General features: G+C 61.0%; 53 protein-coding genes and 1 pseudogene (1 of these 54 only partly in view). 23 read left to right on the plus strand and 31 right to left on the minus strand.

Annotation, left to right across the window (positions count from 1 at the left end; all coding sequences use genetic code 11):
- From ACIGDJ_RS09985 to ACIGDJ_RS10025, 9 genes are all read right to left on the minus strand, one after another.
- The coding region (locus tag ACIGDJ_RS09985; RefSeq protein ID WP_397504549.1) for a hypothetical protein at positions 1-89 on the minus strand (89 nt) is incomplete at its 3' end.
- Between the two features lie 351 nt (positions 90-440).
- Positions 441-2,045 (minus strand): AAA family ATPase, encoded by a 1,605-nt coding sequence (locus ACIGDJ_RS09990; RefSeq protein ID WP_101156613.1) that lies wholly within the window; start codon positions 2,043-2,045, stop codon positions 441-443.
- A gap of 10 nt (positions 2,046-2,055) precedes the next feature.
- A complete protein-coding gene (gene aroB, locus ACIGDJ_RS09995) occupies positions 2,056-3,156 on the minus strand; it encodes a 3-dehydroquinate synthase (protein ID WP_397479479.1) in 1,101 nt (366 codons plus the stop codon).
- Between the two features lie 152 nt (positions 3,157-3,308).
- Positions 3,309-3,827 carry a shikimate kinase AroK gene (gene aroK, locus ACIGDJ_RS10000; RefSeq protein ID WP_024011270.1) on the minus strand — a complete coding sequence of 173 codons (519 nt, stop codon included), beginning with the start codon at positions 3,825-3,827 and terminating at the stop codon, positions 3,309-3,311.
- 4 nt (positions 3,828-3,831) lie between these two features.
- Positions 3,832-5,910 carry a type IV pilus secretin PilQ gene (gene pilQ, locus ACIGDJ_RS10005; RefSeq protein WP_312997836.1) on the minus strand — a complete coding sequence of 693 codons (2,079 nt, stop codon included), beginning with the start codon at positions 5,908-5,910 and terminating at the stop codon, positions 3,832-3,834.
- A gap of 13 nt (positions 5,911-5,923) precedes the next feature.
- The gene (locus ACIGDJ_RS10010; RefSeq protein WP_101156621.1) at positions 5,924-6,448 is read right to left on the minus strand and encodes a pilus assembly protein PilP; all 525 of its coding nucleotides are present in this window, start codon (positions 6,446-6,448) and stop codon (positions 5,924-5,926) included.
- Positions 6,445-7,068, minus strand: a complete 624-nt coding sequence (gene pilO / locus ACIGDJ_RS10015; RefSeq protein ID WP_397479478.1) for a type 4a pilus biogenesis protein PilO — start codon at positions 7,066-7,068, stop codon at positions 6,445-6,447. The genes ACIGDJ_RS10010 and pilO overlap by 4 nt, the downstream gene beginning before the upstream one ends.
- Positions 7,065-7,631 (minus strand): PilN domain-containing protein, encoded by a 567-nt coding sequence (locus ACIGDJ_RS10020; protein WP_101156627.1) that lies wholly within the window; start codon positions 7,629-7,631, stop codon positions 7,065-7,067. Before ACIGDJ_RS10020 ends, pilO begins: the two co-directional genes overlap by 4 nt.
- Complete coding sequence (locus tag ACIGDJ_RS10025; RefSeq protein ID WP_397479477.1) at positions 7,631-8,695, minus strand: pilus assembly protein PilM; 1,065 nt, start codon at positions 8,693-8,695, stop codon at positions 7,631-7,633. Before ACIGDJ_RS10025 ends, ACIGDJ_RS10020 begins: the two co-directional genes overlap by 1 nt.
- Before the next feature lie 219 nt (positions 8,696-8,914).
- Here ACIGDJ_RS10025 and ACIGDJ_RS10030 point away from each other — a divergent pair, with 219 nt between their 5' ends.
- Positions 8,915-11,359 (plus strand): penicillin-binding protein 1A, encoded by a 2,445-nt coding sequence (locus ACIGDJ_RS10030; protein WP_397479482.1) that lies wholly within the window; start codon positions 8,915-8,917, stop codon positions 11,357-11,359.
- Between the two features lie 169 nt (positions 11,360-11,528).
- Here ACIGDJ_RS10030 and ACIGDJ_RS10035 read toward each other — a convergent pair whose 3' ends face one another.
- The 3 genes from ACIGDJ_RS10035 to rpmE all read right to left on the minus strand — a co-directional run bounded on the left by ACIGDJ_RS10035 (position 11,529) and on the right by rpmE (position 14,028).
- Complete coding sequence (locus tag ACIGDJ_RS10035; protein WP_090280412.1) at positions 11,529-12,797, minus strand: malic enzyme-like NAD(P)-binding protein; 1,269 nt, start codon at positions 12,795-12,797, stop codon at positions 11,529-11,531.
- Between the two features lie 185 nt (positions 12,798-12,982).
- Entirely contained in the window at positions 12,983-13,765 is a 783-nt protein-coding gene (locus ACIGDJ_RS10040; protein WP_397479481.1) for a thermonuclease family protein, read from the minus strand.
- Between the two features lie 41 nt (positions 13,766-13,806).
- On the minus strand, positions 13,807-14,028 hold the full coding sequence (gene rpmE, locus ACIGDJ_RS10045) for a 50S ribosomal protein L31 (RefSeq protein WP_101156639.1): 222 nt from the start codon (positions 14,026-14,028) through the stop codon (positions 13,807-13,809).
- Between the two features lie 227 nt (positions 14,029-14,255).
- Here rpmE and ACIGDJ_RS10050 point away from each other — a divergent pair, with 227 nt between their 5' ends.
- On the plus strand, positions 14,256-16,475 hold the full coding sequence (locus tag ACIGDJ_RS10050; RefSeq protein WP_312997854.1) for a primosomal protein N': 2,220 nt from the start codon (positions 14,256-14,258) through the stop codon (positions 16,473-16,475).
- Positions 16,476-16,591: 116 nt separating this feature from the next.
- Here the strand turns inward: ACIGDJ_RS10050 and ACIGDJ_RS10055 are convergent, their stop codons facing one another.
- Positions 16,592-16,714, minus strand: a complete 123-nt coding sequence (locus tag ACIGDJ_RS10055; RefSeq protein WP_256589691.1) for a hypothetical protein — start codon at positions 16,712-16,714, stop codon at positions 16,592-16,594.
- Here ACIGDJ_RS10055 and argS point away from each other — a divergent pair.
- The 9 genes from argS (at position 16,713) to ACIGDJ_RS10100 (ending at position 27,239) form a co-directional block, all read left to right on the plus strand.
- The gene (argS, locus tag ACIGDJ_RS10060) at positions 16,713-18,449 is read left to right on the plus strand and encodes an arginine--tRNA ligase (RefSeq protein WP_101156643.1); all 1,737 of its coding nucleotides are present in this window, start codon (positions 16,713-16,715) and stop codon (positions 18,447-18,449) included. The genes ACIGDJ_RS10055 and argS overlap by 2 nt on opposite strands.
- A 1-nt stretch (position 18,450) precedes the next feature.
- Complete coding sequence (locus ACIGDJ_RS10065; RefSeq protein WP_016772059.1) at positions 18,451-19,161, plus strand: SPOR domain-containing protein; 711 nt, start codon at positions 18,451-18,453, stop codon at positions 19,159-19,161.
- A 232-nt stretch (positions 19,162-19,393) separates the two neighbouring features.
- Positions 19,394-19,924 carry an ATP-dependent protease subunit HslV gene (hslV, locus tag ACIGDJ_RS10070; RefSeq protein WP_007968352.1) on the plus strand — a complete coding sequence of 177 codons (531 nt, stop codon included), beginning with the start codon at positions 19,394-19,396 and terminating at the stop codon, positions 19,922-19,924.
- Between the two features lie 55 nt (positions 19,925-19,979).
- Positions 19,980-21,317, plus strand: a complete 1,338-nt coding sequence (hslU, locus tag ACIGDJ_RS10075; RefSeq protein WP_090280386.1) for an ATP-dependent protease ATPase subunit HslU — start codon at positions 19,980-19,982, stop codon at positions 21,315-21,317.
- A gap of 143 nt (positions 21,318-21,460) precedes the next feature.
- Positions 21,461-21,832 (plus strand): gamma-butyrobetaine hydroxylase-like domain-containing protein, encoded by a 372-nt coding sequence (locus ACIGDJ_RS10080; protein ID WP_397479476.1) that lies wholly within the window; start codon positions 21,461-21,463, stop codon positions 21,830-21,832.
- Positions 21,833-22,089: 257 nt separating this feature from the next.
- Positions 22,090-23,769, plus strand: a complete 1,680-nt coding sequence (phaC, locus tag ACIGDJ_RS10085) for a class II poly(R)-hydroxyalkanoic acid synthase (protein ID WP_101156650.1) — start codon at positions 22,090-22,092, stop codon at positions 23,767-23,769.
- Between the two features lie 142 nt (positions 23,770-23,911).
- Positions 23,912-24,766, plus strand: a complete 855-nt coding sequence (gene phaZ / locus ACIGDJ_RS10090; protein ID WP_101156653.1) for a poly(3-hydroxyalkanoate) depolymerase — start codon at positions 23,912-23,914, stop codon at positions 24,764-24,766.
- 138 nt (positions 24,767-24,904) lie between these two features.
- Positions 24,905-26,587 carry a class II poly(R)-hydroxyalkanoic acid synthase gene (phaC, locus tag ACIGDJ_RS10095; RefSeq protein ID WP_397479475.1) on the plus strand — a complete coding sequence of 561 codons (1,683 nt, stop codon included), beginning with the start codon at positions 24,905-24,907 and terminating at the stop codon, positions 26,585-26,587.
- Between the two features lie 31 nt (positions 26,588-26,618).
- Positions 26,619-27,239, plus strand: coding sequence for a TetR/AcrR family transcriptional regulator (locus tag ACIGDJ_RS10100; protein WP_397479474.1), 621 nt, complete (start codon positions 26,619-26,621; stop codon positions 27,237-27,239).
- A gap of 194 nt (positions 27,240-27,433) precedes the next feature.
- On the opposite strand, the gene ACIGDJ_RS10105 is transcribed toward ACIGDJ_RS10100, so the two are convergent.
- The 3 genes from ACIGDJ_RS10105 to ACIGDJ_RS10115 form a co-directional block, all read right to left on the minus strand.
- Positions 27,434-28,327 (minus strand): phasin family protein, encoded by an 894-nt coding sequence (locus tag ACIGDJ_RS10105; RefSeq protein ID WP_397479473.1) that lies wholly within the window; start codon positions 28,325-28,327, stop codon positions 27,434-27,436.
- 10 nt (positions 28,328-28,337) lie between these two features.
- Positions 28,338-28,760: a phasin family protein gene (locus ACIGDJ_RS10110; protein WP_101156663.1), complete on the minus strand. Its 423-nt coding sequence runs from the start codon at positions 28,758-28,760 to the stop codon at positions 28,338-28,340.
- A gap of 230 nt (positions 28,761-28,990) precedes the next feature.
- Complete coding sequence (locus tag ACIGDJ_RS10115; protein ID WP_056787308.1) at positions 28,991-29,266, minus strand: polyhydroxyalkanoic acid system family protein; 276 nt, start codon at positions 29,264-29,266, stop codon at positions 28,991-28,993.
- A gap of 154 nt (positions 29,267-29,420) precedes the next feature.
- On the opposite strand from ACIGDJ_RS10115, the gene ubiE reads away from it, so the two are divergent.
- The 11 genes and pseudogenes from ubiE to ACIGDJ_RS10170 all read left to right on the plus strand — a co-directional run bounded on the left by ubiE (position 29,421) and on the right by ACIGDJ_RS10170 (position 37,658).
- Entirely contained in the window at positions 29,421-30,191 is a 771-nt protein-coding gene (gene ubiE / locus ACIGDJ_RS10120; protein ID WP_016772069.1) for a bifunctional demethylmenaquinone methyltransferase/2-methoxy-6-polyprenyl-1,4-benzoquinol methylase UbiE, read from the plus strand.
- Positions 30,191-30,814: an SCP2 domain-containing protein gene (locus ACIGDJ_RS10125; RefSeq protein WP_101156667.1), complete on the plus strand. Its 624-nt coding sequence runs from the start codon at positions 30,191-30,193 to the stop codon at positions 30,812-30,814. Before ubiE ends, ACIGDJ_RS10125 begins: the two co-directional genes overlap by 1 nt.
- Entirely contained in the window at positions 30,811-32,415 is a 1,605-nt protein-coding gene (gene ubiB, locus ACIGDJ_RS10130; protein ID WP_397504548.1) for a ubiquinone biosynthesis regulatory protein kinase UbiB, read from the plus strand. Before ACIGDJ_RS10125 ends, ubiB begins: the two co-directional genes overlap by 4 nt.
- Positions 32,416-32,535: 120 nt before the next feature.
- Positions 32,536-32,937: a phosphoribosyl-AMP cyclohydrolase gene (gene hisI / locus ACIGDJ_RS10135; protein ID WP_397479470.1), complete on the plus strand. Its 402-nt coding sequence runs from the start codon at positions 32,536-32,538 to the stop codon at positions 32,935-32,937.
- Entirely contained in the window at positions 32,930-33,262 is a 333-nt protein-coding gene (locus ACIGDJ_RS10140; protein WP_003220849.1) for a phosphoribosyl-ATP diphosphatase, read from the plus strand. The genes hisI and ACIGDJ_RS10140 overlap by 8 nt, the downstream gene beginning before the upstream one ends.
- 25 nt (positions 33,263-33,287) lie before the next feature.
- Entirely contained in the window at positions 33,288-33,569 is a 282-nt protein-coding gene (locus ACIGDJ_RS10145; RefSeq protein WP_016772073.1) for a twin-arginine translocase TatA/TatE family subunit, read from the plus strand.
- A 10-nt stretch (positions 33,570-33,579) separates the two neighbouring features.
- Entirely contained in the window at positions 33,580-34,026 is a 447-nt protein-coding gene (tatB, locus tag ACIGDJ_RS10150; RefSeq protein WP_312997883.1) for a Sec-independent protein translocase protein TatB, read from the plus strand.
- Positions 34,023-34,814, plus strand: a complete 792-nt coding sequence (tatC, locus tag ACIGDJ_RS10155) for a twin-arginine translocase subunit TatC (protein WP_312997885.1) — start codon at positions 34,023-34,025, stop codon at positions 34,812-34,814. Before tatB ends, tatC begins: the two co-directional genes overlap by 4 nt.
- Positions 34,811-35,518, plus strand: coding sequence for a 16S rRNA (uracil(1498)-N(3))-methyltransferase (locus tag ACIGDJ_RS10160; RefSeq protein WP_397479469.1), 708 nt, complete (start codon positions 34,811-34,813; stop codon positions 35,516-35,518). Before tatC ends, ACIGDJ_RS10160 begins: the two co-directional genes overlap by 4 nt.
- Before the next feature lie 340 nt (positions 35,519-35,858).
- Positions 35,859-36,803: pseudogene (locus tag ACIGDJ_RS10165) on the plus strand (methyl-accepting chemotaxis protein); the annotation flags it as partial.
- Positions 36,804-36,944: 141 nt separating this feature from the next.
- Positions 36,945-37,658, plus strand: a complete 714-nt coding sequence (locus ACIGDJ_RS10170; protein ID WP_397504550.1) for a methyl-accepting chemotaxis protein — start codon at positions 36,945-36,947, stop codon at positions 37,656-37,658.
- Positions 37,659-37,865: 207 nt separating this feature from the next.
- On the opposite strand, the gene mdoH is transcribed toward ACIGDJ_RS10170, so the two are convergent.
- From mdoH to hutC, 15 genes are all read right to left on the minus strand, one after another.
- Positions 37,866-40,436, minus strand: a complete 2,571-nt coding sequence (gene mdoH / locus ACIGDJ_RS10175) for a glucans biosynthesis glucosyltransferase MdoH (RefSeq protein WP_397479468.1) — start codon at positions 40,434-40,436, stop codon at positions 37,866-37,868.
- The gene (locus tag ACIGDJ_RS10180) at positions 40,429-42,210 is read right to left on the minus strand and encodes a glucan biosynthesis protein G (protein WP_178081146.1); all 1,782 of its coding nucleotides are present in this window, start codon (positions 42,208-42,210) and stop codon (positions 40,429-40,431) included. The genes mdoH and ACIGDJ_RS10180 overlap by 8 nt, the downstream gene beginning before the upstream one ends.
- A gap of 350 nt (positions 42,211-42,560) precedes the next feature.
- A complete protein-coding gene (gene dtd / locus ACIGDJ_RS10185) occupies positions 42,561-42,998 on the minus strand; it encodes a D-aminoacyl-tRNA deacylase (RefSeq protein ID WP_101156687.1) in 438 nt (145 codons plus the stop codon).
- Positions 42,995-43,966, minus strand: a complete 972-nt coding sequence (gene pip, locus ACIGDJ_RS10190; RefSeq protein ID WP_101156690.1) for a prolyl aminopeptidase — start codon at positions 43,964-43,966, stop codon at positions 42,995-42,997. Before pip ends, dtd begins: the two co-directional genes overlap by 4 nt.
- Positions 43,967-44,208: 242 nt before the next feature.
- Entirely contained in the window at positions 44,209-45,012 is an 804-nt protein-coding gene (gene hutG / locus ACIGDJ_RS10195) for an N-formylglutamate deformylase (protein WP_397479467.1), read from the minus strand.
- 10 nt (positions 45,013-45,022) lie between these two features.
- Positions 45,023-46,228, minus strand: coding sequence for an imidazolonepropionase (gene hutI / locus ACIGDJ_RS10200; protein ID WP_101156698.1), 1,206 nt, complete (start codon positions 46,226-46,228; stop codon positions 45,023-45,025).
- Between the two features lie 131 nt (positions 46,229-46,359).
- Positions 46,360-47,892: a histidine ammonia-lyase gene (gene hutH / locus ACIGDJ_RS10205; RefSeq protein ID WP_397479466.1), complete on the minus strand. Its 1,533-nt coding sequence runs from the start codon at positions 47,890-47,892 to the stop codon at positions 46,360-46,362.
- Between the two features lie 116 nt (positions 47,893-48,008).
- The gene (hutH, locus tag ACIGDJ_RS10210) at positions 48,009-49,532 is read right to left on the minus strand and encodes a histidine ammonia-lyase (RefSeq protein WP_397479465.1); all 1,524 of its coding nucleotides are present in this window, start codon (positions 49,530-49,532) and stop codon (positions 48,009-48,011) included.
- 162 nt (positions 49,533-49,694) lie between these two features.
- Complete coding sequence (locus tag ACIGDJ_RS10215) at positions 49,695-50,525, minus strand: glycine betaine/L-proline ABC transporter ATP-binding protein (protein WP_016772086.1); 831 nt, start codon at positions 50,523-50,525, stop codon at positions 49,695-49,697.
- Positions 50,522-51,373: a proline/glycine betaine ABC transporter permease gene (locus ACIGDJ_RS10220; protein WP_101156706.1), complete on the minus strand. Its 852-nt coding sequence runs from the start codon at positions 51,371-51,373 to the stop codon at positions 50,522-50,524. The genes ACIGDJ_RS10215 and ACIGDJ_RS10220 overlap by 4 nt, the downstream gene beginning before the upstream one ends.
- Positions 51,374-51,442: 69 nt before the next feature.
- Positions 51,443-52,411 carry an ABC transporter substrate-binding protein gene (locus tag ACIGDJ_RS10225; protein ID WP_397479464.1) on the minus strand — a complete coding sequence of 323 codons (969 nt, stop codon included), beginning with the start codon at positions 52,409-52,411 and terminating at the stop codon, positions 51,443-51,445.
- A 71-nt stretch (positions 52,412-52,482) separates the two neighbouring features.
- On the minus strand, positions 52,483-53,955 hold the full coding sequence (locus tag ACIGDJ_RS10230; RefSeq protein WP_397479463.1) for a purine-cytosine permease family protein: 1,473 nt from the start codon (positions 53,953-53,955) through the stop codon (positions 52,483-52,485).
- A 141-nt stretch (positions 53,956-54,096) separates the two neighbouring features.
- Complete coding sequence (hutU, locus tag ACIGDJ_RS10235) at positions 54,097-55,785, minus strand: urocanate hydratase (protein WP_397479462.1); 1,689 nt, start codon at positions 55,783-55,785, stop codon at positions 54,097-54,099.
- Between the two features lie 445 nt (positions 55,786-56,230).
- Positions 56,231-56,803 carry a HutD family protein gene (locus ACIGDJ_RS10240; protein WP_397479461.1) on the minus strand — a complete coding sequence of 191 codons (573 nt, stop codon included), beginning with the start codon at positions 56,801-56,803 and terminating at the stop codon, positions 56,231-56,233.
- On the minus strand, positions 56,800-57,510 hold the full coding sequence (gene hutC / locus ACIGDJ_RS10245; RefSeq protein ID WP_178081150.1) for a histidine utilization repressor: 711 nt from the start codon (positions 57,508-57,510) through the stop codon (positions 56,800-56,802). The genes ACIGDJ_RS10240 and hutC overlap by 4 nt, the downstream gene beginning before the upstream one ends.
- Before the next feature lie 146 nt (positions 57,511-57,656).
- On the opposite strand from hutC, the gene ACIGDJ_RS10250 reads away from it, so the two are divergent.
- Positions 57,657-57,671: the 5' portion of a formimidoylglutamate deiminase gene (locus tag ACIGDJ_RS10250; protein ID WP_101156730.1), read on the plus strand. 1,350 nt of this gene lie beyond the right edge of the window; only the first 15 of its 1,365 coding nucleotides appear in the window; its start codon is at positions 57,657-57,659; its stop codon lies beyond the right edge, outside the window.

The following is a 57,671-nucleotide window of genomic DNA, read 5'->3' on the forward strand; positions in this document are numbered from 1 at the left end:
GTATGACTGGGCTCTCCCTGCATATGAGCTATCAGGCCGAAACCGCAGTTATAATTGAATTCATCTGGTTGGTACAGACCTGCTTTCATAGACACTTTCTCACCAGGCTGCCTCTATTCGAGGCAAATTTCTTTTCAATTCAACCACTTGCGTTCCGCGCCGAACGTACGCCGGCTTAGCGGGGGCAAAAGGGTGGTCATTGTACACAGCGACACAGAGGCTCACAAATTTGACGACGAACTGTCGCAAATTCATGTCGCATTTGTGAAAGGTTTAAAGCGATCTGCTGTGCTAGTCAAAACTTTTTTAAATTCTGACCGCAACGACTCAAAGACTACTGTGACGCAGACACCACAAGGCACGCATCCTTTTCAGAAAGCGCGCACTCATGGAGATTTTGAGGTGCCGGGAGAGGCGGCCTGGGTAAGGCCGCCGAATCTTCAGCGAGTTGTTGCCAGTTCCTGTTGGACGCTGGCGACAGTGCGAGGCCAAGGTTTACCAGCCTGAACCTTCGCTGGCAAGGCCTTGATGGCAGAAACGGCCGCATCACGATTGGCAAAATTGCCATAGGTGATCACATACAGCGGCTTGCCGTTGAGGACTTTCTTGAAATAACGGTACTCACCGCCCTGCTCCTTGACGAAGTTCTGCGCGGCGGTTTCCGAGCTGGTGCCGAGGATCTGCACCACGTAGTTGCCGGTCGGCTGACCGGCGTACCAGCTGCCACCGGCGGCTTTGGCGACGGTGACCGGCTTGTCGGCAGGCTTGGTGGCGGTGGCCGGTTTGGCCGGTGCCGGTGCCGGTTTCGCGGCTGGCGCAGGCGTAGCCGGAGCAGGTTTGGCCGTGGCGATCTGCGTCGGTGCCGGGGTTGGCGCCGGCTTGGCGGCAGGGGTCGGAACCGGCGTCGGCGCGGGGCCGGCCGGAACGCCCGCAGGCGGCGCGGAGGTGGTCACGGTTGGCGGGGTATCGCTGGAGCCTTCCAGCGGCACACCGTCGTCGCCTTCGGTGATGCCACCGGCGGCTTCGGCCAGCGGGCCACGCATGACCGGCTGCGAGTTGCCGACCAACGGCAGCGGCATCGGCTGGGTGTTGCCGGCGAATTCGACGGACGGGTTGGCGCCATTCACTGCGCCCTGACCCAGTGGCAGTTGCGCCTGTTCATTGGCCGGAGCACCGGTGGTCGGTGCCTTGCTGCGACCCGGCATCAGCCAGGCGGCGGCAACCGCGACCACAACGACGGCGGAAATCGCCAATACGTGTTTCTTCGGCATGTTGAACCCCATACTTGGACGCTTGACCGCAGAGCGGCTGGCAATCATGACTTCGATCAGTGCATCGCGAGCGACCTGGTTGATGTTGCCAGGCCAGCCCTCGGAGCTTTCGTGAATATCAGAGATCTGATCTGCAGTGAAAAGTTCGACACCCCGCCCCGCGCCTTCCAGCCGCTGGTCGAGATATTCACGGGTCTCTTCTTCGGTGTAGGGCTGCAATTCGATGACGTGGAAACGCTCTTCTTCGAGCTGCAAAGCCTCAAGCTGGGCGATTAGCGACGACTCGCCGAACAGGAACACATGCGGGCGACCTTCCGGCGTGCCCGCGCCCAGCGCCATCAACGCTTCCAGCGCCGACTCGTCGAGCTGCTCGGCATCGTCCACCAGCAGATAGACTTCCTGCCCGGTCAGACCCAGTTGCACCACCTGCTCGAGAATCGCGCCGACCTCGGCCTGCGCGACATCCAGCGCCTGCGCCACCTGACGCAGCACGCCGGCCGCGTCACCGGCGCCACGGGCGGAAACCACTACGCTCTGCACCGATTGTTTGTTGGTGCTGGCCACCAGCGCCTGCCGCAGCAGGGTCTTGCCGCTGCCCTGCGGGCCGGTGACCACCAGCAGCAGCTGGCTGTAGCGCGCCAGATGATGCAGCTGACCCAGCACCGGTTTGCGCTGGGCCGGAAAGAATTTGAAGCCCGGCACCCGTGGCGCGAACGGGTCGTGACTTAACTGGAAATGGCCGAGAAACGCCTCGTCGGCATGCAAACTAGTCATCGGAATCGTTTTAACCTTTAAGCTGAGCCAGGGCGCGGTAATCCGCTCCCAGCGTGGCCTGTAGAACCTCTTTCGGATAATCGTCGGTCACTACCGCTTCGCCCATCCGGCGCAGCAGCACCAGGCGCAGACGACCGTCGATCACTTTTTTATCAATTGCCATGTGCTGGAGAAAATCGGCTTCGCTCATCTCTTCAGGCGGAACAACCGGCAGACCGGCACGCTGGAACAGACGAATGCCGCGGTCACGCTCCTGCTCGCTGATCCAGCCAAGGCGCGCGGACATTTCCAGCGCCATCACGGTACCCGCCGCCACCGCCTCGCCATGCAGCCAGACACCATAGCCCATGTGGGTTTCGATGGCGTGGCCGAAGGTGTGGCCGAGGTTGAGCGTGGCGCGTACGCCGGTTTCCTTTTCATCGGCGCCGACCACAGCAGCCTTTGCCGCGCAGGAACGCTCGATCGCATAGGTCAGCGCGCTCTGGTCCAACGCACGCAGGGCGTCGACGTTGTCTTCCAGCCACGTCAGGAACGGTTCGTCGCAGATCAGGCCATACTTGATGACCTCCGCCAGGCCCGCCGACAACTCGCGCTGTGGCAGGGTTTTCAGCGATGCGGTGTCGATCAGCACCACGTTCGGCTGATAGAACGCGCCGACCATGTTCTTGCCCAGCGGATGGTTGATGCCGGTCTTGCCGCCGACCGACGAATCGACCTGCGACAGCAGCGTGGTAGGTATCTGGATGAAATCGACACCGCGCTGATAGCAGGCGGCAGCGAAGCCGGCCATGTCGCCGATTACTCCGCCGCCCAAGGCGATCACGGTAGTGCGGCGGTCGTGACGGGCGGTCAGCAGGCCGTCGAAAATCAGCTGCAGGGTTTCCCAGTTCTTGAAGGCTTCGCCGTCGGGCAACACCACCGAGATCACCGAGTACTGCGTCAGGCTGCGGGTCAGACGTTCGAGATAGAGCGGCGCGACGGTTTCGTTGGAGATGATTGCTACCTGGCGCCCATGGATATGCGGCGCCAGCAGTTCCGGCTGATCCAACAGACCTTCGCCAATATGAATCGGGTAGCTGCGCTCGCCTAGATCGACCTTGAGTGTCTGCATGTGTCCCCACAGTGAAGATGGAAGCAGGCATCCTGCCCTGAAATTATTGGTGTTCTGCGGCCTGTAGCGGTATGACGCCGCTCGACCGGCATCCGCCACACCCTCGGCAAACGCTGACAGGACGCCGAGGATAGCGCATTTCTGGCGCTGCTTTAACGGGGTGGCAATTGCGCGAGGCGGTCGAGAATGTCGAGCACCACCATGCGTGGCGGCCGCTCGTCGGTTTCCACCACCAGATCGGCGATTTCCCGATAAAGGGGATCACGGATCTCGAGCAGGTCGCGCAAGGTTTTCGCCGGATCGGCAGTACGCAACAGCGGCCGATTGCGATCGCGGGAAGTGCGGCCGACCTGCTGTTCGACGGAGGCGTGCAGATACACCACGCGCCCGCCTTCATGCAGGGCCTTGCGATTGGCATCACGCATCACCGCGCCGCCGCCAGTCGCCAGCACCACGCCGTCGAATGCGCACAGCTCGGCGATCATCGCTTGCTCACGATCACGAAAGCCGGGCTCGCCTTCCTTGTCGAAGATCCATGGGATATTGGCACCCGTGCGCAGCTCAATTTCCTTGTCGGAATCCTTGAACGGCAGGCGCAGCTCTTTGGCCAGCAATCGGCCGATGGTGCTTTTGCCAGCACCCATCGGTCCTACAAGTATCAAATTTCGCACAGAATCAACGACTCACAGCAATCGCCTGGTTATTCATGATACGCGGAGTGAGAAATACCAGCAGCTCGGATTTTTTCTCCGAAACCACATCACGCCGGAAAAGGCGGCCAAGATACGGCACATCGCCAAGAAATGGCACCTTATCTACAACCTTGCTCTGAGTATTTGAAAAAACACCGCCGATAACGATGGTCTCGCCGTCATTGACCAGCACTTTCGCGTTGACCTCGTTTTTCTTGATCGGCGGTACATCCTGCACTTTGTTCAGGTAGTCCGGCTCGTCCTTGGTGACCTTGACCTCCATGATGATGCGGTTGTCCGGGGTGATTTGCGGGGTGACTTCCAGCGACAGTGAAGCCTCCTTGAACGACACCGAAGTCGCGCCGCTGGAGCTCGCTTCCTGATAGGGGATCTCGGTGCCCTTGAGGATCTTTGCGGTTTCCTTGTCCGAGGTAACCACCTTCGGCTGCGAAACGATTTCGCCGTTGCCGGTTTTCTCCATCGCTGTCAGCTCCAGATCCAGCAATACGTTGTCGGTGATGAAAGCGATGCCTATTCCCGAGGTATTGTTGACCGTGCCCATATCGACGAACGGCGAGTTGGTGCCGGTGCTGCCCGGCGTACCGATGGTACTCGACGATCCGTTGACCCCGGAGGCGTTCCAGTTGCCCTTGTTCTGCACCGAACCGCCCCAGCGCACGCCCAGACTCTTGTCGTAATCGACGTTGGCCTCAACGATGCGTGCCTCGATCATCACCTGGCGCACCGGAATATCCAGTTGCGCCACGATTCGCCGTAATTCGTCGAGGCGATCCTGGGGCTGGTAGGCAATGATGTTGTTGGTCCGCTCATCGACAGTAATCGAACCGCGCTCATCGGCTCTCGCCTCGGCACTGGTCACCGACTGGAACAGCTTGGCAATGTCTGCGGCCTTGGCGTAATTGACTTGCAGCAGCTCGCGACGCAATGGCGCCAGCTCGGCGATCTGTTTTTGCGACTCCAGTTCCTGGCGCTCGCGCGCGGCAATTTCGTCGGCCGGCGCGACCAGCAGCACGTTACCTATTTTGCGTTTATCCAGACCTTTGGTTTTCAGCACCAGATCCAGCGCCTGATCCCACGGCACGTTCTGCAAGCGCAAAGTGATGCCACCCTGCACCGTATCGCTTGCCACGAGGTTGAGGTTGGTGAAGTCAGCGATCAACTGCAGCACCGAGCGCACATCGATGTCCTGGAAATTCAGCGAGAGCTTGTCGCCGACATAGGCCTGACGGTCGGCGTTGCGCTTTTGCAGGTCGTCGACGCTCATCGGACGAACGCTCACGGTGAGCTTGTTGTCGGTCTGAAACGTGGAATAGTCGAAGGTGCCGCTGGGCTCGACGCTGATCACCGTGCGATCGCCGGTAACTGCTGCGTTGACGAACTGCACCGGGGTGGCGAAGTCCTTGACGTCGAGGCGCACGCGGAGTTTTTCCGGCAATTGCGTGCGAGCGAAGCTGAGGATGATCTTGCCGTCGTGCTCCTGAATATCCGGGGCGATGGTCGGATCTGAGAGGTCGATGACCACGTTGCCTTCACCCTCGGTACCGCGCTGGAAATCGACGCCGCGAATCGTCCGACTGCGCGGCAGCGAAGATCGGCTGGGAGCCGCAGCAGTGGTGGCAGCACGCGGCGCAACGGCGGCCGGGCGAGGGGCCGCGGCGGAGGCGCCCTGACCGATCACCACAAACAGATGATTGCCCTCGACTCGCGTGGTGTAGGGCGCCAACTGCGTCAGGCTGACAATCAGCCGCGTACGGTCCTTGGCTTCGGCTACCGTGGCCGTGCGCGCGTTGCCGCTGCCCAGATCAAGATTCCTGTTGACCAACTGGCTGGTCACGCCTGGCAGATCCAGCGCGATGCGCGCCGGTGATTCGGTTGTGTAGCCCTTGGGCTGTGGTGGCGGGCCGTCGAACGAGAGCTTCAGTTCGACGCGGTCACCCGGCAGCGCGGCAACATCCAGCGCTTTCAGATTGGCCGCCAGTACCATCGGTGACAGCAGCGCTATCCATAGCGAAAAACCGAGGGTGGAGAAAATCCTGTTCATTGTTCGACTTCCACTATGAGTGCTCTTTCAAAGGAATGGTGCGCGGCCGCTCCAGCCAGGCGCCGTCGCCGTCGGGCACAATCTCGACGACATCGACCTGGGTCGCGGTGATGGCGACGATGCGGCCATCGTTGCGCCCCAGGTAGTCGCCGACCTTGAGGCGATGCACCCCGCCCGCGCCGCGCAGCAGCGCAAACGAGCCCGAGGCATTGGCAATCGTGCCGACCATTTCGAATTGCTCGATATTGAACCCTTCAAGGTATTGCTTGACCCGGTTGGGGTCGGGTTTGACGTTGCGCGAGCCGTGCTTCTGCCCAGCCAGATCAACCCGTGCCTGGCGCGAAAATGGGCTGCGCAGGTTGGCGGCGCTGTAGGTGAATGTGGGGTAAGACCGAAATGTCGGCGTTGGTTCAATCTTGCCCGCTGGCCGCAGGCGCACTTCGTTGAGGTAGGCGTCGAGGTCGCTGAAGTCATCGCCGCCACCGCAGCCGCTCAACGCCAGCATCATCGGCAGGACCAGATAACGAATCGGGGTCATTTCTCCAACCCCTTGTCGTTGTAGCGATACGTCTTGGCGAGGATGCTCATGCGCAGCTTCGGCCCGCCTTCGGGATTGGCCGGCGCCAGTTCGAAATCATGCAGAGTGACAATCCGTGGCAGTCCGGCGACGCCGCTGACGAAAGTCGCAAGGTCATGATAGGCGCCGGTTACGGTGATCTGGATCGGCAGTTCGATGTAGAACGGCTGCGTAACTTCCGGCAGCAGCTTGATCTCCTCGAATTCCAGACCGCTGCCCAGACCGGTGCGGGTGATGTCTTCGAGCAAGCCCGGCACCTCGGTGTCGCTGGGCAACTGCCGCAGCAACACGCCGAAGGTGTCTTCCATTTGCTTCATTTGCTGGGTGTACAGCTCAAGATTCGCGGACAGCCGCGCCTTGCTGGCGAATTGTTCCTTGAGCGTGGTTTCCTCCTCGCGCTTGAGGTCGAGCTGATTTTCCATATCGCTGATAAAGAAGTAGTAACCAAGCGCGAGGATCAACACCATCACCAGCGCACCGCACAGGGTTTTCACCGCCGGCGGCCAGGAGCCGATGTTGCTGGTGTCGAGGTCGTTGAAATCGACATTGCGCAGGCTCTGCAGCCACTCGGAGGCGTTCATTGTTCGTCCTCCGCAACCTTGGGCTGGGTCTGACGAACGGTCAGCTGGAAGACATTGGCCTGTTCGATCTGATCGGCGCTGCTGGCCTTGACCTCATTCAGGCTCGGCGCGTCGAACCAGTCGGACGCGTCGAGGTTGCGCATCAGCTCGGAGACCCGGTTGTTCGACTCCGCCGCGCCACTGATGGACAGGGTCTTGCCGGCCATTTTCACATCAGTGAAATACACGCCGTCCGGCAAGGTACGCGCCAGTTGATCGAAGACTCGCCCACTGATTTGCCGGTTGCCCTGCAGGTCCTGGATGATGCGCATGCGTTCGACCAGTTGCTGGCGTCGCGCCTTCAGCTCACTGATCTGCTTGATGCGCTCATCGACCACAGCGATCTGTTTGCCGATGTAATCGTTGCGCGCCATCTGCCGCTCAATGGCCGCGCTGATGATCTGATCGGCAATCAGCACCGCGCCGATCGAGCCTGCGAGCACGCCGATCAGGATCAGCAGGAAGCGTTTGCGTCGTTCTTCGCGGCGCTCTTCGCGCCAGGGTAGAAGGTTGATCCGCGCCATCAGTCGAAACTCCTGAGCGCGAGCCCGCAGGCAATCATCAATGCCGGCGCGTCACTGGCCAGCGCACCGGCGTTGACCTTGCTGCCCAAGGCCATGTCGGCAAACGGGTTGGCCACCTGGGTCGGTGTGTTCAGGCGCTGCTCGATGAGACAATCCAGGCCAGGCACCGAGGCAGTACCGCCGGCCAGCAGGATATGGTCGACCGCGTTGTACTGGCCGGAGGCGAAGAAAAACTGCAGTGAACGTGAAACCTGCTGCACCAGCGCTTCACGAAATGGCTGCAGGACTTCACTCACGTAATCGTCAGGCAAGCCGCCCTGCTTCTTCGTCAGGCCTGCCTGTTCGACAGTGAGGCCATAGCGGCGCTGGATCTCTTCGGTAAGCTGGCGTCCACCGAATAATTGCTCGCGGGTGTAGATGATCTTGCCGTTGTGCAGGACGCTGAGGGTGGTCATGGTGGCGCCGATGTCGACGACCGCTACGGTCAGGCGCTCCTGAGACGCCGCCAGATGCGTCGCGAGCAGGCCGAACGAACGCTCCAGCGCGTAGGCCTCGACATCCACCACCCGCGCGGTCAGGCCGGCGAGCGCCAGCGCCGCTTCACGCACTTCGACGTTTTCCTTGCGACAGGCGGCGAGCAGTACGCTGACTCGTTCGGGATTGCGCGGCGAGACGCCCTGGACTTCAAAGTCGATGGCGACTTCGTCCAATGGATAGGGGATGTATTGGTCGGCCTCGATCTTGAGCTGGTTTTCCAGTTCATCGTCGGACAGCCCGGCGTCCATTTCGATGATCTTGGTGATCACCGCCGAACCGGCCACCGCCACCGCCACGCTCTTGACCCCGGTGCGCGCCTTGACCAGCACCCGGCTCAGCGCCTGGCCGACGCCTTCGAGTTCAGCGATGTTCTTTTCGACCACGGCGTTCGCCGGCAACGGCTCTACCGCGTAGGCCTCGACCCGGAAACGCTCGCCCTGACGGCTCAGTTCCAGCAGCTTCACCGACGTGGAGCTGATGTCGATCCCCAGTAACGCATTGGTCTTTTTATTGAAGAGTCCCAGCACTACCAATTCCCTATGACTTTCCGTGAGTTACGGACTCTGTAATACGCATTGCGTTCCTTGACCCCCACCTTGACAGAAGCGCCAATGACGCCCCCGACGGAAAAGTGCTTATAATGCCCAGCGATTTTTTCCGCTTTTTACTGCCCGCGCGGATGGCTCTGTGTGTAACCGCAGCCCCGTGCCAAATTCATTCTTTGCTCTGGATGTCCAAAAGCCTTGATTCGTCTGCTGAAATTTTTCGGTTGGTCCATCGTCGCCGTTTTCTGCGGACTGCTCTTAGGTCTCAGCGGCGCCTTTCTTTACCTTAGTCCGGGTTTGCCGTCTGTGGAGGCGCTGAGAAGCATTCAGTTGCAGATTCCTCTGCGCGTCTACAGCAGCGACGACAAGTTGATCGCAGAATTTGGCGAAATGCGCCGCACACCGATCCGTTTCGCCGACGTTCCCCCCAACTTCATTAATGCGTTACTCAGTGCTGAGGACGACAATTTTGCCAACCACTATGGTGTCGACCCGAGCAGCCTGATGCGCGCGGCGACCCAATTGGTCAAGAGCGGACACATTCAGTCCGGCGGCAGCACGATCACCATGCAGGTGGCGAAGAATTTCTTCCTCACCAGCGAGCGCAGCTTCTCGCGTAAAACCACGGAAATTCTCCTCGCCCTGCAGATCGAACGGCAGCTGACCAAGGACGAGATCCTGGAGCTGTACGTCAACAAGATCTATCTGGGCAACCGCGCCTACGGCATCGAGGCGGCGGCGCAGGTGTATTACGGCAAATCGATTCGCGACGTCAGCCTGGCGCAGATGGCGATGATCGCTGGCCTGCCGAAAGCACCGTCGCGCTTCAATCCGCTGGCCAACCCGGCGCGCAGTAAAGAACGCCGCGACTGGATCCTCGGGCGCATGTACAAGCTGGGCAAGATCAGCGAAGCCGACTACACCGCGGCGGTCAACGAGCCGCTGAACGCCAGCTACCACGTGCCGACGCCGGAAGTGAACGCACCGTACATCGCCGAAATGGCCCGTGCGGAAATGGTCGGCCGTTATGGCAGCGACGCCTATACCGAAGGTTTCCGGGTCGTCACCACGGTGCCGAGTAACCTGCAGGAAATGGCCAATACCGCGCTGCACGAAGGCTTGATGACCTACGACCAGCGCCACGGCTACCGTGGCCCCGAGTCGCGCCTGCCAGGCAAGACGCGCGAAGCCTGGGCCAGCGAACTGACCAAACAGCGCACCATCAGCAGCCTCGAACCTGCGATCGTCACCCAGGTCGACAAAACCGGCCTGCAGGTTCTGACCCGCACCGGCGAAGAACATGTCGCCTGGGACACGATGAAATGGGCGCGGCCGTTCCTCAACACCAACAGCATGGGCGCCAATCCGCGTCAGCCTTCGGATGTCGCCCAGGTCGGTGATCTCATCCGCGTACAGCGGCAGAAAGACAACTCGCTGAAATTCAGCCAGATCCCGCAGGCGCAGGGAGCGCTGGTGTCGCTGGATCCACAGAACGGCGCGATCCGTTCGCTGGTCGGCGGTTTCGCCTTCGAGCAGAGCAACTACAACCGCGCCATGCAGGCCAAGCGTCAGCCAGGTTCGAGCTTCAAGCCATTCGTTTACAGCGCCGCTCTGGATAACGGCTACACCGCCGCCACCCTGGTCAACGATGCGCCGATCGTGTTCGTCGACGAGTACCTGGACAAGGTCTGGCGACCGAAGAACGACACCAATACCTTCCTCGGCCCGATCCGCCTGCGTGAAGCGCTGTACAAGTCGCGCAACCTGGTGTCGATCCGCTTGCTGCAGGCCATGGGCGTAGGCAAGACCATTGACTACATCACCCGTTTTGGCTTCAACAAGCAGGACCTGCCGCCGAATCTGTCGCTGGCACTGGGCACCGCGACGTTGACGCCGATGGAAATCGCCACTGGCTGGAGCACCTTTGCCAACGGCGGCTACAAAATCACTCCGTACATCATCGACAAGATCGAAAGTCGCAACGGTGACACGCTGTTTGTCGCTAATCCGCCGACGGTGCCACAGGGCGGTTCAGCGACCGACGGCATCGCCGCGCCGGCCACCGAGTCGTTCACGGTCAATGCCGCTCCGGCTGGCGGCGAAGCAGCGGGCAACCCGGCAGTGCCACAGGCGCCAGCCGTGGCCGAGCGGATTGTCGATGGGCGCACCACCTATATCCTCAACAGCATGCTGCAGGACGTGATCAAGCTCGGTACCGGCCGTCGCGCACTGGCCATGGGCCGCAGTGACATCGCCGGCAAGACCGGTACCACCAACGAATCGAAAGATGCCTGGTTCTCCGGCTACAACGCCGACTACGTGACCACGGTGTGGACCGGTTTCGACCAACCGGAAAGCCTCGGCCGTCGCGAGTTCGGCGGCACTGTGGCGCTGCCGATCTGGATGAATTACATGTCGGCGGCACTGAAGGACAAACCGCCGCACGTGCAGCCAGAGCCGGAAGGCATCCTCAGCCTGCGCGTCGACCCGGTCAGTGGCCGTGCAGCGTCGCCGAGCACCCCGGGCGCGTACTTCGAGCTGTTCAAGGCTGAAGACACCCCGCCGTCGGTGAATGAGCTGGGCAACGGCGTCGTACCGGGCAGCCCGCTGCCGGCGGATGAACAGGCGCCGATCGATCTGTTCTGATCCGGCAGCCATTGAAAAGCCCCGCCTTCGTGAGAAGTGCGGGGCTTTTTATTGCCCTGCGCGAGCAAGCTCAACAGATCGCAGCCTTCGGCTGCTCCTGCATTGCTCTGCCCAACAAAAAGCCCCGACTCTCACGAGCCGGGGCTTTCGTTTGAAGCGCTACAACAACTTAGCCGTTGAACACGTCATCCACGCTTTTGAGCGGGTAGTTCTTCGGATACGGCAGGGTTGCCACGCCAGTCTCGATCGCCGCTTTGGCCACAGCGTCGGAGATCAGGGTGATCAGGCGCTTGTCCATTGGCTTGGGAATGATGTACTCACGACCGAATTCCAGCGGAGCACCACCGTAGGCATCGCAGACGTCCTGTGGCACCGGCAGTTTGGCCAGTTCACGCAGGGCATTGGCTGCGGCGACTTTCATTTCTTCGTTGATGCGCTTGGCGCGAACGTCCAGGGCACCGCGGAAGATGAACGGGAAGCCCAGCACGTTGTTGACCTGGTTCGGGTAGTCCGAACGACCGGTGGCCATGATCACGTCGCTACGGGTGGCGTGGGCCAGTTCCGGAGAGATTTCCGGATCCGGGTTGGAGCAGGCGAACACGATCGGGTTGGCCGCCATCGACAGCAAGCCTTCAGCGCTCAGCAGGTTCGGGCCGGACAGACCGACGAACACGTCAGCGCCTGCCAGTGCGTCAGCCAGGCTGCGCTTCTCGGTGGCGTGGGCGAACACCGCTTTGTACTGGTTCAGGTCGTCACGGCCGGAGTGGATCACGCCGGTACGGTCAACCATGAAGATGTTTTCGATGCGAGCGCCCATGCTCACCAGCAATTTCATGCAGGAGATCGCGGCAGCACCGGCGCCGAGGCAGACGATTTTCGCTTCCGGCAGGGTTTTGCCAGCGATTTCCAAGGCGTTGATCATGCCGGCTGCGGTAACGATCGCCGTGCCGTGCTGGTCATCGTGGAACACCGGAATGTCGCACTGCTCGATCAGAGCGCGTTCGATTTCAAAGCACTCTGGCGCCTTGATGTCTTCCAGGTTGATGCCACCGAAGGTGATGGAGATGCGCTTGACGGTGTCGATGAAGGCTTGCGGGCTTTCCGAGTCGACTTCGATGTCGAACACGTCGATGCCGGCGAAGCGCTTGAACAGCACGCCTTTGCCTTCCATTACAGGCTTGGAAGCCAACGGGCCGAGGTTGCCCAGGCCGAGAATCGCGGTGCCATCGGAAATGACTGCCACCAGGTTGCCCTTGCCGGTGTATTTGTAGGCCAGTTCAGGATCGCGAGCGATCTCGCGCACTGGTTCAGCTACGCCGGGGCTGTAGGCCAGCGACAGGTCGCGGGCGGTAGCAGTGGCCTTGGTGAGCTCGACACTCAGCTTCCCCGGACGAGGATTGGCGTGATATTCGAGAGCGGCAGTTTTCAGATCAGACATTTTGGCATTCCGCTTTTTTACTGTTGGACAGACTGGTCAGCGAGGATACGCGCCTCGCAAAGTCCCCACAAGACTGGGCAGTCACCGCTGTCAAGCGCCCTGCCCTACGACTTTGGGCCAAGAGCCACGGCGCACAAGGGCTGGACTGTTCACAATCAATCGCAAAAATGTCTACAATTTTTTCCTCAGCGCGGCACGTGCAGCATCGAAGGATGGGTCAATGGCAGCAACCAGCGCCGCTGACCCTTTGGCAAGCCACCACGCTGGGATCGATCTATTACCCAGCCGCGCGCCTCGATCTGCTTGCCGTTCAGCGCCTGCAAGCGGGCGCTGTCGAATTGTCCGAGCAGATTGGGTGCAACCCGCAATACAAGGCTGCCTTGCAACTCGATCCAGATTCCGCCGCGATTGCGCTGCACCTTGCTCACCCGACCACTGACTATGGCGAAACCCGAGCGCTGGATGTGCTGTGCTTTGACTACCGGCGATTGCCGCCAGAGGCCAAGCCCGGCCTGGCGTGCACTGCGTTCGGCGGCCTGTTGGCAGGCGACCAGATCGACATTCGGCGCCACGGCGACCTGAAAACCCAGGCCAGCGGCAAGCATCTGCGCTTGGAGATTGAAGCCACTGGCGCTGTAAATCTGCGCCAGCGTACGGCCGTAATGGTCTTTCGCCTGCTTGCCCAGTCGCAGACCGACGCGGCCGCCACTGTCATCGACCAGCGCCTGCAGGTGTTTGCGCGCCGCGACGGCGAACGGCTCGTCGCCGCGACCCTGCTTGCCCAGTTCCGGCGTATTGAGGCCGATCATGCGTACATTGCGGCCATCGGTCAGGCGCAGGGTGTCGCCATCCACCACCCGCTGCACGCTGACGCTGGTCAGCCCTGCGGCTGTCGGGCAGAACGCCTGGGCGGCGGACAGCCAAATCGCAGACACAAAAAAGGCGCCCGCAAGGGACGCCTTTTTCATCAGTCTGGAGAAGTCGAGACGACCTTCCAAAATGATCAGCCTCAGGCTTTTTTGCCGACGCCGAAAGTAGCGAAACGGTCTGCGAACTTCTGCACACGGCCGCCGGTGTCCAGAGTCTTCTGCTTACCGGTGTAGAACGGGTGGCATTCGTTGCAAACGTCGATCGCCATGGCTTTGCCGTAGGTCGAACGAGTTTCGAACTTGTTACCGCAGCTGCAGGTAACAGCAATTTCCGGGTAGTTCGGATGGATATCGGCTTTCATGGTGTCTTCCTCAGGCTAGCGTGCCGCCACCCAACACTATTGTTGAATACCGCACGTAATTAGGCCGCGGATTCTACCAGACCTTTTCAATCGCGCAAGCTGTCACCGAGACCGACCGTCTGCTAGGCTCCCGGCCTTGCATGCATGTCCCTGCGGTAGCGAGCAAGCTCTCTACCGCATTCGATCTGCGCTCGGCCTTATTCCCTGTTTTATAGAGATCCCCCCGCGTGCCCGACGCCATTTTGCGCCTCGCCCTGCCTTCGCCTCTGCGCCGCCTGTTCGATTATCGGGCGCCAGCCGGGGTGCGGCGTGAGCAATTGCAGCCGGGCATGCGCTTGCGGGTGCCGTTCGGCCGGCGCGAGATGATCGGCATTCTCGTCGAGGTCACCGACACCAGTGAAGTGCCGGCGGAAAAACTCAAACCGGCGCTGGCCCTGCTCGACGCGACTTCACCGCTGCCGCCGGCGCTGTTCAAGCTGTGCCTGTGGACCGCGCAGTATTACCAGCACAGCCTCGGCGACACCTTGAACTGGGCCTTGCCGGTGCTACTGCGTCAGGGCGAGCTGGCCGAGGCCCGCCAGGAGCGGTTCTGGTCGATTGCCCCCGGCGCCAGCGTCGACGACCCGCGGGTCGCCCGTGCGCCACGCCAGCGCGAGGCGCTGACCACGCTGGCTCAACATCCGCACGGTGTGGCGCACCAGTTGCTGAGCAAACTGATGCTGAGCAAGGACAGCCTCGATCTGCTGCTGGCCAAAGGGCTGGTGCAAGTCGAAATCCGCCGCCACGCCCCCGGCGCCCGCCATGAACACTGGCTGGCGCAACCGGAGCTGCCGCTCAACAGTGAACAGCGCGCGGCGTATGAAGCGATTCGCGCCGGCTTCGACAGCTATCACGCCTTTCTCCTCGCTGGCGTCACCGGCAGCGGCAAGACCGAAGTCTATCTGCAACTGATCCGCGAGTCCCTCGAAGCCGGCAAGCAAGCCTTGGTGCTGATCCCGGAGATCAACCTCGGCCCGCAAACCCTGGCGCGCTTCGAACAGCGCTTCAACGCGCGGATCGCCCTGCTGCACTCGGCCGTCAATGATCGCGAACGCCTGGAAGCCTGGCTCGCCGCCCGTGATGGCGAGGCCGACATTATTATCGGCACCCGCTCGGCGCTGTTCACGCCGATGAAAAATCCCGGGCTGATCATCATCGATGAAGAGCACGACGGCTCTTATAAACAGCAGGAAGGCTTGCGCTACCACGCCCGCGATCTGGCGCTGGTGCGCGCGCGGCAGGAAAACATCCCGATCGTGCTCGGTTCCGCCACACCGTCGCTGGAGAGCCTGCACAACGCCTACACCGGGCGCTACGGCCTGCTGCGCTTGAACGAGCGCGCCGGCGGCGCCAAACAACCGCGCTTTTTGCGCCTGGACGTGAAAAGCCGGCCGCTCGACAGCGGCATTTCCGGGCCGATGCAGCAAGCGATCGGCCAGACCCTCGCCAGCGGCCAGCAGGTGCTGGTGTTCCTCAACCGGCGCGGCTTTGCCCCGACCCTGCTCTGCCATGATTGCGGCTGGATGTCGGAGTGCTCGCGTTGCGATGCGCGCATGACCGTGCACCAGCGTTACGGTGAATTGCGCTGCCACCATTGCGGCAACGTCGAGCGCACGCCGCGCCAGTGTCCGAAGTGCAGCAAGGTCGATCTGCGTCCGGTGGGCGCTGGTACCGAACGCGCTGAGGAGCGTCTGGCGATTCTGTTCCCGGATTACCCGGTACTGCGCGTCGATCGCGACAGCACCTCGCGCAAGGACGCGATGAACCAGCTGTTCGCGACGATCCAGAAAGGCCAACCGTGCATCCTGGTCGGGACGCAGATGTTGGCCAAAGGGCACCATTTCCCACGGGTGACACTGGTGTCGATTCTGGATGCCGATGGCGGCCTGTTCTCCGGCGACTTCCGCGCCAGCGAGCGCATGGCGCAGTTGATCGTGCAGGTCGCCGGGCGTGCCGGGCGGGCTGAGGAACCGGGCAAGGTGATCATCCAGACACACCTCGCCGACCATCCTTTATTGGTGCAACTGACCGAGCAAGGTTATTTCGCCTTCGCCGAGCAGGCCTTGAGCGAACGCCGCGCGGCCGGTTTGCCGCCGTTCGCGCATCTGGCGCTGTTGCGCGCCGAAGCGCACAAGCCGGGGCAAGCCGAAGGCTTTCTCGATGAAGCGTGCAGCGAGGCCGAACGCCTGCTGGCCGAATTGAATCTGAACGGCATCGAGTTGCTCGGGCCGGTGCCGGCGCCGATGGAGCGCCGTGCCGGGCGTTATCGCGCACAGCTGTTGTTGCAGGCGACCGCGCGGGCGCCGTTGCACCGCTTGCTGGCCAGCTGGATGCTGGTGCTGGAGCAGATGCCGAGCGGGCGGGCGGTGCGCTGGTCGCTGGATGTTGATCCCGTCGATTTGTATTGAAGCGCTGAAAGATCCAAAGATCGGCCGAACGCGGCCCGAGCCTTCGGCAGCTCCTACAGGAAAATGCCGATTCATGTGTAGGAGCCGCCGAAGGCGGCGATCTTTTGACTCTGATGTCACCACATATCCACATCGTGCCTGCTAAGGTTGGCAAGCCCGTCTTCGCAACGGATAATGCCCAGTTTTTCCACCCGCGCATCGATGCGCCCGCCGCGCTTGCGGTCGAAAGAGAAGACCATGAAAGACACCATTCGCCAGCTGATCCAGCAAGCCCTCACCCAACTCGTCAACGAAGGTGTGTTGCCTGAAGGCCTGACGCCGGCGATCCAGGTGGAGAACGCCCGCGACAAGACCCACGGCGACTTCGCCAGTAACATCGCCATGATGCTGGCCAAGCCTGCCGGCATGAAACCACGCGATCTGGCAGAAAAAATCATCGCCGCACTGCCCGCTGACGAAAACGTCACCAAGGCCGAAATCGCCGGCCCGGGCTTCATCAATTTCTTCCAGAACACCCAGGCCCTGGCCTCGCGCCTCGACGCCGCGCTGGCCGACGCCCATGTCGGCGTGCGCAAGGCCGGCCCGGCGCAGCGCACCGTGGTCGATCTGTCGGCGCCGAACCTGGCCAAAGAGATGCACGTCGGCCACTTGCGCTCGACCATCATCGGCGACGGCGTGGCCCGGGTGCTTGAGTTCCTCGGCGACGACGTGATCCGCCAGAACCACGTCGGCGACTGGGGCACCCAGTTCGGCATGCTGATGGCGTACCTGCAGGAAAACCCCATCACCAGCGACGAGCTGTCCGATCTGGAAAACTTCTACCGCGCGGCCAAGCAGCGTTTCGACGAGTCCGAAGAATTCGCCGACCGCGCCCGTGGCCTGGTGGTCAAGTTGCAGGCCGGCGACGCTGAATGCCTGGCGCTGTGGACCAAATTCAAAGACATCTCGCTGTCGCACTGCCAGAAGATCTACGAACTGCTCAACGTCAAACTGACCATGGCCGACGTGATGGGCGAAAGCGCCTACAACGATGACTTGATCAATGTGGTCAACGACCTGAAAGCGGCGGGCATGCTGGTCGAGAGCAACGGCGCCCAGTGCGTGTTCCTCGACGAGTTCAAGAACGCCGATGGCGACCCGCTGCCGGTGATCATCGTCAAGGCTGACGGCGGTTACCTGTACGCCACCACCGACCTCGCTGCCGTGCGCTACCGCAGTGGCAAGCTGAAAGCTGATCGTGCGCTGTACTTTGTCGACCAGCGTCAGGCCCTGCACTTCCAGCAAGTCTTCGCCGTGGCGCGCAAAGCCGGTTTCGTCACCCATCCGATGGAAATGGAACACATGGGTTTCGGCACCATGAACGGCGCCGATGGCCGTCCGTTCAAGACCCGTGATGGCGGCACCGTGAAGCTGATCGATCTGCTCACCGAAGCGCAGGAACGTGCCTACAACCTGGTCAAAGAGAAGAACCCGACGCTTGCCGAAGACGAGTTGCGCAACATCGCCAAGGTCGTCGGTATCGGCGCGGTGAAATACGCCGACCTGTCCAAGCATCGCACCAGCGACTACAGCTTCAACTTCGACCTGATGCTCAATTTCGAAGGCAACACCGCGCCATACCTGCTGTACGCCTACACCCGCGTGGCCGGGGTATTCCGCAAACTGGGCAAGGACTTCAGCGAAGTCGACGGCCAGATCGTCCTCGAAGCGGCGCACGAGCAAGAGCTGGCGGCGAAGCTGGCGCAGTTCGGTGAAGTGCTGAACAACGTGGCTGAAAAAGGCACGCCGCACATTCTTTGCACCTACCTGTACGACGTCGCAGGCCTGTTCTCCAGCTTCTACGAGAACTGTCCGATCCTCGCTGCCGACACCCCGGCGCAGATGCAGAGCCGTCTGCGTCTGGCCGCACTGACCGGTCGCACCCTCAAGCAAGGCCTGGAGCTGTTGGGTCTGGAAACTCTGGAGCGTATGTAAGTTGGCCGCCAAGAAGAAACCTGCACCCAAGCGCGGCGCCAGCCGCTATCAGGCCCCTGCGAAACAACCGATTCCGGGCTGGCTGTGGATGGCCATCGGCCTGACCGTCGGCGCGTTCATCGTGTTTCTGATGAAACTGGAACCGGGCAAGGGCAGCGACACGGTCAAGCGCGAGAAGGTCGAGCAGCAGCAGAAAGCGTCGAAGATCGCCGAGGCCAACAAGACCCCGCCGAGCCCGACGCAGCCGGTGAAGCCGAAGTACGATTTCTACACGTTGCTGCCGGAATCGGAAGTGATCGTGCCGCCGGACGCGGTACCGGAGAAGACCCTGCCGACGCCGCAAGTGCCGGCCATCCCGACTACGCCGGTAACCCCGGCCGAAGCGGCGAAGATCGACACCGCACGGGCGCAGGCGGCTCTGGCCGGGATCACGCCGCCGCCAGCGCCACCGGTGAGCAAGGCCGCGCCAGTGACCAAGTTCTTCCTTCAGGCCGGTTCGTTCCGCAAGGAAACCGATGCTGACAAGGTGCGTGCGCAGATCATTCTGCTCGGCCAAGCCGTGGCGGTGGAGTCCGGCACGGTGAAAGACGAAACCTGGTATCGCGTTTTGGTCGGCCCGTTCAGCAACCGCGAACAGCTGACCACAGCGCAGAAACAACTGGCCGGCGCCGGCTTCAGCAACCTGTTGTTACAACAACGCCAGAGCCGCTGATACCTGCTGATCGTTCCCACGCTCTGCGTGGGAATGCCTCAACGGACGCTCTGCGTCCCCGGCAGTGAAGGGACGCGGAGCGTCCCGGGCTGCATGCCCACGCAGAGCGTGGGAACGATCAGTTGACAGACACCGCTCGTCCCCTCTCCCGCACCAAGGTTGAAATCCCCTCCAGCACCCCCATATGAATGGGCATAAGGCATTTTCGCCCCGCTGCGTGGAGACTCTTCCCTTGACCACCATCGTTTCAGTCCGCCGCCACGGCAAAGTCGTCATGGGCGGCGACGGCCAGGTTTCTCTCGGCAACACCGTGATGAAAGGCAACGCCAAAAAGGTTCGTCGCCTGTACCACGGCCAGGTCATCGCCGGTTTCGCCGGTGCCACCGCCGACGCCTTCACCTTGTTCGAACGTTTCGAAGGCCAGCTCGAGAAACATCAGGGCCACCTGATCCGCGCCGCCGTCGAGCTCGCCAAAGAATGGCGCACCGACCGCTCCCTGAGCCGCCTCGAAGCGATGCTCGCGGTCGCCAACAAGGATGCCTCGCTGATCATCACTGGCAACGGTGACGTGGTCGAACCCGAAGATGGCCTGATCGCCATGGGTTCCGGCGGCGCCTACGCGCAAGCCGCCGCCAGCGCCCTGCTGAAAAAGACCGACCTGTCGGCGCGCGAAATCGTCGAAACCGCTCTCGGCATCGCCGGCGACATCTGCGTATTCACCAACCACACCCAGACCATTGAGGAGCAGGATCTCGCTGAATAAGCCTGTCGCGGCCTGTGTGCCACGGCTTGTTTGTGCTTGAGGACCGTCAAATATTATGTCCATGACTCCCCGCGAAATCGTCCACGAACTCAACCGCCATATCATCGGCCAGGACGATGCCAAGCGCGCCGTCGCGATTGCCCTGCGCAACCGCTGGCGCCGCATGCAGCTGCCTGAAGAGCTGCGCGTTGAGGTGACCCCGAAGAACATTCTGATGATCGGCCCGACCGGTGTCGGTAAAACCGAGATCGCCCGGCGTCTGGCGAAACTGGCGAATGCGCCGTTCATCAAGGTTGAAGCGACCAAATTCACCGAGGTCGGCTATGTCGGCCGCGACGTCGAGTCGATCATCCGTGATCTGGCTGACGCGGCGATCAAGATGCTCCGCGAGCAGGAAATGACCCGCGTGCGCCACCGCGCCGAAGACGCTGCCGAGGACCGCATCCTCGACGCGTTGTTGCCGCCGGCACGCATGGGTTTCAGCAACGAAGAGGCGCCGGCGAGCGATTCCAATACCCGTCAGCTGTTCCGCAAGCGCCTGCGTGAAGGTCAGCTGGATGACAAGGAAATCGAAATCGAAGTCGCCGAAGTCTCCGGCATCGAAATTGCCACGCCGCCGGGCATGGAAGAGATGACCAACCAGTTGCAGTCCTTGTTCGCCAACATGGGCAAAGGCAAGAAGAAGTCGCGCAAGCTCAAGGTCAAGGAAGCCCTGAAACTGGTGCGCGACGAAGAAGCCGGGCGTCTGGTCAACGAAGAAGAACTGAAGGCCAAGGCGCTGGAAGCGGTCGAACAGCACGGCATTGTCTTCATCGACGAAATCGACAAAGTCGCCAAACGCGGCAATGTCGGCGGCGCCGATGTGTCCAGGGAAGGTGTGCAGCGCGACCTGCTGCCGCTGATCGAAGGCTGCACCGTCAACACCAAGCTGGGCATGGTCAAGACCGACCACATCCTGTTCATCGCTTCCGGTGCGTTCCACCTGAGCAAACCGAGCGATCTGGTGCCGGAACTGCAAGGCCGTTTGCCGATCCGCGTCGAACTCAAGGCGCTGAGCCCGGAAGACTTCGAGCGCATCCTCAGCGAACCGCACGCCTCGCTCACCGAGCAATACTGCGCGCTGCTGAAAACCGAAGGCCTGCACATCCAGTTCCAGCCGGAAGGCATCAAGCGTCTGGCGGAGATCGCCTGGCAGGTCAACGAGAAGACCGAGAACATCGGTGCCCGTCGCCTGCACACGCTGCTCGAGCGCCTGCTCGAAGAGGTATCGTTCAGTGCCGGCGATCTGGCCAGCGCCCATGACGACAAGCCGATCCTGATCGACGCCGAATACGTCAACAGCCACCTTGGCGAATTGGCGCAGAACGAAGACCTGTCCCGTTATATCCTGTAAGCCTCTCTTACAGATGTAATGGAACTGTGGGAACGGGCTTGCTCGCGAAGAAGGTGGCACATTCAACACTTGTGTTGGCTGACCCGACGCTTTCGCGAGCAAGCCCGCTCCCACAAGGTTCCGCACAAGACGGATACCTGAGCATGATTCCCACCGACATCAAACTGCACAAAGCCTCGAAAACCCTGACGCTCACCTACGCGTCCGGCGAGGAGTTCACCCTGCCCGCCGAGTTTCTGCGCGTGCACTCCCCCTCTGCCGAGGTCCAGGGTCACGGCAAACCGATCCTGCAATTGGGCAAGCTCAACGTAGGCCTGAGCAAGCTGGAACCTGCCGGCAATTACGCACTGAAACTGACCTTCGACGATGGTCATGACAGCGGCCTGTTCACCTGGGAATACCTCTACGAACTCGGCAAACGCCAGAACGAACTCTGGGACGATTATCTTGCCGAGCTGCGCGCTGCCGGAAAATCCCGTGATCCGAACGAGTCGTTCGTCAAGCTGATGCTCTAGCCCGTGGTTCTTGCTCTTTAGAGGGCATTTTCTAACTTCATCTGTTTGAATGCTGCGCCTGAGCGGCCGAGGATCGGCTGCTTGCGAAAAAAATTAAACTCGGGTAACCAATGGAGCTGGCAAGTTCCCTGCAGTGCTCTACGACTGTAAAGCAGCTATGCAGAATCAACGGTCACCCGAGCAGTAGTACCCGGCATTGGCTGTGGAAACGACAGCGCAAGACCGGGTACTCGTCTCAGGACAATGGAGCGTCGTAGATGAGTGACAAGAACAACGATGACCTGAAGTACCAAGCCTCGGAGAACACCCTGGGGCTGAACCCCGTCGTCGGGCTGCGCGGAAAGGATCTGCTGGCCTCTGCTCGAATGGTGCTGAAACAAGCCATCAGACAACCGATTCACAGCGTCAGGCACGTGACTCATTTCGGCCTCGAACTGAAGAACGTGCTGCTGGGCAAATCCGCCCTGCAACCGGCCGGCGACGATCGTCGCTTTGCCGACCCGGCGTGGAGTCAGAACCCGCTGTACAAGCGTTATCTGCAAACCTATCTGGCCTGGCGCAAGGAACTGCATGCCTGGATCGATGACAGCAGCCTGTCACCCAAGGACATTGCCCGCGGGCACTTCGTCATCAACCTGATGACTGAAGCCATGGCGCCGACCAACACCGCGGCCAACCCGGCGGCAGTCAAACGCTTCTTCGAAACCGGCGGCAAGAGCCTGCTCGATGGCCTGTCCCATCTGGCCAAGGACCTGGTGCATAACGGCGGCATGCCGAGCCAGGTCAACATGGGTGCCTTCGAAGTCGGCAAGAGCCTCGGCGTGACTGAAGGCGCGGTGGTGTTTCGCAACGATGTGCTGGAGCTGATCCAGTACCGGCCGATCACCGAGCAGGTCCACGAACGGCCCTTGCTGGTGGTGCCGCCGCAAATCAACAAGTTCTACGTGTTCGATTTGAGCCCGGACAAGAGCCTGGCGCGCTTCTGTCTGCGCAACAACGTGCCGACCTTCATCATCAGCTGGCGCAACCCGACCAAGGCCCAGCGCGAATGGGGCCTGTCGACCTACATCGAAGCGCTGAAAGAAGCCGTTGACGTAGTCACGGCGATCACCGGCAGCAAAGATGTGAACATGCTCGGCGCCTGCTCCGGCGGCATCACCTGCACCGCCCTGCTCGGCCACTACGCCGCGCTTGGCGAGAACAAAGTCAATGCCCTCACTCTGCTGGTGAGCGTGCTCGACACCACCCTGGACAGCGACGTCGCGCTGTTCGTCGATGAGCAGACCCTGGAGACCGCCAAGCGCCACTCCTACCAGGCCGGCGTGCTCGAAGGCAAAGACATGGCCAAGGTCTTCGCCTGGATGCGCCCCAACGACCTGATCTGGAACTATTGGGTCAACAATTATCTGCTCGGCAACGAGCCGCCCGTATTCGACATCCTGTTCTGGAACAACGACACCACTCGTCTGCCCGCTGCGTTCCACGGCGACCTGATCGAGATGTTCAAAAACAACCCACTGATCCGCCCCAATGCACTGGAAGTGTGCGGCACGCCTATCGACCTCAAGCAGGTCACCGCCGATATCTTCTCCCTGGCCGGGACCAACGATCACATCACGCCGTGGAAGTCCTGCTACAAGTCGGCGCAGCTGTTTGGCGGAAAAGTTGAATTTGTGCTGTCGAGCAGCGGCCATATCCAGAGCATCCTCAACCCGCCGGGCAACCCGAAGTCACGCTACATGACCGGCGAAGAGATGGCGGCAACCGCCGATGACTGGCAGGAAAACTCGACCAAGCACACTGATTCCTGGTGGCTGTACTGGCAGGCATGGCTGGCCGAACGCTCGGGCAATCTGAAAAAAGCGCCGACGAAACTGGGCAACAAGGCGTATCCGGCGGGCGAGGCTTCGCCGGGCACTTATGTTCACGAGCGGTAACTGACACCACCAAATTCCTACTGTAGGAGCTGCCGAAGGCTGCGATCTCTTGATGTTGCTTGAAATGCAAGATCAAAAGATCGCAGCCTTCGGCAGCTCCTACAGGGGGCGAGGTGGACTTGAAATCTACAGGGCCTCACGCATGCCGCAACCGTTCATATTCCGCACCGTCGATCTGGATGGCCAGACCCTTCGCACAGCGGTGCGCCCCGGCAAGCCTCATTTGACGCCCTTGCTGATTTTCAATGGCATCGGCGCCAACCTGGAGCTGGTGTTTCCGTTCGTCGCAGCGCTCGATCCGGACCTGGAAGTGATCGCCTTCGATGTTCCCGGGGTCGGCGGTTCGTCGACGCCGAACCGGCCGTATCGCTTTCCAGGGCTGGCCAAACTGACGGCGCGGATGCTCGATTATCTCGACTACGGTCAGGTCAATGTGATCGGCGTCTCATGGGGCGGCGCCCTGGCGCAGCAGTTCGCCTACGACTATCCCGAGCGCTGCAAGAAACTGGTTCTGGCCGCGACCGCTGCCGGTGCAGTGATGGTGCCGGGCAAACCGAAAGTGCTGTGGATGATGGCCAGCCCGCGCCGCTACATCCAGCCATCCCATGTGATTCGCATCGCCCCGATGATCTACGGCGGCTCGTTCCGTCGTGACCCGACGCTGGCTGCCAGCCATGCGGCGAAAGTGCGCTCGGCGGGCAAACTCGGTTACTACTGGCAACTGTTCGCCGGCCTCGGCTGGACCAGTATTCACTGGCTGCACAAGATCCATCAGCCGACGCTGGTATTGGCCGGCGACGACGATCCGCTGATCCCGCTGATCAACATGCGCATGCTCGCCTGGCGCATTCCCAACGCGCAGTTGCACATCATCGATGACGGTCATCTGTTCCTGATTACCCGCGCCGAAGCGGTAGCGCCGATCATCATGAAGTTTCTTGAGCAGGAACGTCAGCGCGCGGTGATGCACCCGCATCCGACGCCGCTGGGCGGCTGAGTCCGGCGGCAGACTTTATGCAGTGATTTTTCCAGCAAGTGCGCGGCAGGACGCCACGCAGGCAGCAACCGGCAACAGCGTCTATGGTGTTCTGGTTCGGTGAGTGTGTTTGCCCTGAAGACGAAGGAGTGTTGAGTCATGCGCGAAAAACCAGCGACGGGCGTGGTGCCCAGCCCCGCCGTGTTTATCAACGCCCAGAGCGCGATAGCAGGCCTGCGTGGCAGGGATCTGCTGTCGACACTGCGCAGCGTCGCCGCCCACGGCTTGCGCAACCCGTTGCACAGCGCCAAACACGCGTTGAAATTCGGCGGACAACTGGGCCGCGTACTGCTCGGCGAAACCCTGCACCCGACCAATCCGCAAGACAGCCGCTTCGCGGATCCGGCGTGGAGCCTCAATCCGTTTTACCGGCGCAGCCTGCAGGCATATCTGGCCTGGCAGAAACAGGTCAAAAGCTGGATCGATGAAGGCGACATGAGCTTTGATGATCGCGCCCGCGCGCACTTCGCTTTCAGCCTGCTCAATGACGCCGTGGCGCCGTCCAACACCCTGCTCAATCCGCTGGCGGTCAAAGAGCTGTTCAATTCCGGCGGGCAGAGTCTGGTGCGTGGTCTCAGCCATCTGTTCGATGACCTTTTGCACAACGACGGCCTGCCGCGGCAAGTGACCAAGCAGGCGTTCGAGGTCGGCAAAACAGTAGCGACCACCACTGGGGCTGTGGTGTTTCGCAATGAAATGTTCGAGTTGATCCAGTACAAATCGATGAGCGAAAAGCAGTACGCCAAGCCGTTGCTGGTGGTGCCCCCGCAAATCAACAAGTACTACATTTTCGATCTGAGCCCACAGAACAGCTTCGTCCAGTACGCCCTGAAAAACAGCCTGCAGACGTTCATGATCAGTTGGCGCAACCCCGATGTACGCCATCGCGAATGGGGCCTGTCGAGTTACGTCGAAGCGGTGGAAGAAGCGATGAATATCTGCCGGGCGATCAGCGGCGCGCGGGAAGTGAATCTCATGGGAGCGTGCGCCGGCGGCCTGACCATCGCCGCCCTGCAAGGCCATCTGCAGGCCAAACGGCAATTGCGTCGGGTCGCCAGCGCGACGTATCTGGTCAGCCTGCTCGACAGCCAGATCGAAACCCCGGCCACGCTGTTCGCCGATGAACAGACACTCGAAGCAGCCAAGCGGCGTTCGTATCAGAAAGGCGTGCTCGACGGTCGCGACATGGCCAAGGTCTTTGCCTGGATGCGCCCCAACGATTTGATCTGGAGCTACTTCGTCAACAACTACCTGCTAGGCAAAGAGCCGCCGCCCTTCGACATTCTCTACTGGAACAACGACAACACCCGCCTGCCTGCGGCACTGCACGGCGACTTGCTGGATTTCTTCAAGCACAACCCGCTGATCCACGCTGGCGGTCTTGAAGTGTGCGGCACGCCGATCGATCTGCAGAAGGTCAACGTTGACAGCTTCAGCGTCGCCGGCATGAACGACCACATCACGCCGTGGGACGCGGTGTACCGCTCAACCCTGCTGCTGGGCGGCGAGCGGCGCTTCGTGCTGTCCAACAGCGGCCACGTGCAAAGCATCCTCAATCCGCCGAGCAACCCTAAAGCCACCTACGTCGAAAACGCCAAACTGAGCAGCGACCCGCGCGCCTGGTATTACGACGCCAAACATGTCGACGGCAGCTGGTGGCCGCAGTGGCTGGAGTGGGTAGCCCAGCGCTCCGGCGCCCTGCACGAAACCCGCACCACGCTCGGCAATCCGAATTATCCACCGATGGAAGCGGCACCCGGCACCTATGTGCATGTGCGCTGAAGCTCAACCGAATTTTTGCTAAGAAGACTGGATGAAAACCCGCGACCGGATTCTCGAATGTGCGCTGCAACTGTTCAATCAGAAGGGCGAGCCGAACGTTTCCACCATGGAGGTGGCCAACGAAATGGGGATCAGCCCCGGCAATCTCTACTACCACTTTCACGGCAAGGAACCGCTGATTCTCGGTCTGTTCGAACGCTTCCAGCATGAACTCGCACCGCTGCTCGACCCGCCGCCGGAAGTGGAGCTGGCGCCGGAGGATTACTGGCTGTTTCTGCATTTGATCGTCGAGCGACTGGCGCAATACCGGTTTCTTTTCCAGGACCTGTCGAACCTTGCCGGACGCCTGCCGAAACTGGCCAAGGGGATTCGCAATCTGCTCAACGCGTTGAAGAGAACGCTGGCGTCGCTACTGGCGCGGTTGAAGGCTGCCGGTCAACTGGTCAGCGATACGCAGGCGCTGGGGCAACTGGTGGAGCAGGTGACCATGACGTTGCTGTTCTCGCTGGATTATCAGCGGATTCTTGACCGGGAGGGCGAGGTCAGGTTGGTCGTGTACCAGATCATGATGCTGGTGGCGCCGCATCTGTTGCCGCCGGTGAAAGTGGCGACAGAGCGGATGGCGCTGCAGTACCTTGAGGATCACGACTGAACGAAATGTTCCTGTGAATGCAAATTTCATCTGTGGGAGCGGGCTTGCTCGCGAAGGCGTCTTGTCAGTCGACATTTGAGTTGACGGACACGCCCCTTCGCGAGCAAGCCCGCTCCCACAAGGGATCGATGGCATTGTTGAGACACAAAAACGCCCGACCTTCACAGGCCGGGCGTTTTTGATTTGCCCTGGAATCAGGACTGACTGGATGGCGTCGACGGTGTCGATGCTGCAGTCGGGGTGGCGGCTGCCGTTGGCGCCGCAGCGGAGTTTGCCGCACTGGCCGGAGCGGTTGGAGCAGTTGATGGCACGGCGGGCGGTTTTGGCGCGGCGGCTTTCGGCGCGGCCGGTTTTTTCGCTGCAGGCTTTTTCGCCGCAGCCGGTTTGGTCGCAGGCTTCGCAGCGGGTTTGGCGGCAGCGGTTTTCGCTGCTGGCCTGGCCGCTGGTTTCGCTGCCGTTTTAGCCGCAGGTTTCGCTGCGGTTTTAGCAGCAACCGGTTTGGCGGCAGCCTTGGTTGCAGGTTTGGCAGCAGCGGTTTTTGCGGCCGGTTTGGCTGCAGCTTTCGCAGCAGGTTTAGCCGCCGCTTTGGCCAGTGGCTTGGCTGCGGTTTTCGCCGCAGGTTTGGCCGCTGCAGTTTTAGTGGCGGGCTTCGCCGCAGCGGTTTTCGCCGCCACAGGCTGAGCCTTCTGACCGGTGAGCTTTTCAATCTGTCTGGTCAGCGTATCGACCTTGGCATTGAGCGCCTTGACCTCATTGCGGCTCGGCACACCGAGGCGTGAAATCGCGCTGTTCAGGCGCTTGTCGAAAGCCCCTTCCAGTTCGTCCCACTTGCCCATGGCGCGGTCTTTCACACCGCTGATACGCGACTTGGCCGAAGAGGTCGAGTCCTCGACTTTCTTGCCGACTGCAGTCTTGGTGAGCTTCTCGGCCTTCTCGCCATCTTTGACCAATGCATCGAAGAGTTTGCTGCCGTCAGTGTCGATCTTCGAGTACACGCCTAAACCAGCCAGCCAGATTTTGCGGGAGTAAGACTCGACCTTCCCGACCCACGAGCTGCTTTCTTTATCGGTGTTCTTTTTGCCAGCCATCCCGTTCTCCTTAAGATTTTCGCGCGACGCGTTCGAGCAATGCCGTCAGCTCATCGAGCTTAGCAGAGAGTGCCTCAACGTCATGTTTAGACGGAATGCCGATCCGATTCAAGGCGCTGGCCACACGGTTGTCGAAGGCCTTCTCGACCTTGTCCAGCTGAACTTCAACGCGGCCCTTGAACGAGCTGACTTGGGTGGCCGCGTCATCGATCTCGGCGTTGGCCGCGAGGAGTTTTTCGCTGACCACTTTTTTGCCTTTCTTTTCAACAGTTTGACCGGCGGCGACGAGCTCTTGAAAGTACTCGCTGCCCTCCTGACCGACCTTGGTGTAAGCACCCAGGCCTGCCAGCCAGATCTTGCGGGCATAGGATTTGACGTCGCTCAACGTCGAAGTCGGAGCGTCGATTTTTTTCTTCAAAATGACTTTGGCCATGGTGCACCTCACGCGCAGAAGGTTTGAGGAACTGCCGGACGAGTGTCGGGCTCAGGCACAAAGTAGGTAGAAAAATTAGAAAGGGCACCCTAACCAGCGGGAGCATCACAAAACAAATGTGGGAGCGTGCTTGCTCGCGAAGGCGTCGTGCCAGACAACTTTCGAGTCGGCTGACACACCGCCTTCGCGAGCAAGCCCGCTCCCACAGGGGATCGGATTTCAATCTGGAGTCAGGCCAAGGCTTTGTCGAGGGCTTTCTCGATCTCGGCTTTGATCATGCCGCTCATGGCCGACATCATCAGGCCAAGCTCGACGTCGACCCTGATCGAATCGTCCGCGACATGCACTTCGCCTTTTACGCCTGAGCGCTTGAGGTTCAGGGTATCGCCCGACCACTGCGGCTCCAGGCCGTATTGTTCATTGAGCTTTTTGGCCAGCTTGTCGGCCTTCTCGCGGGCGGCTTCCTTGCCCAAGGTGTGGGCACGCTCAACACTGATTTTGGCCATGGAATAACTCCTGATGATTGAATGGCTGACGGTGAATCTTGACCGCATCTGCGGCAAATCGTCCCGAAGGTTGCCCATCTTACCTTTAGCCATTCCAAGACAAAGCATGGCTTGGGGATTAGAATGTCGCGCATTCTCTTTTGGTGACAGCGATATGACTGATCAGCGCAAAGGCAGCGATGCCGAACCCACCACTCACTTCGGCTTCAAAAACGTTCCGGAAAGCCAGAAAGCGGAAAAAGTCGCTGAGGTTTTTCATTCCGTAGCCGCTAAATACGACCTGATGAACGACCTTCTGTCGGGCGGCATGCACCGTCTGTGGAAGCGTTTCGCGATCGAACTGTCCGGCGTGCGCAGCGGTAACCGCGTGCTCGACATCGCCGGTGGCACTGGTGATCTGACACGCAAGTTCTCGAACCTCGTCGGCCCGACCGGTCAGGTCGTGCTGGCCGACATCAACGAATCGATGCTCAAGGTCGGCCGTGATCGCCTGCTCGATCTGGGTGTCGCCGGCAACGTCGAATTCGTCCAGGCAGATGCGGAAAAACTGCCATTCCCGGACAACCATTTCGACTGCGTGACCATCGCCTTCGGCCTGCGCAACGTGACGCACAAAGAGGACGCGCTGCGTTCGATGCTGCGCGTGCTCAAGCCCGGCGGACGCCTGCTGGTGCTGGAATTTTCCAAGCCGACCAACGCACTGATGTCCAAAGCCTACGACGCCTACTCGTTCGCCTTCATGCCGCTGATGGGCAAGCTGATCACCAACGACTCGGAAAGCTATCGCTACCTGGCCGAATCGATCCGCATGCACCCGAATCAGGAAACCCTGAAGTCGATGATGGTCGAGGCCGGTTTCGACCGCGTGACCTATCACAACATGACTGCAGGCATCGTCGCCCTGCACCGCGGCATCAAGCCCTGATGTTGCTCACCGGGCTGCTCGCCAGCGTCGAACTCGGCCTCAACCGGGTGCTGCGTCTCGACAGCACGGCGCTGCCGCGCCTGGCGCATCTGACCGGCAAAGTGATCGCGGTCGACTGCCGCAGCCCGGCGTTGCAACTGTTCATCCTGCCCAGTGACGAAGGCCTGATGCTGGCATCGCAGTGGGCAGCGGACGTCGATTGCACGTTGCGCGCACCGGCTTCGAGCCTGGTGAAACTGGCCCTGAGCAAAAACAAGACCGCCGTGCTGCACGCACCGGAAGTCGAACTCGATGGCGACAGCGGTGTGTTGCTGGAACTGGCCGGCGTGCTGCAAGACCTCGAGCTGGACTGGGAGTACGAACTCTCGCGCTGGCTCGGCCCAGTCGCCACGCAACTGCTCGGTGGCCACCTGCGCAGCCGCGCGCGCTGGTATCAACAAGGATTTGCCAGCCTCAACCAGAATCTTGCCGAATACCTCGCCGAAGAATCGCGCACCCTCGTCGGGCAACGCGAAGCGCAAGCGCGATTCAGCGAACTGGACCGGATCAAACTTGATCTGGAACGACTCGAGGCGCGTTTCGAGCGCCTTTCCCGATCCCTCGACCCAAGCGATAACGCATGAAGCTGCTTGCCGTCCGCCGTCTGTTGCGCATCCAGCGCGTCGTGATCCGCTACCGCCTCGATGACCTGCTGTTCGATCTGCCACTGCCCTGGTTTCTTCTGGCCGTGCGCTTTTTGCTGCCGTGGCGCTGGCTGCCGCGCAAGCCGCTGGAGCTCAACCGTGGCGCGCGCTTGCGCCTGGCGTTGCAGGATCTTGGGCCGATCTTCATCAAGTTCGGGCAGATCCTTTCGACCCGTCGCGACCTGTTGCCGGAAGACATCGCCGATGAGCTGATGCTCCTGCAGGACCGCGTACCACCGTTCGATTCGCAAGTGTCGATCAAGCTGATCGAAGAACAGCTGGGCAAGAAAATCAGCGAAGTGTTCAGCCGTTTCGACGTTGCCCCGCTGGCCTCGGCCTCGGTGGCGCAGGTGCACGCGGCGCAGCTCAAAAGCGGCGAAGAAGTCGTGGTCAAGGTGATTCGCCCGGGCCTGAAACCGATCATCGCGCAGGATCTGGCATGGCTGTTCATCCTCGCCCGCGCGGCGGAAAAATTCTCCGCTGACGCGCGCCTGCTGCACCCGGTCGACGTGGTGCAGGATTACGAAAAGACCATTTACGACGAACTCGATCTGTTGCGCGAGGCGGCCAACGCCAGCCAGTTGCGCCGCAACTTCGAAGGCTCGCAGCTGCTTTATGTACCGCAAGTCTATTGGGACTGGTGCCGGCCGAAAGTGCTGGTGATGGAGCGCATCTACGGGATTCAGGTCACCGATCTGGCAACCCTCGCCGACCAGCGCACCGACATGAAAATGCTCGCCGAGCGCGGCGTCGAGATTTTCTTCACCCAGGTGTTTCGCGACAGTTTCTTCCACGCCGACATGCACCCGGGCAACATCTTCGTCAGCACCGTCAACCCGTGGAGCCCGCAGGACATCGCGATAGACTGCGGCATCGACTGCATCCTGACCCCGGAAGACCAGGATTATCTGGCGCGCAACCTGTTCGCCTTCTTCAAGCGTGACTACCGCCGTGTCGCGCAGTTGCACATCGATTCGGGCTGGGTGCCGGCGGAAACCAAGCTCAACGAATTCGAAGCGGCGATCCGTACGGTGTGCGAACCGATCTTCGAAAAACCATTGAAAGATATTTCATTTGGCCAGGTGCTGATGCGCCTGTTCCAGACCGCACGCCGCTTCAACATGGAAGTGCAGCCGCAACTGGTGCTGTTGCAGAAGACCCTGTTGAACATCGAAGGCCTTGGCCGTCAGCTGTATCCGGACCTGGACCTGTGGAACACCGCGCAGCCGTTTCTCGAGCGCTGGATGCGCGAACGCGTCAGCCCGAAAGCCTTGCTGGGCAATGTGCAGAGCCAGCTGGAGCAGATTCCGCACCTGTCGAACATGGCCCGCGATCTGCTCGAACGCATGTCGCAGCCCCACGCCAAAGACCCGCCGCCGCCGTGGCGCAAACGCAAGGACGATTGGTTCCTGCGCCTGCTCGGCTGCGCGCATCTGGCCGGCGGTGCGATCCTCGCCGCAGGTGGCCCGCTGACCGATTGGTCGCACTGGCCCGCCGGAATCATGATCGCGGTCGGTTTGTATCTGGTCGTTCGCCGATAGCACGAATCAGCTGCAAGTTATAAGCTGCAAACTGCATGCAAGGCGACACAGACACACCGCAACCTGCTTTTACTTGCAGCTTGAAGCTTGAAACTCGAAGCTGCTTTTCAGGAACTGAAGATGAAAAACTGGCTGGACGAGATCAAGTGGGACGCTGACGGCCTGGTGCCGGCAATTGCCCAGGATCACAAGACCGGGCGCGTATTGATGATGGCCTGGATGAACCGCGAAGCGCTCGAACTGACCGCAGCAGAGAATCGTGCAATCTACTGGTCACGTTCCCGTGGCAAGCTGTGGCGCAAGGGCGAAGAGTCCGGCCATGTGCAAACTCTGCATGAGATGCGTCTGGACTGTGACGCCGACGTGATCATCCTGATGGTCGAACAGGTCGGCGACATCGCCTGCCACACCGGCCGTCAAAGCTGCTTTTACCGGGTCTTCGAAAACGGCGACTGGAAGACGGTCGACCCGGTACTGAAAGACCCGCACGCCATCTATTGCGCAGGACACACACATGAGTGACACCCTGACCCGCCTCGCTCAGGTACTTGAGGAGCGCAAAGGCGCAGCCGCCGACAGTTCGTATGTCGCCAGCCTGTATCACAAGGGGCTGAACAAGATTCTGGAGAAAGTCGGCGAAGAGTCGGTCGAAACCATTATTGCCGCCAAGGATGCCGCGATCAGCGGTGACTGCAGCGATGTCATCTACGAGACCGCCGACCTGTGGTTTCACAGCATGGTCATGCTTGCCCAACTGGGGCAGCATCCGCAGGCCGTGCTGGATGAACTGGACCGTCGCTTCGGCCTGTCCGGACACGTCGAGAAAGCCTCGCGTCCGTCCGCCTGAACAACTTTTAGAGAGGAACCGCCACATGGGCATTTTTGACTGGAAACACTGGGTCGTCATTCTGATTGTCGTGGTGCTGGTGTTCGGTACCAAGAAACTGAAAAACCTCGGCACTGACGTTGGCGAATCGATCAAGGGCTTTCGCAAAGCCATGAACGACGACGAAAAACCCGCCGAGCCGAGCGTGACCCCGCCAGCGCAGCCTGTGCCACCAGTGCAGCCGCAGACCACCGCGCAGGCCAACCCGCCGCACACGATCGACGTGCAGGCGCAGAAAGTCGAAGAGCCGATCCGCAAAGACGTGTGAGCACTGACTAATGTTTGGTATCAGCTTCTCTGAACTGCTGCTCGTCGGCCTCGTTGCCCTGCTGGTGCTCGGCCCCGAGCGTCTGCCGGGCGCTGCGCGCACCGCCGGTTTGTGGGTCGGCCGCCTGAAGCGCAGCTTCAACGCGATCAAACAGGAAGTTGAACGTGAAATCGGTGCCGACGAGATCCGTCGGCAACTGCATAACGAACATATTCTGTCGCTGGAGCAAGAGGCGCGGAAAATCTTCAATCCGAACCAGCAGGAGCCGACGCCGGTTGAGCCTGTCGGTGAGCAGACAATTCATGCACCTGCTGCACCTGCTCCGACGCCTGCACCCGTCGCGCCGACAGTACCGACGCCCGCCGTAGCAGACTCTCCGGTTGAACACGTAGCACCAACTGCCGCGCCTACTACACCAGCGCCTCACGATCCTACTTTGCCGCCGCGAGCCCCATGAGCGATCTTCCGGAAAACGACCAGCACATGCCGCTGGTTTCGCACCTCACCGAGCTGCGCACCCGCCTGCTGCGTTGTGTGGCGGCGATCTTCATCATCTTTGCCGGGCTGTTCGCCTTCACCCAGCAGATCTACACCTTCGTCTCGACGCCGTTGCGCCAGTACCTGCCGGTCGGCGCGACGATGATCGCCACCGATGTGTCGTCGCCGTTCCTGACGCCGCTGAAGCTGACGATGATGGTCTCGCTGTTCCTCGCGATTCCAGTGATCCTGCACCAGATCTGGGGCTTTATCGCACCGGGCCTGTACAAGCACGAAAAACGTGTCGCGGTACCGCTGCTGATCTCCAGCATCCTGCTGTTCTACGTCGGCATGGCGTTCGCCTATTACTTCGTGTTTCCGCTGATCTTCAAGTTCTTCGCTGCCGCCACCCCGGCTGGCGTGGAAATGATGACCGACATCGCCAGTTACCTCGATTTCGTCATGACACTGTTCTTCGCCTTCGGCGTGGCGTTCGAAATTCCGGTGGCCGTGGTGCTGCTGGTGTGGATCGGCGTGGTCGACGTCAAATACCTGAAGAAGATCCGCCCGTACGTGATCATCGGCTGCTTCGTGGTCGGCATGATCCTCACCCCGCCGGACATCTTCTCGCAGACTCTGCTGGCCGTGCCGATGTGGATGCTGTTCGAGATCGGCATTCTTTTCGGCGCGCTGGTCAGCAAGCGTGAACGCCCGGAAGAAACCCCGGCCGACGACCATAACGACCAGCCGCCAGCGACCCAGGCATGAATCTGCTGCTGCTCGAAGAGGCCGACTTCATTGCGGCCGACCGCGTGATCCTGCGTGATCGGCGCCTGACCCATATGCAGCAAGTGCATCGCGCGGAAGTGGGCGACAGCCTGCGTGTGGGGCGCATCAACGGCTTGATGGGTTCGGCCGAGCTGCTGCGCCTGGAAGCGGGCGAAGCGGAACTGCGTGTCAGCCTCGATCAACCACCGCCGGCCAAGTTGCCGCTGACCTTGGTGCTGGCCCTGCCCCGGCCGAAAATGCTGCGCCGCGTGTTCCAGACCGTCGCGACCATGGGCGTGGCCAAGGTGATCCTGGTCAACAGCTACCGCGTCGAGAAAAGCTTCTGGCAGACGCCCTTTCTGGAGCCGGAAGCGATTCGTGAGCAGTTGATTCTTGGTCTTGAACAAGCTCGCGATACCGTGCTGCCAGAGATCGTCATCGAAAAGCGCTTCAAGCCTTTCGTTGAAGATCGTTTGCCGGCGATCACCGAGGGCACCCTTGGCCTGGTCGGCCATCCCGGTAATTTCCCGCCCTGCCCGCGCGCGCTGAGCGAGCCAGTGACCTTGGCCATCGGCCCGGAGGGGGGCTGGATTCCTTACGAAATCGATCTGCTGACCAAGTCCGGCCTGCAACCGGTGCAATTGGGCGAGCGCATCCTGCGCGTCGAAACCGCTGTCACCGCCCTGCTTGCACGCCTGTTCTAGCGCGACACCGATCCGTGTAGGAGCTGCCGAGTGCAACGAGGCTGCGATCTTTTGATCTTGCCTCTAAAAAAACAAGATCAAGAGATCGCAGCCTCGTTGCACTCGTCAGCTCCTACAAGCTCCTACAAGTCCTACGGTCGCGGACAAGTGGCGTTACAGATTGCCATCACCCAGCCGATACAACCCCTATAAGTCCAATTAGTGGTCCGAAGGGAGTGGTCGCATGTACCGTTGGTTAGCCGAGAGTCTTGGAAACGTCAGCGTCAAACGCAAGCTGGGCATCGGTTTCGGCCTGGTGCTGTTGCTGACACTGTTGATCACTTTCACCGGCTGGACCGGCATGAGCGGCATCATCAGCCGTGGCGACAAGCTCGGCTTCATTTCCAGCCTCAACGAGTTGACCAAAGACCTGCGCCTGGCGCGCATGGACTACGACATGCGTCGTGGCGAACAGGGCCCGGGCGCGGTCAATGAATACCTCAACAAACTCGACAGCGGTCTGCAATCGGCCCGCGGCATGATCGAGCAGCCGTCCGACGTGGCGATGGTCGACCAGCAATTGGCGGCCGTTGCCGAATACAAACGTGCCTTCGGCGAAATGACCCAGGCCACCATGCAGCGTGAAGATGCGCGCAGCAAGCTTGGCGCCAATGCCGACAACGCCGTGGCCAAGGTCGGCGAAGTCGAAAGTGCGCTGCTGCAAGGCGACAGCGTCGCGCAATACAACGCAGTGATCGAACTGAGCAAATTGCTCCAGCAGGCGCGCTATCAGGTGCGCGGCTACACCTACAGCGGCAAGGCCGACGCCGAGCAACCAGCGCTGACCGCTATCGACAATGCCCTGAAAAACCTCGAGAGCCTGCCGAGCCGCGTGCCGGAGCAACACATTACCAACCTGCAGCAAGCCACCGACTCGCTCAAGGCTTACCGCGCCGCCGTCGCCCAATTCCGTGACTCCCAGGTGAAGAACGCTGCATCGCTTGCCAGCATGTCCGCTCAGGGCGACATCCTGATCGCACTCAGCAAAAAACTCACCGAATCGCAAACCGTGGTGCGCGACACCGATGCCGCCCATGCCAAGAACATGCTGCTGGTCGCCACTGCGCTGGCATTGGCCTTCGGTCTGATCGCCGCTTGGGCGATCACTCGGCAAATCATCATTCCGCTGACCCAGACCCTCAAAGTCGCCGAGCGCGTGGCCGCCGGCGACCTGACCCACAACCTGGTGTCCCTGCGCCGCGACGAACTCGGCCAGTTGCAGCGCTCGATGCAAAGCATGACCCAAGGCCTGCGCGAGTTGATCGGCGGTATCAGCGACGGCGTCACGCAGATCGCCAGTGCCGCTGAAGAACTGTCGGCCGTGACCGAGCAGACCAGCGCCGGGGTCAACAATCAAAAGGTCGAGACCGATCAGGTCGCCACCGCCATGAACGAAATGGCCGCCACCGTACAGGAAGTCGCGCGCAACGCTGAAGAGGCTTCCGAGGCCGCTGTCGCCGCTGACCAACAGGCGCGTGAAGGTGACAAGGTCGTCGGCGAAGCCATCGCGCAGATCGAGCGTCTGGCGGTCGAGGTCAGTCACTCCACCGAAGCCATGGGCGAGCTCAAGCGCGAAAGCGACAAGATCGGCAGCGTCCTCGACGTGATCAAATCGGTTGCCCAACAAACCAACCTGCTGGCGCTCAACGCCGCCATCGAAGCCGCCCGTGCCGGTGAGGCCGGACGTGGTTTCGCCGTGGTGGCCGATGAAGTGCGCAGCCTCGCCCAGCGCACGCAGAAGTCCACCGAAGAAATCGAAGAGCTGATCGTCGGCCTGCAAAACGGCACCCAGCAAGTGGCGACGATCATGGACAACAGCCGCAGCCTTACCGACAGCAGCGTCGAACTGACCCGTCGTGCCGGCGGCTCACTGGAAAGCATCACCCGCACCGTCTCGGCGATTCAGGCAATGAACCAGCAGATCGCCGCAGCCGCCGAGCAGCAGAGCGCCGTGGCCGAAGAGATCAACCGTAGCGTGCTGAACGTGCGCGATGTGTCGGATCAGACCTCGGCGGCCAGTGAGGAGACGGCGGCGTCCAGCGTTGAGCTGGCGCGGTTGGGTACTCACCTGCAGATGCTTGTTGGCCGTTTCAAAGTCTGAGTGGATGCACAACCTCGGTTCGCCTGTAACCGAGGTGATGCCTGCTCGCGAAGGCAGCGGCGCGGTCTGCGCGTCGTAGCTAACGGGCTCGCCAATTCGGCGACGAATGCTATGCACCGGTTTTTTTTGTACAAGTTCTGATCGGGATTTGTTCGCGGATCAACAGCGGACATAAAAAAACCCCGCTGACTCAGCGGGGTTTTCTCATCAGGCCGGCTGGGCCTGCATGCTGACCGGCCGCAAGGGCAGCAGCGGCGCATGCGGATCGGCTTTCATCGAAGCGCGCCAGGCATCCAGCCACTCGGCGTGACCTTCGGCCCAGACTTGCTCGTGCAGGCGTGCCAGCGCCACCGGGTCGCTCAGCAGTTGCAGGCGATCATGGTTGTTCAGCCCGGCCGGGCCGACCTTGATCGCGTGACGCACACGTTCCTGGCGCAGCCATTCGATCGGCTCGGCCTGACCGTGGCGGGAGGTCGCCAGCGAGCACGCCAGGGCGTTCTGCTGCGGATCGACCACTGCGCGGACGAAGCCGTCATTCAGTGCGTGGTAACGGTTTTCGTGGGTGTACTGGTCGGTTGCCAGCAGCGCCTGTGGCGGATTGTATTCCTCAGGGATGAGGAACAGGCTCTCGTCACGGGTCTTCAGACCAAGGCCGACACGACTGGAGATCACCGACACCGGGATCGACAGCATCAGCGAACCGACGATCGGCACCAGCCACCAGAGGAAGCTCGGGTTCAGCCAGATCACCAACAATGCCCAGAGAAAGCCCAGCAACGTCTGCGGCCCGTGGCGCTTGACCGCTTCGCTCCACGGCGTAGAGTCGTCATCACGTTGCGGCGAGTTCCAGGTCGCAGCCCAGCCGAGGAACGCGGCGAGGACGAAGCGGGTGTGGAAAATCATCCGCACCGGCGCCAGCAGCATGGAGAACAACATCTCCAGCAGCATCGACAGGGTCACCTTGAACTTGCCGCCGAACTCTTTGGCGCCCTTGGCCCAGATCAGGATGATGCTCAGCAGTTTCGGCAGGAACAGCAGCACGATGGTCGTCGAGAACAGCGCGATGGCCTTGTCCGGGTGCCATTGTGGCCACAGCGGATAAAGCTGACGCGGTTCGAGGAAGTACTGCGGCTCCATCAGCGTGTTCACCGCCAGCAGCGCGGTCGACAACACCAGGAAGAAGAACCACAACGGCGCCGAAAGGTACGACATCACGCCGGTCAGGAACACCGCGCGGTGCACCGGGTGCATGCCCTTGACCAGGAACAGGCGGAAGTTCATCAGGTTGCCGTGGCACCAGCGCCGGTCACGCTTGAGTTCGTCGAGCAGGTTCGGCGGCAACTCTTCGTAACTGCCCGGCAGGTCGTAGGCAATCCACACGCCCCAACCGGCACGGCGCATCAGCGCAGCTTCAACGAAGTCGTGGGACAGGATCGCACCGGAGAACGCACCTTTGCCCGGCAACGGCGCCAAGGCGCAGTGGTCGATGAACGGCTTCATGCGGATGATCGCGTTGTGACCCCAGTAGTGGGATTCACCCAACTGCCAGAAGTGCAGACCGGCCGTGAACAGCGGGCCATACACGCGGGTCGCGAACTGCTGCATGCGTGCATACAGCGTATCCATGCCCGAGGCACGCGGCGCGGTCTGGATGATCCCGGCGTCCGGCGTGGCTTCCATCAAACGCACCAGACTGGTCAGGCACTCGCCGCTCATCACCGAGTCGGCATCGAGCACCACCATGTATTTGTAGTCACCGCCCCAACGACGGCAGAAGTCGTCGAGGTTGCCACTCTTGCGTTTCACACGCCGGCGACGGCGACGATAGAAAATCTTGCCGAAGCCCTTGGCTTCACGGCAGACATCCAGCCAGGCCTGTTGCTCGGCGACGCAGATATCGGTGTCGTTACTGTCACTGAGAACGAAGAAGTCGAAGCGATCCAGATCACCGGTCGCGGCCACCGATTCGAACGTCGCCCGCAGACCGGCGAATACCCGCGGTACGTCTTCGTTGCAGATCGGCATCACCAGCGCAGTACGCGCATCTTTCGGGATCGGCTCGTTACCGGCGCTTTTCCCGGAGATACGGTATTTATCGTGACCGGTGAGCAACTCGAGGAAGCCCATCAGCGCGGTCCAGAAACCGGCCGAGACCCAGCAGAACAGAATCCCGAACAGGATCAGGATGCTGGTTTGCAGCGCGTACGGCAGCACTTGCGTGGCGGTTTGCAGCAGCGGCTGATGCAGAACTTCTTCCAGATCGACGAACGACCAGCCCTGGTACGGCATGATCCCTTTCATGTACCAGCCGGCGACGATGGTCTGGCCGAGCATCAGCAGCAACAGAATGTAGCGGCGGATCGAACCGACGGTGCGCCAGCGTGCGGCCGGCAGTACATTGGCGTCCTTCGGCGGCTGCGGCGGGTTGGTGCGCCCGGTCAGACGGCGCCAGCCACGCACCAGAATATTGGTGCGCCATGGTTCAGGCACAACCTTGGTACGGTGGATCGGCGGCGTGGCCTTGAGGCTGACCCGACCACTGGCGTCGAGCACCAGCATTTCCGCTTCGGCCAGTTCTTCGGCCGTGCTCAGGGTCAGACGCTTGCCCACCGAAGCCTGGGCGGCTTCGGCAGGAGCGTCGAATGTCGAGGACGACAGGCGTTCATGCAGCTCGCTGAACGACCGGCAACCCGCGAGTTCCGCGCGTTGCTCGTCGGTCATCGGCAGATGCGCCAGATACTCGGACAGAGTCTCTGGCTGTACTTGAGAGTTACTCATCGGCAGGCAACTGATAGCTCCAGGTCTCGGTCAGGACTTCTTCAGTCGGTGCCGATTCCGGTGTGGCTGGGGCCGCGTCGGCAGCGACTGGCTGCTTGGCGTCTTTGTTGGCCTGGTCCTTGGCATCGGCGGCAGGCTTGGCTTCAGCCTGTCTGGCTTCGGCGGCCTTGGCTTCCTTGTCGAGTTTTTCCTGTTGCTTGGCGGCCACCTTGTCAGCCTTGGCGACCGACGAGTTGGAGGCCGGCACGGATTTGCCCAGATCGGCTGTCACGACAGGCTGAACCAGGGCGGCGCGCATTTCGGTTGCCTTGCTCGGATCCTTGATCTTCATCCGCAGAGTCAGGCGCCAGCCCTTGGTTTCCGGGTTGTAGCGCACGCTGTTCTCGACCAGCTCGGCGTTGTCGCCAACGCTGACCTGACTGCGCACGTCGGCATCCGGCGTCAGGGCTGCCAGTGACGGGCCTTCGAAGTCGACAAGATAGGCAACGCTGCCATCCGGCTGACGGATCAGGTTCGATTGCTTGACGTCACCGGTCGAACGCAGAGTCTGTGCCACCCAGGCGCTGTCCGGCGCGTGGATCGCTGCTTCGTCCATGGTCCAGTGCATGCGGTAGGCGAAGTCCAGCGGCTGGCCTGGCTCCGGCATTTTTTCCGGGCTCCAGAACGCAACGATGTTGTCGTTGGTTTCGTCAGCGGTCGGAATCTCTACCAGATCGACAGTGCCCTTGCCCCACTCGCCCTTCGGCTCGATCCAGGCGCTTGGGCGCTTGTCGTAGCGGTCGTCGAGGTCTTCGTAGTGGCTGAAGTCACGGCCACGCTGCAGCAGACCGAAACCACGCGGGTTCTCGACGCTGAAGTTGCTCACGGCCAGATGTTTCGGGTTGTTCAGTGGACGCCAGATCCACTCGCCGTTGCCGGCATGGATCGACAGACCGCTGGAGTCGTGCAGTTCACGACGGTAGTTGAGGACTTTCGACGGCTGGTTGGCGCCGAACAGGAACATGCTGGTCAGCGGCGCGATGCCCAGTTTGCCGACCTTGTCACGCAGGAACATCTGCGCCTTGACGTCGACGATGGTGTCGCTGCCCGGACGCAGGATCAGGCGGTAGGCACCGGTGGCGCGCGGCGAATCGAGCAGAGCGAAGATCACCAGGTGCTTGTCGCCAGGCTTGGGCTGCTGAATCCAGAATTCGCGAAAACGCGGGAATTCTTCGCCCGACGGCAGCGCGGTATCGATCGCCAGACCACGGGCCGACAGACCGTAGGTATGCCCTTTGCCGACGACGCGGAAATAGCTCGCGCCCAGCATGGTCATGATTTCGTCTTGCTTGTCGGCCTTGTTGATCGGGTACAGCACACGGAAACCGGCGTAGCCCAGTTGTTCAGTGGCTTTCGGATCAAATTTCAGGTCGCCGAAATCGAAGCGGCTCGGATCGTATTTGATCTCCGAGACAGTATTCGCGGTGATTTCGTTGATTTTCACCGGCGTATCGAAATGCATACCCTGGTGATAGAAGGAGAGCTTGAACGGCGTCTTCTGATCGGCCCACTCAGCCTTTTCGGTGAGGAAGCGGATCTTCTGATAGTCCGCGAACTTCATTTCGCGAAATTCGTTCGGCAGGTTGCTGCGCGGGGCTTCGAACTTCTGCCCGGCCAGCTCTTTGGCCTTGGCCGATACGTCGTCAAGATTGAACGCCCAAAGCTGACCGGCGCTGAGCAGGCACAGGAGCGCCGAACCCGCTACCAGAGCACTTCGCATGCGTTTGGCAGACATTTTTGCTGCATTACAGGGACTAACAATCACGAGCAACCCTCGCCGAAAACAGATCAATAAACCAACGGCCAGATGAAGTGCCTGTAGGGTTTTCGGCAGTAAAAAACCGACCTTTCAGGGCACCCTTGCCAAGTTGGCGAGCAATGTTCCGACTCCGCCGGGGCAAAATGATTCCCCAATCGGATCCAGACAAGTCTCTACCTAAGTCAAAACGGATCAACGAATGTCGATCCCCGCAGCGCGCGATTATCTAGTAGCCCGGATGACAACGCATCAGGGGTAACAAAGTATTTATCGCGAAAACAGCCTAAAAACAGTCGAAATTTCCGAAAAAGGTGTTTCAGGCACTGTCAGGTCTGTAACAGGAAGGTTACCGGGCCGTCGTTGACCAAGTGCACCTGCATATCGGCGCCGAATCTACCTGATGCCACAGTGCCATGCATCTGTTTCGCTTTGCTTAATAGATAGTCGAACAATTCCTCACCCAGCGCCGGCGGTGCGGCCGTGGAAAAGCTCGGACGCAGGCCGCTTTTGGTATCGGCGGCGAGGGTGAACTGAGAGACCAGCAGCAACCCGCCACCCACATCCGCCAGGGACAGATTCATCTTGCCCTCGGCATCACTGAATACCCGATAGTTAAGCAGCTTATGCAGAAGTTTGTCGGCGCTGGTAGGCGTGTCGTCGGGTTCTACCGCCACCAGCACGAGCAAACCCTGATCGACCGCGCCGACTACCTCGCCGGCGACCTCTACCCGCGCACCGCGTACGCGTTGCAACAGCGCCTTCATGCTTCTTCGAGCGGCAGGTCGAGCAGGCGCTGGGCCATTTTGCTCGCGGCGCGCACCAGCGCATCGGTGATGCCCGGCTCGGATGCGGCGTGGCCGGCGTCTCGGATGACCTGCAATTCGCTGTTCGGCCAGGCCTGATGCAATTCCCAGGCGTTGTCGAGCGGGCAGATCACATCGTAGCGGCCATGGATGATCACGCCGGGCAGGTGGGCGATCTTGCCCATGTCGCGGATCAACTGGTTTGGCTCAAGGAACGCATTGTTGGTGAAGTAGTGACACTCGATCCGCGCGATCGACAGTGCGCGCTGCGGCTCGGAGAAACGATCGACCACCAGCGGGTTCGGCCGCAGGGTCGCGGTACGCCCCTCCCAGGTCGACCATGCTTTCGCCGCATGCATCTGGGCGATCTGGTCGTTGCCGATCAGGCGTTTGTGGAAAGCGCTGAGCAGGTCGTCGCGTTCGTCCAGCGGGATCGGCGCGATGTAGTCCTGCCAGTAATCGGGGAACAGGCGGCTGGCGCCGGCCTGATAGAACCATTCGATTTCCTGCGGACGGCAGAGAAAGATCCCGCGCAGAATCAGACCGTGGACCCGTTCCGGGTGGGTTTGTGCGTACGCCAGGGCCAGGGTCGAACCCCACGAGCCGCCGAACAGCACCCATTTTTCGATGCCAAGGTGCTTGCGAATGCGCTCCAGATCCTCGACCAGATCCCAAGTGGTGTTGTTTTCCAGGCTGGCGTGCGGGGTGGAGCGACCGCAGCCGCGCTGGTCGAAGGTGACGATGCGATACAGATTCGGATCGAAATAGCGCCGGCTCTGGGCGTCGCAGCCGGCGCCTGGGCCACCATGAATGAACACGACCGCTAATCCCTCCGGCGAGCCGCTTTCATCGACGTACAGCGTATGGGTGTCATCGACAGCCAGATCGTGCCGGGCGTGGGGTTTGATCTGCGGAAACAAAGTCTGCATTGCGCGCTCCGTAAGGGGTCGAGGTCATCCCTGGGGGGACTCGTATTATTCTGCCGTTGGGCATCATAAACCCGATTTGCGTCAATGAGCATGCCCCGGGGCCTGATCGTTCCCGCGCGGAGCGTGGGAACGATCAAATGCATCGACCTGTGAGAGCGGGCTTGCTCGCGAAGGGTCCGTGTCAGTCGACATGAACAGTGACTGATACACCGCCTTCGCGAGCAAGCCCGCTCCCACAGGGGTTAGGCGCTGTAGTGAGATTTTGCCCAGGCCAGATAGCCCTGCAGCAATTCCCTGAGCACCACCCGCGTCGGCTCGGCCAGGTCGGCGCGGTAGCGGAACGGTTCGAACTCTTCCATGTAGGTGGACTGGCACAGTTCCAGCTGCACAGCGTGGATGTTTTGCGCCGGATCGCCGTACTGGCGGGTGATGTGCCCGCCCTTGAACCGACCGTTGAGCACATGGGTGAACTGCGCGTGCTGCGCGCAGATCGCTTCCAGTTGAGTCGCCAGTTGCGGGTCACAACTGGCGCCATTGAAGGTGCCGAGGTTGAAGTCCGGCAGCTTGCCGTCGAACAGGTGCGGGATGATCGAGCGGATCGAGTGCGCATCGAACAGCAGCGCGTAGCCGAATGCGGCTTTCAGTCGCGCCAGCTCTTGCTGCAAGGTGCGATGGTAAGGCGTCCAGATCTGCTCCAGGTAAGTCACACGTTCCTCTTTCGACGGTTCCAGACCTTGCTGAAACAACGGAATACCGTCGAACAACGTTGCCGGATACAACCCGGTGGTCGCCCCGGCATACAACGGCTTGTCGTCGGACGGCCGGTTGAGGTCGATGACGAAGCGCGAATACTCAGCCGCCAGGGTGCTGGCGCCCAGCTCCTCGGCAAAGTCGTAGAGCTGCGGAATATGCCAGTCAGTGTCCGGCAGGCTCTTCGCCGCCGGGATCAGCCCGGCTTCAACCGCCGGGGTCAGACGCACACCGGCGTGGGGCATGCTGATCAGCAGCGGCACGCGACCTTGTTTGAAACTCAGAACCTTGTCCACAACCGCCCTCCTAGAAATTCGATTCAACGCCGTGACGCACGACGCGCTTGTCCAGATCGCCACCGAGCCAATAGGCCAGATCCGCCGGACGCTCGATGTCCCACGCCACGAAATCAGCGACCTTGCCAACCTCCAGCGAGCCATGGGTCTGCGCCATGCCCAGCGCCTGCGCGGCATGGATGGTCGCCCCGGCCAGAGCTTCTTCCGGGGTCATGCGCAAACAGGTGCAAGCCATGTTCAGCATCAGGCGCAACGACAGCGCCGGCGAGGTGCCGGGGTTGAGGTCGCTGGCGATGGCAATCTTCACCTTGTGCTTGCGCAGCGCATCCATCGGCGGCAATTGGGTTTCGCGCAGGAAATAGAACGCGCCCGGCAGCAACACGGCGACGGTGTCGGCAGCGGCCATGGCGATGGCATCGTCCTCGTCCATGAACTCCAGGTGATCGGCGGATAAGGCTTTGTAACGTGCGGCGAGGCTGGAGCCGTGCAGCGAGGACAGTTGCTCGGCGTGGAGTTTCACTGGCAGTCCGAGTTGTTGCGCGGCGACGAAGACCCGCTCGACCTGCTCCGGCGAAAACGCCAGGTATTCGCAGAACGCGTCCACGGCATCGATCAAACCTTCGGCGGCAAGGGCCGGGAGCATCTGCTCGCAGACCAGATCGATGTAATCGTCGGCGCGATCCTTGTACTCCGGCGGCAACGCGTGCGCCGCCAGGCAAGTGCTGCGCACGCTTATCGGCAGCTCTTCGGCCAGGCGCCGGATGACCCGCAGCAGCTTGCGTTCGTTGGCCAGATCGAGACCGTAGCCGGATTTCATTTCCACCGTGGTCACGCCGTCGCGCATCAGGCTTTTCAGACGTTTGGCGGCGCTGGCGAACAGCTCGTCTTCGCTCGCTTCACGGGTTGCGCGCACAGTGCTGGCGATGCCGCCGCCCTGCGCGGCGATCTCGGCATAGCTGACGCCTTGCAGACGCTGCTCGAACTCACCGCTGCGGTTGCCGCCGAATACGGTGTGGGTGTGGCAGTCGATCAGACCGGGGGTGACCCAAGCACCTTGCAGGTCATTGACCGCCGAAAATTCGCCGGACGGCAATTGAGCGCGCGGGCCGATCCATTCGATCAGCGTGCCGGACGTCACGATCGCGGCATCCTCGATGATCGAATAGGCGCCGTTGGCCATGGTTGCGACTTGGCAGTGTTGCCAGAGGGTTTTCATCCCGGTTCCTCTTATAGTGATCGTTCCCACGCGCAGCAAAGGAATGCAGCCCGTGACGCTCCGCGTCACTGGACGCGGAGCGTCCCTTGAGGCATTCCCACGAAGAGCGTGGGAACGATCAGTGGGTAGGGTTAAAGGCTCGGCAAAAGCTTCGCCGGCACCAACTCGGTCAGACACCGCGACGCCAGCAACTCAGTCGCCGCATTGATGTCCGGCGCAAAGAACCGATCCTTCTCATAGAACGGCACTTCCTTGCGCAAGATCGCCCGCGCCTGTTCCAGCTTCGGCGAGGTTTTCAGCCCATTGCGCAGATCCAGCCCCTGCACCGCCGCCAGCCATTCCACGGCGAGAATCCCACGGGTATTTTCTGCCATTTCCCAGAGACGCTTGCCCGCCGCCGGGGCCATCGACACATGGTCTTCCTGGTTGGCCGAGGTCGGCAGGCTGTCTACCGAATGCGGATGGGACAACGCCTTGTTTTCGCTGGCCAGTGCCGCAGCGGTCACCTGGGCGATCATGAAACCGGAGTTCACCCCGCCATTGGCCACCAGGAACGGCGGCAGTTGCGACATGTGCTTGTCCATCATCAGCGAGATGCGCCGTTCGCTCAGCGAGCCGATTTCAGCGATGGCCAAGGCCATGTTGTCAGCGGCCATGGCCACCGGCTCGGCGTGGAAGTTACCGCCGGAAATCACGTCGCCTTCAGCGGCGAATACCAAAGGGTTGTCGGAAACCGCGTTGGCTTCGACCGCCAGCACTTCAGCGGCCTGACGGAACTGGGTCAGGCAGGCGCCCATGACTTGCGGCTGGCAGCGCAGCGAGTACGGGTCCTGGACCTTGTCGCAATTCTGGTGCGAGGCGCAGACTTCGCTGCGCTCGTCGAGCAGATCGCGATAAGCCGCAGCGGCATCGATCTGACCTTTCTGCCCACGCGCTGCATGAATGCGCGCGTCGAACGGCGAGCGCGAGCCGAGCACGGCTTCTACGGTGAGACTGCCGAGCGCCAGGGCACCGGCAAACAGGTCTTCACCTTCGAACAAACCGCGCAGGGCAAATGCCGTGGAAACCTGAGTGCCGTTGAGCAGCGCCAGACCTTCTTTAGCCGCTAAAGTCAGCGGCGTCAGGCCGGCGACTTTCAGTGCTTCGGTGGCTTCAAGCCATTCGCCCTTGTAGCGCGCCTTGCCCTCGCCCAGCAGCACCAGCGACATGTGCGCGAGCGGCGCCAGATCGCCCGACGCACCGACCGAACCTTTCAGCGGAATATGCGGATAGACCCGGGCATTGATCAGCGCAATCAGCGCATCGATCACCTGCCGACGGATGCCGGAAAAACCGCGGCTGAGGCTGTTGACCTTGAGCACCATGATCAGTCGCACCAGCTCATCGCTGATCGGCTGGCCGACGCCGGCAGCGTGCGAGAGCACCAGCGAACGCTGGAGGTTTTCCAGGTCTTCACTGGCGATGCGCGTCGAGGCCAGCAGGCCGAAACCGGTGTTGATGCCGTAGGCGGTGCGATTCTCGGCGAGGATCTGCTCGACGCAGGCAACGCTGGCCTCGATCTGCGCACCGGCGCTGTTGTCGAGGGTCAAGGTGACCGGGTTCTGGTAGACGTCACGCAGTTGGGCCAGGCTCAGTTGGCCGGGGATCAGGTTCAGCGCAGTCATTAAAATGCTCCTGTTAGGCATTGTTATTAACTACCAGTCGCTCCGGAGCATTCCGTTATCCGTCGTTTTTCGTCTTGTGAACGATCCACGCCTTGGCACGCTGGTATGGGTAGTTGTCAGTGCAGATTCGGTAGAACGTTGTGCAGCAGATTCGGGTCTTTCAACACGGTCGCAGCGGCAGCGATATCCGGCGCCAGCCAGCGATCCTCATCGTAAGCAGGGACCGTTTCGCGCAGCAGGCGCCAGGCGCGGTCAGTGCCCACGCCAAAGCGCTGCTCCTTGAGGAATTCCAGCGCCTGCGCCGCCAGCAGGTATTCGATGGCGAGGATCTGCGTGCAGTTTTCCAGCGCGCGATGCAGCTTCAGCGCAGCGTTAGTGCCCATGCTCAGGTGATCTTCCTGCAGGCCCGAGGTGATGTAGTTGTCGAGTACCGCCGGTTGCGCCAACTGGCGGTTTTCCGCACACAGCGAAGCGGCGACGTACTGCACGATCATCATTCCGGAATTGACCCCCGGATTGGCCACCAGAAACGCCGGCAGACCGCTGACGTGCGGGTTGACGAGGCGATCGAGACGACGCTCGGCAATCGAGCCGATTTCAGCCATGGCAATCGCCAGCAGATCAGCCGCCATCGCCACCGACTGGCCGTGCGGGTTGGCCTGCGACATCACCCGGAAATTGTCCGGCGTGCCGAGCAATAGCGGATTGTCCGTGCAGCCATTGAGTTCGGCTTCGACCTGATTGATCGCATGCTGCAGTTGATCACGCGCCGCGCCGTGCACCTGCGGGATAGAGCGGATGCTCAGCGCGTCCTGCGTGCGAATGCCCTTGCTCGCGGCGATCACTTCGCTGCCATCGAGCAAGGCGCGCAGGTTGTGGCCGACCTGCTGCATGCCCGGATGCGGCTTGAGCGCGATGATCTCGGCATCGAACGCATCGATCTGGCCGCGCTGGGCTTCGAAACTCATCGCACCGATGACATCGGCCCATTGCAGCAGGCGCGTTGCATCGGCAATCGCCAGGCAACTGAGACCGGTCATGCACGGCGTGCCATTGACCAGACACAAACCGTCTTTTGCCCCCAAATGCATGGGCTCCAGGCCTTCTTCGGCCAACGCCTGTTGCGCCGAAATGATCTGCCCGCGATAGCTGACATTGCCCACGCCCAGCAGCGCGATACCGATGTGCGCCATGTGCGTCAGGTAACCCACCGAACCTTGCGACGGCACCTGCGGGGTGATACCGCTATTGAGCAGCGCCAGCAGCCCTTCGACTACGCGCCGATGCAGGCCGGATTTGCCGTGGCTGTAGTTGTGGACCGCGGCGCAGATGATTGCGCGGGTCTGCTCATCACTCAGGACCGGGCCAACCCCGCAGGCATGGCTGAGCAAGGTGTTGCGCGAGAGCTGGCTGAGCTGTTCGTCTTGCAGCGAAACGTTGGACAGGCCGCCCAGACCGGTGTTGACGCCATAGGCGCGCTCGCCGCTGGCGACGATGCGCTGGACGATGGCCTGAGCGTTGTCGATGCGCGCCCACGTGTCGCTGGACAATTCCAGCGGCGCACCGTGACGGGCGACAGCGACCACCTCCTGCCAATGCAGGTGGTCGCCAGTGATGATGATTTTTTCAGCCTGGGACATCTTTAACCTCATCCAAATATCGATGCAGCTTCACCGCCGCCTTCGCGAGCAAGCCCGCTCCCACATTAGATTTGTGGTGTTCACAAATTTTCGACACAACGCCGAACACATGTGGGAGCGGGCTTGATCGCGAAGAGGCCGGCACTATCACCGCAAATCTCTTTAAACCACCGCCGCCCGCCGCTGCACAAACCGGTCAACATACTCATCCGCCGGCGAATGCAGGATCTCTCTCGGCGTGCCGACCTGAATCAACCGGCCATCCTTGAGAATCGCGATGCGGTTACCAATGCGCACCGCCTCATCGAGGTCGTGGGTGATGAAGACGATGGTTTTGTGCAGGGTCTTTTGCAGCTCCAGCAATTGGTCCTGCATCTCGGCACGGATCAGCGGGTCGAGTGCACTGAAGGCTTCGTCCATCAGAATGATGTCGGTGTCCGCCGCCAAAGCGCGGGCCAGGCCGACGCGCTGACGCATGCCGCCGGAGAGCTGGTGCGGGTATTTGTTTTCGTAACCTTTGAGGCCGACGGTGTTGATCCAGTGCAGCGCGCGTTCGGCGCAGACCTGCTTGCTCTCGCCACGCACTTTCAAACCATAGGCGACGTTATCGAGTACGGTTTTGTGCGGCAGCAGGCCGAAACTCTGGAACACCATGCTGATCTTGTGTCGGCGAAATTCGCGCAGGGCGTCCATGTCGTACTGCAGGATGTCCTCGCCATCAACCAGAATCGCCCCGCTGGTGGGATCGATCAGGCGATTGAAGTGGCGCACCAGGGTGGATTTGCCCGAGCCGGACAGGCCCATGATCACAAAGATTTCGCCGGTGCCGATGCTCAGCGACAAGTCGTTCACGCCGACCACGCAACCGGTTTCGTTGAGCACCTGATCCTTGCTCTTGCCCTGGCCGACCATGGCCAGCGCATCCTTGGCGCGGTTGCCGAAAATCTTGAAGACGTTGCGCACTTCGATCTTGCTCACGCTTGCGTTGCTCATTTGTTCACCTCGTGGCGTGGCCGACCGTAGGCTTGAGTAATGCGGTCGATGACCACAGCGAGAATCACGATCGCCAGCCCGGCCTCCAGACCACGACCGACGTTGAGGGTCTGAATGCCCACCAGCACGTCTTCACCCAGGCCACGGGCGCCGATCATCGAGGCGATCACCACCATCGACAGGGCCATCATCGTGGTCTGGTTGATCCCGGCCATGATGCTTGGCAGCGCCAGTGGCAGTTGCACGCCGAACAGTTGCTGCCAGCGGTTGGCGCCAAAGGCGTTGATCGCCTCCATCACTTCACCATCGACCTGGCGAATACCCAGATCGGTCAGACGAATCAGCGGCGGTGCGGCGTAGATCACCGTGGCGAAAATCGCCGGCACCTTGCCCAGGCCGAAGAGCATCAGCACCGGAATCAGGTAAACGAAACTCGGCATGGTCTGCATGATGTCGAGCAGCGGCATCAGCACCGAACGCAAGCGATTGCTGCGCGCCGAGAGGATCCCGAGCGGAATGCCGATCAGCACTGAAATGATCGTCGCGACCATCATCAGCGCCAGGGTCTGCATGAGTTTGTCCCAGAGACCGACCGCGCCCACCAGAAACAACAAACCGACAATCACGGCGGTGGTGACGACTTTGCGCGTGGCGTGCCAGGCGATCACACCGACAATCGCCAGCATCAGCCACCACGGCGCCGCACGCAGCAGGCCTTCGAGACTGACGATGGCCCACAGCAGCGTGTCGGAGATGTGGCGGAATACGTCGCCGTAATTGGTCACCAGCGAATCGACCCAACCGTTGACCCAGTCGGCGATGGAAAAGGTAAAGCTTTCGGGAAACATAAGGGACTCTCAATCAAGGGGTTGCGATCAGCGTCCGGCTGCCGTAGCTGGCAGCCGGGGAATCCTGACCTACAAGGCCGCGTCGATTTTCCTGGCTGCGTCTGCACTGACCCACGCATGCCAGACTTCAGGATGTTCCTTGAGGAAGATTTTCGCCAGTTTTGCCGACTCGATACGTTCCTTGGCCATGCGCCCGAGGTTCTGGTTGAGCAAGTCGATCGGCAGGTTGACTTTCTCCAGCACGGCGACCAGCTCTGGAGCTTCGTCGTGAAAGGTTTTCGACAGGCCGACCTTGATGCTCACGGTCTTGTCGACGCCAGGTTTCTCTTCCAGTTTGACCGCATCGATCTGGCCCATCAGCGGGGTTGGCGACCAGTAGTAGAAAAGGATCGGCTCGCCACGCTTGTAACTCGACAGCACCGCTGCATCCAGCGCAGGGCCGGTGCCCGGACGGAAGTTTGTGTAGCTGTTTTCGAGGCCATAGCTCTTGAGCATTTCGCTGTTGTCGAGCTCGCAGGTCCAGCCGGCCGGGCAATTATAGAAACGGCCCTTGGATGGCTCTTCAGCGTCCTTGAACACGGCGGAATACTTGCCCAGATCAGCGATGTTTTTCAGGTCCGGGGCTTTCGCCTCAAGCTTGCGCTTGGCGTCGCCTTCGATCACGTAACGCGGCACGTACCAGCCTTCGACCGCGCCGACTACCGGTGCGCCGACACCAACGACTTTGCCGGCCTTCTCGGCCTTGTTCCAGACCTCGCTGCGGCCGACCCACTCTTCGGCGAACACTTGAATGTCGTTGCTGCTCAGGGCGTTTTCCATGGTGATGGAATTGCCCGGCAGACTGTCGGTCTTGCAGCCGTAACCTTTCTCCAGCACCACTTGCAGCACGTCGGTCAGGAGCATGCCGCTCTCCCAGTTCAGCCCGGCGAACTTCACCGGTTTGCCCGATTCGCACCAGCCGGCGGCTTGCGTCGCACCGGCACTGGCCAACAGGCCCATGGAAAGCAATGTGGTCAGCAGGGTCTTGTTCGATTTCATTGTCGTGACGCTCCTAATCATGAATGGGCTTACGGCAGTTCAAGAGGCATCCAGCCTGGTCCACGTCCAGATCAGGCCTGCGCCGCAGCGCGGCCGGACCCGCTCGTTTTTGCTTGTTGGGTGCTGTTCTGCTCGACCGGCAGAATCAGGCGATCGGGCACTGCGCTGTGCCACTTTTTCGCGCAGAGGTAATAGACGACGGCCGGCAGCAAGAGACCGATGATCCAGGAGATATCCACGTCACCGAGAGCGGCGACCAGCGGCCCGGTGTAGAACTTGGTCGAGATGAACGGCAACTGCACCAGCACGCCGAACACATAAACGCTGATGCCGAGCAGGTTCCAGCGGCCGTATCGACCGTTTGGATCGGCCAGCGCCGGCACGTCGTAGCGCTCGCGGGTGATGCAGTAGTAGTCGACCAGGTTGATCGCGCTCCACGGCGTAAAGAAGGCGAGCAGAAACAGGATGAACGACTTGAACGCACCGAGGAACGAGTGTTGCCCGAGCAGGGCAATCAGCGTCGCCGCGCCGACAATGAACAGCACGAACACCAGCCGCTGCATACGAGTCACCGTCAGGTGCCCTTTGAAGCCACTGATGACGGTGGCGATGCACATGAAGCTGCCGTAGGAGTTGAGCGTCGAAATGGTCACCTTGCCGAACGCGATGCTGAAATACAGCAGCGCGGCGGTGGCGCCGGTACCGCCGAGGCCGACGATGTAGGCGACCTCATGACCGGCGAATTGACCGTTGGCCGATGCGGCGGCAAACACGCCGAGAATCATCGCCACCTGGGCGCCGATCACCGAACCGGCACCGGCGGCGAAGAAGGTTTTCACCGATGAAGTGGCGCTCGGCAGGTAGCGCGAGTAGTCCGCCACGTACGGGCCGAAAGCGATCTGCCAGGACGCCGCCAGCGATACCGCCAAGAGGAAGCTGCTCCAGCTGAAGTGGCGGATCTGCAGGAGCGCGCCGACGTCGGTCTGGCTCATCAACCGCCAGAACAGGAACACGAAAGCGATCACGCCAATGACACTGGCGACGCGGCCGATCCAGTGGATCACGCGATAGCCAAGCACTGTGACCAGCACGATGACACTGGCGAAAATCAGGATGCCAACGCTGTCGCTGACACCGAACAACTGACCCAGCGCTTGCCCGGAGAGCACCGTCCCGGTAGCCGTGAAGCCCAGGTACATCAGGCACACCAGCACGATGGGAATCGCCGCGCCATAAACGCCGAATTGCACGCGACTGGAGATCATCTGTGGCAGACCGAGTTTCGGCCCTTGCGCAGCATGCAGCGCCATCACGCCACCGCCGAGCAATTGCCCGATCAGCAGACCGATCAACGACCAGAACACATCACCGCCCAGCACCACGGCCAGGGCCCCGGTGACGATCGCGGTAATCTGCAAATTCGCGCCCATCCACAGGGTGAACTGACTGAACAGACGACCGTGTCTTTCCGCTTCCGGGATGTAGTCGATCGAACGCCTTTCGATCAACGGTGTACTGCCTGCACGTTCGTTGTTAACCGCCATGATTCAACCTCTGTGGATTGTTATTTGGGTTGGTTCGCACACCTGTAGGAGCTGTCGAGTGAAACGAGGCTGCGATCTCTTGATCTTAAAAATCAACATCAAAAGATCGCAGCCTTCGGCAGCTCCTACAGTGCTTTTGCGTTATTTACCGGTGACCATCGGCAGATTCAGCCCCTGCTCTTTCGCGCAGTCGATCGCTATCTGGTAACCGGCATCGGCATGGCGCATGACGCCGGTCGCCGGGTCGTTGTGCAGCACGCGAGCAATGCGCTCGGCGGCTTCGTCCGTGCCGTCGCAGACAATCACCATCCCCGAATGCTGCGAGAAGCCCATGCCGACGCCGCCGCCGTGGTGCAGCGACACCCAGGTCGCGCCGCTGGCGGTGTTCAGCAGCGCGTTGAGCAGCGGCCAGTCGGAGACGGCGTCGGAACCGTCCTGCATCGATTCGGTTTCGCGGTTCGGGCTGGCAACCGAGCCGGAGTCGAGGTGGTCGCGACCGATCACTACCGGCGCCGACAGCTCACCGCTACGGACCATTTCGTTGAAGGCCAGACCGAGCTTGGCGCGCTGGCCCAGACCGACCCAGCAGATACGTGCCGGCAGACCCTGGAAGCTGATGCGCTCGCGGGCCATGTCCAGCCAGTTGTGCAGGTGCGCATCGTCGGGGATCAGCTCTTTGACCTTGGCGTCGGTTTTGTAGATGTCCTGGGGATCACCCGACAGCGCCGCCCAGCGGAACGGGCCGATGCCACGGCAGAACAGCGGACGGATATAGGCCGGCACGAAGCCCGGGAAATCGAAAGCGTTTTCGACGCCTTCTTCCTGAGCCATCTGACGGATGTTGTTGCCGTAGTCGAAGGTCGGAATGCCTTGTTTCTGGAACTCCAGCATGGCTTTCACATGCACCGCCATCGATTGCTTGGCGGCTTTGATCACAGCGGCCGGTTCGGTCTTGGCGCGAGCGCGATATTCGTCCCAGCTCCAGCCCGCCGGCAGGTAACCGTTGAGCGGGTCGTGGGCGCTGGTCTGGTCGGTGACCATGTCCGGGCGCACGCCACGCTTGACCAGTTCCGGGAGGATTTCTGCGGCGTTACCCAGCAGAGCGATGGAGATCGCTTTGCCTTCTTTGGTGTATTTGTCGATACGCGCCAGGGCGTCGTCGAGGTCTTTGGCCTGCTCGTCGACGTAACGGCTTTTCAGACGGAAGTCGATGCTCACCTGCTGGCATTCGATGTTCAGCGAGCAGGCGCCGGCCAGTGTCGCGGCCAACGGCTGCGCGCCGCCCATGCCACCGAGGCCGGCGGTGAGCACCCAGCGACCCTTGAGGTCAGCGTTGTAATGCTGGCGACCGGCCTCGACGAAGGTTTCGTAGGTGCCCTGAACGATGCCCTGGCTGCCGATGTAGATCCAGCTGCCGGCGGTCATCTGGCCGTACATGGCCAGGCCTTTGGCGTCGAGTTCATTGAAATGCTCCCAGCTCGCCCAGTGCGGCACCAGGTTGGAGTTGGCGATCAGCACGCGTGGCGCGTTGGCGTGAGTCTTGAACACGCCCACGGGTTTGCCCGATTGCACCAGCAGGGTTTCGTCGTCGTTCAGGTTGGTCAGGCTCTCGACGATTTTGTCGTAGCACTCCCAGTTACGCGCGGCGCGACCGATGCCACCGTAAACCACCAGCTCTTTCGGATTCTCGGCGACCTCCGGGTCGAGGTTGTTCATCAGCATGCGCAGCGGCGCTTCGGTCAGCCAGCTCTTGGCGGTCAGCGTGTTACCGCGGGCGGCGCGGATCTGCACATCACGAAACTTGTTGCTGTTCTGGGTATTGTCAGTCACGAAAAAGACTCCTCAGCGATCAATTCAAACCAACCCTGGCAGTGGGCAGCAGCCTGCGCGCCTCGATGCGCGACAAGCGAATCAGTGGACGCTGCGGAGAGTCTCGGACGACTCATACGCATACGTCTTTACTTGTACATACAAGCATATGCAATCAAGCGGCCAACTCGCTGAATGGGCGTTCAGGAAAAATCACAGGCAAGGCTGGAGAGCGCCTGAGTCGCGGGTTCTGGCGTGGATGAAATTTTCTGGATGGGTATTACGAGGCGATGCGATATGGCCAAGCGAACGTGGTTTTGCGCCACGCTGGGGCGTTCGGTAACAAGTTGGTGCGGATTTTGGGAACAACCAAAATCAAAAGATCGCAGCCTTCGGCGGCTCCTGCAGGGTGTACTCAATCCCACTGTAGGAGCTGCCGAAGGCTGCGATCTTTTGGATTTTCGAATCAGCGTGCAGTCAGTTCAACGACACAACAGCCAGCATCAACGCAGACTTCAACAAGCCCCGAATTACCGTCCAGTTGCAAACAATCATGCCGCCCCAATTTAGACGCGCCGTCACCAACCCGCACTTGGAGCAAGTCACTGACACTGAACACCAGCACCGTCGATGCCGAGCTGAAAAACCGCTGCTCACCCTCCAGCCAGTGCAACCGCGCGCTGTAACGCTGCGGCGCGTAGATCAGATTGAAGTCGCGAATCGCACCGCCCAGCAGCGTGCAAGACACCTGACTTTCGCCGCTGAAGGCATACGGGTCGAGCGGTAACAGTGGGCGGGTATCGTCACCGTCGACGCACAGGATCATGCCGTCACCTTGCAACACGGTGATGACCCGCTGATAACCGGCGAACATCGAAAAACCGCCGGATTCGGCAATGTCGGCAATCGACAGGCGCCAGCCGAAACCGTCGAGCCCTGCACCGGCGTCACGGGTGATTTCTTCGGTGCTGCCGCCGCCGTTTTTCCACGGCATGCGCGGGTAGCCTGTGGCGCGCAGAACCTTCAGTTCGAAATTCATTTATGGAACCGCCCTTCCAGACGATGGCGCGAACCCGGGTGAATCAGTCGCGCCGCGGTCACCGGCTGCCGCCCCGACCACGTGCGGCGACGAATCAGCAGGCACGGCTCACCCTTTTCAATCTGCAGCAATTTGCACTCGGACGGCTCAGCGAGAATCGCCTCGACCACGTGCTCGCCCTCGGTCAGCGGCGCAACCTGATTGAGATAGGCGTAGGGCGTTTGCAGGGTGAAGTCCTGCTTGAGGTATTCCGGCGCGACCAGGGCGTTGACGAAACGGTCTTCGATTTGCACAGCAATGTCGTTTTCGTAATGCACGATCAGCGAGTGGAAGACCTTCTGCCCTTCGCGCATGTCCAGTGCCAACGCGCGCTCGGAGCCGGCGGCCTCTTCTTCCAGGGTGATGACCTGGCAGGTGTGGCGATGGCCGCGCGAGGCGATTTCATCGGCGATGTTGTGTACTTCAAACAGCGCAGACTGGCTCTTCGGTTCAGCAACGAAAGTGCCGACACCCTGCATGCGCACCAGCAGGCCGTCGGCGGTCATCTCGCGCAGGGCGCGGTTGATGGTCATGCGGCTGAAGCCGAGCTGGCTGACCAGTTCGCTTTCGGACGGCACGCGGTAGTGCGGCGGCCAGTTACCGCTGTCGATCTGCTGGGTGATCATCTGTTTGACGCGGGCGTACAAGGGCGCCGGACTGTCGCCCATGTTCGCGGCCAACGGAGAAACTGGAGGCGGAGTCGGCACGGTTGATCCCTGTTCATTGGATGAAAGTGACTAGCTTGCCGGAGTTTACCGGGCAGGCAAACGTCTGTATATGTATATACAAATTACACACGATGGGGTGCCGAACGATGTCCGCCTTCTTT

This window comes from Pseudomonas sp. NPDC079367 (genome assembly GCF_044542195.1).
Lineage (GTDB): Bacteria > Pseudomonadota > Gammaproteobacteria > Pseudomonadales > Pseudomonadaceae > Aquipseudomonas.

Coding starts and splice junctions, on each gene's coding strand:
- tatC (WP_312997885.1), top strand. CDS start 34,023: ATGAGCGATCTTCCGGAAAACGACCAGCACATGCCGCTGGTTTCGCAC.
- hslU (WP_090280386.1), top strand. CDS start 19,980: ATGTCCATGACTCCCCGCGAAATCGTCCACGAACTCAACCGCCATATC.
- ACIGDJ_RS10220 (WP_101156706.1), bottom strand. CDS start 51,373: ATGTTTCCCGAAAGCTTTACCTTTTCCATCGCCGACTGGGTCAACGGT.
- dtd (WP_101156687.1), bottom strand. CDS start 42,998: ATGAAGGCGCTGTTGCAACGCGTACGCGGTGCGCGGGTAGAGGTCGCC.
- rpmE (WP_101156639.1), bottom strand. CDS start 14,028: ATGAAAGCCGATATCCATCCGAACTACCCGGAAATTGCTGTTACCTGC.
- ACIGDJ_RS10020 (WP_101156627.1), bottom strand. CDS start 7,631: ATGGCGCGGATCAACCTTCTACCCTGGCGCGAAGAGCGCCGCGAAGAA.
- phaC (WP_101156650.1), top strand. CDS start 22,090: ATGAGTGACAAGAACAACGATGACCTGAAGTACCAAGCCTCGGAGAAC.
- ACIGDJ_RS10225 (WP_397479464.1), bottom strand. CDS start 52,411: ATGAAATCGAACAAGACCCTGCTGACCACATTGCTTTCCATGGGCCTG.
- hisI (WP_397479470.1), top strand. CDS start 32,536: ATGAAAAACTGGCTGGACGAGATCAAGTGGGACGCTGACGGCCTGGTG.
- ACIGDJ_RS10035 (WP_090280412.1), bottom strand. CDS start 12,797: ATGTCTGATCTGAAAACTGCCGCTCTCGAATATCACGCCAATCCTCGT.
- argS (WP_101156643.1), top strand. CDS start 16,713: ATGAAAGACACCATTCGCCAGCTGATCCAGCAAGCCCTCACCCAACTC.
- ACIGDJ_RS10125 (WP_101156667.1), top strand. CDS start 30,191: ATGTTGCTCACCGGGCTGCTCGCCAGCGTCGAACTCGGCCTCAACCGG.
- pilQ (WP_312997836.1), bottom strand. CDS start 5,910: ATGAACAGGATTTTCTCCACCCTCGGTTTTTCGCTATGGATAGCGCTG.
- ACIGDJ_RS10240 (WP_397479461.1), bottom strand. CDS start 56,803: ATGAATTTCGAACTGAAGGTTCTGCGCGCCACAGGCTACCCGCGCATG.
- ACIGDJ_RS10170 (WP_397504550.1), top strand. CDS start 36,945: ATGAACGAAATGGCCGCCACCGTACAGGAAGTCGCGCGCAACGCTGAA.
- hutH (WP_397479465.1), bottom strand. CDS start 49,532: ATGTCCCAGGCTGAAAAAATCATCATCACTGGCGACCACCTGCATTGG.
- ACIGDJ_RS10140 (WP_003220849.1), top strand. CDS start 32,930: ATGAGTGACACCCTGACCCGCCTCGCTCAGGTACTTGAGGAGCGCAAA.
- ACIGDJ_RS10010 (WP_101156621.1), bottom strand. CDS start 6,448: ATGACCCCGATTCGTTATCTGGTCCTGCCGATGATGCTGGCGTTGAGC.
- ACIGDJ_RS10160 (WP_397479469.1), top strand. CDS start 34,811: ATGAATCTGCTGCTGCTCGAAGAGGCCGACTTCATTGCGGCCGACCGC.
- ACIGDJ_RS10180 (WP_178081146.1), bottom strand. CDS start 42,210: ATGTCTGCCAAACGCATGCGAAGTGCTCTGGTAGCGGGTTCGGCGCTC.
- ubiE (WP_016772069.1), top strand. CDS start 29,421: ATGACTGATCAGCGCAAAGGCAGCGATGCCGAACCCACCACTCACTTC.
- phaC (WP_397479475.1), top strand. CDS start 24,905: ATGCGCGAAAAACCAGCGACGGGCGTGGTGCCCAGCCCCGCCGTGTTT.
- aroB (WP_397479479.1), bottom strand. CDS start 3,156: ATGCAGACACTCAAGGTCGATCTAGGCGAGCGCAGCTACCCGATTCAT.
- ACIGDJ_RS10055 (WP_256589691.1), bottom strand. CDS start 16,714: ATGGTCTTCTCTTTCGACCGCAAGCGCGGCGGGCGCATCGATGCGCGG.
- hutI (WP_101156698.1), bottom strand. CDS start 46,228: ATGAAAACCCTCTGGCAACACTGCCAAGTCGCAACCATGGCCAACGGC.
- ACIGDJ_RS09990 (WP_101156613.1), bottom strand. CDS start 2,045: ATGACTAGTTTGCATGCCGACGAGGCGTTTCTCGGCCATTTCCAGTTA.
- mdoH (WP_397479468.1), bottom strand. CDS start 40,436: ATGAGTAACTCTCAAGTACAGCCAGAGACTCTGTCCGAGTATCTGGCG.
- hutC (WP_178081150.1), bottom strand. CDS start 57,510: ATGGGCGACAGTCCGGCGCCCTTGTACGCCCGCGTCAAACAGATGATC.
- ACIGDJ_RS10080 (WP_397479476.1), top strand. CDS start 21,461: ATGATTCCCACCGACATCAAACTGCACAAAGCCTCGAAAACCCTGACG.
- ACIGDJ_RS10230 (WP_397479463.1), bottom strand. CDS start 53,955: ATGGCGGTTAACAACGAACGTGCAGGCAGTACACCGTTGATCGAAAGG.
- pip (WP_101156690.1), bottom strand. CDS start 43,966: ATGCAGACTTTGTTTCCGCAGATCAAACCCCACGCCCGGCACGATCTG.
- ACIGDJ_RS10110 (WP_101156663.1), bottom strand. CDS start 28,760: ATGGCCAAAGTCATTTTGAAGAAAAAAATCGACGCTCCGACTTCGACG.
- ubiB (WP_397504548.1), top strand. CDS start 30,811: ATGAAGCTGCTTGCCGTCCGCCGTCTGTTGCGCATCCAGCGCGTCGTG.
- ACIGDJ_RS10215 (WP_016772086.1), bottom strand. CDS start 50,525: ATGAGCAACGCAAGCGTGAGCAAGATCGAAGTGCGCAACGTCTTCAAG.
- hutH (WP_397479466.1), bottom strand. CDS start 47,892: ATGACTGCGCTGAACCTGATCCCCGGCCAACTGAGCCTGGCCCAACTG.
- ACIGDJ_RS10115 (WP_056787308.1), bottom strand. CDS start 29,266: ATGGCCAAAATCAGTGTTGAGCGTGCCCACACCTTGGGCAAGGAAGCC.
- pilO (WP_397479478.1), bottom strand. CDS start 7,068: ATGAACGCCTCCGAGTGGCTGCAGAGCCTGCGCAATGTCGATTTCAAC.
- phaZ (WP_101156653.1), top strand. CDS start 23,912: ATGCCGCAACCGTTCATATTCCGCACCGTCGATCTGGATGGCCAGACC.
- ACIGDJ_RS10040 (WP_397479481.1), bottom strand. CDS start 13,765: ATGAAAAAGGCGTCCCTTGCGGGCGCCTTTTTTGTGTCTGCGATTTGG.
- tatB (WP_312997883.1), top strand. CDS start 33,580: ATGTTTGGTATCAGCTTCTCTGAACTGCTGCTCGTCGGCCTCGTTGCC.
- ACIGDJ_RS10100 (WP_397479474.1), top strand. CDS start 26,619: ATGAAAACCCGCGACCGGATTCTCGAATGTGCGCTGCAACTGTTCAAT.
- ACIGDJ_RS10145 (WP_016772073.1), top strand. CDS start 33,288: ATGGGCATTTTTGACTGGAAACACTGGGTCGTCATTCTGATTGTCGTG.
- ACIGDJ_RS10105 (WP_397479473.1), bottom strand. CDS start 28,327: ATGGCTGGCAAAAAGAACACCGATAAAGAAAGCAGCTCGTGGGTCGGG.